This is a genomic window from Bradyrhizobium sp. SZCCHNR1051, assembly GCF_032489615.1.
Taxonomy (GTDB): domain Bacteria; phylum Pseudomonadota; class Alphaproteobacteria; order Rhizobiales; family Xanthobacteraceae; genus Bradyrhizobium.
Genome location: NZ_JAUEYJ010000003.1, coordinates 1 through 57,377 on the forward strand (window position 1 = coordinate 1; position 57,377 = coordinate 57,377).

Here is a 57,377-nt window from a genome sequence, read left to right on the forward strand (position 1 = left end):
ACGCCCCGCAACTGGTGGGCGCCCCAATGATCCCAGCTTGCCCCGCGTTGACCGTTTCTTTCGAATGCCCATCGCAACCTCCTCATCGAGTGTTGCGACGACCAATTGAATCCACCGGTTGAATCGGCTTTGCCTGTGGTACCTGCCGCCTGCATTTTTTGAGCAGGCGGGCCATGGGTGAGGCCTTCACCCGGCATTCCCTGCGCCCTCTGCATTTGAGGAGGGACGAACTGATCGCAGACCTCGGGCATGATGTGCCGCGGGAATGCGTCGACATGTCCGTCGTCTGCTGTTCGATCCGTTCTGCTGTTTAGGCCTTCTGCTGTTTGAGCCGTGAATCCGCCCACCCACCGCTGTCGTCCCGGCGAACGCCGGGACCCATACTCCGCGGCGGTTGTGTTGGGCAAAATGCCAATGACCAGCCAGCCTCAAACCCCTCCCTGGGAGTATGGGTCCCGGCGTTCGCCGGGACGACAGCGTATTTGTAGGAGCACCGCGTCTCCCACACGCACCGTCCTAGCGAACGCGGCGACGGAGTCAGCTGCCGTAGGGTGGGCAAAGCGGACGCCCGCAGGGCGGTTGCGTGCCCACCGTCCGTCGGCGCATTCGGAGCGAATGGTGGGCACGGCGTGCGGTGGAGCGCAGCATGCAACACGCACCGGGGCGCGCCTTTGCCCACCCTACACCTAACAACTCACGCCACGCCTTGCACGAACAGCGCGAACGGCTCCTCGATCGTCTTGCGCAGATGCTCGCGATAGAAGGCATAGTGCGGATCGTCAGTCCCGAGTCGGCCGAAGCTCGGCTCCACCACATTGCGCAGCGGAAGCAGCGCGATTGGCGCCGCGATCGGCGTCAGCAGCGAGCCGCGGCCCGCCAACAGCGTCGTGATGATGCCGTACATCTCGCCGGTAATGGTGGGACGCGACACGGTGATCAGGCGGTGCTGGCCGTGGCGGTTGGTGACGAGGTAGACGAAGCCGGACTGGTTGGGCACGGCGACCTCGCCGAACTGCGTGAACGCCGCATCGAGCCGCGCGCCCTCGCGAAACACCAGCGACGACGCCGCATCGTCCCAGACGATGTCGGTGCGGTAGGCGTAGATCGCGTCCTTGTCGCCGAATGACGGCCGCAAGGTGACGTAGGTGCCCTCGATCCACTCCACAGCCCGCCGCGAATAGGAGCCGAGACTGTCCGGCGCGATGCCGCCGCTCGTGGCAGGCGCCGCGAGAGGCGCGTTCGGCGTCCTGCGCAGGGACATCCCGAGCGCCTGCTCCAGCCGGACGATGGTCGCCAGCGTGAACGGGCGGCGGCCGCCGAGCGCCTTCTCCAGGGTCGACAGGCTCAGCCTGGCCTGCTCCGCCAGCGCCTGCCGCGACATCCGGCGCCGCGCGATCTCCTCGCGGATGGTCTCCGCGACCTGCCGGCTCTGTTCGTCGGAAAGCTCGCTGTTGTCCGGGTTCGACATCCTGTCCCCTGCCGCGTGATACCCACCTCTTCTAGCAGACGGACAAATCAGCACAAACCCGGACAGATCAGCCGCGCTCTCGACCACCACCGGACAGACGCGGGCGGGCGGCGGCTGAACAAGACCGACCATTCCGCTCGCGGCGCTGGCGCGCTGCCCTCAGTCTCAGCATGCCGAAATTGTTCGTTGCGGAGCCAATGATGAGCGAGACGATGGACCACGATATCAGAAGCAGCACCCATCCGGTCCGGTCGTGGATCGTGACCATGCTGCTATTCCTGCTGCTGCAGGCCGCCGCCGTGCTGCTGGTCGGCTTCACGGCGCTGTTTCTCAGCGTCACCCCCGGCTGGTCCGCCGAAGGGCCGCTGGCGCCGCTGACCAAGCCGGGCGATGCCCGCTCCGGGGCGCTGCTGTTCAAGAGCGACCTCGGTTACGCCGAGGCGCCGCGGCTCGGCATCGATGTCGATATCGTCGTTTCAGGGCCGACGGCGCGGGCGCGCGTGACGCAGCTGTTCAAGAACACGAGCTCGCAATGGATGGAGGCGGTCTATGTCTATCCGCTGCCGCCCGACAGCGCGGTGGACACGCTGAAGATGATCGTCGGCGACCGCGTCGTGGTCGGCGACATCAAGCCGCGCCAACAGGCCAAGGTGATCTACGAGCAGGCCAAGCGCGACGGCAAGAGCGCGGCGCTGACCGAGCAGGAGCGGCCGAACATCTTCACCAACTCGCTCGCCAATATCGGCCCCGGCGAGACCGTGCTGGTGCAGATCGAATATCAGCAGCCAGTGGCACAGAGTGGCGGCGAATTCTCGCTGCGGGTGCCGCTGGTCGTCGCGCCGCGCTACAATCCGGCGCCGAGCGTGCAGAGCGTCGATTTGCGCCCGGGCGGCAACGGCTGGGGCGCCGCTACGAACGATCCGGTACCGGACCGCAACCGCATCTCGCCGGAGGTGCTCGATCCGGCCAAGAATGACCCGGTCAATCCAACCAGGATCGCGGTGCGGCTGCAGGCCGGCTTCGCGCTCGGCGAGGTCAAGAGCCACCATCACCAGGTGACGATCGACAGCCCCGATGCGAAGACGCGAGTCGTCACCCTGGCCGAGGGCGTGGTGCCGGCCGACCGCGACTTCGAGCTGACCTGGAAGCCGGCCGCTGCGGCGATGCCGTCGGTCGGGCTGTTTCACGAGCAGGTCGGCGACGCCGATTATCTGCTCGCCTTCGTCACGCCGCCTGCCGTGGCAGCGCCGGCGCAGCGGCCGCAGCCGCGCGACGTCATCTTCGTGATCGACAATTCCGGCTCGATGGGCGGCACCTCGATCCGCCAGGCCAAGGCCAGCCTGCTCTATGCGCTGGGCCGGCTACAGCCGGGCGACCGGTTCAACGTGATCCGCTTCGACGACACGATGACCGTGCTGTTTCCGTCCTCGGTGCCGGCCGATGCCGAGCATGTCGGCAGCGCCACCAGCTACGTGAGTTCGCTGGATGCGCGCGGCGGCACCGAGATGGTCCCTGCGATGCGCGCGGCGCTGACCGACGACGGCAGCGACAGCGCGCGCGTGCGGCAGGTGGTATTCCTCACCGACGGCGCCATCGGCAACGAGCAGCAGCTATTCGAGACCATCACCGCAATGCGCGGCCGCTCGCGCATCTTCATGGTCGGTATCGGCTCGGCACCGAACACCTATCTGATGACGCGCGCCGCCGAGCTCGGCCGCGGCGCCTTCACGCATATCGGCTCGGTCGAGCAGGTCGAGGAGCGCATGCGCGGCCTGTTCGCCAAACTCGAGAACCCGGCCGTGACCGCTCTGACCGCGACGTTTTCGGAAGCCTCAGCGGATCTCACGCCCGCGGTGCTGCCGGACGTCTATCGCGACGAGCCGCTGGTGCTCGCCGCGAAGATCGACCGTCTCGCTGGATCGCTGCAGCTCAAGGGCCGCATCGGCGACCAGCCCTGGACCATCACGCTGCCGCTGTCAGGCGCCGCCGAAGGCAAGGGCCTCTCCAAGCTGTGGGCCCGGCGCAAGATCGGCGATGCCGAGGTGGCACAGACGATGCGGCAGATGACATCAGAGGAAGCCGACGGCGCGATTCTGAAGCTCGCGCTGGAGCATCAGCTGGTGACGCGCCTGACCAGCCTCGTCGCCGTCGACAAGACGCCGCGGCGGACCGATGGCGAGCCGCTGAGGCTCGCCGAGCTGCCGATCAACCTGCCGGCGGGCTGGGACTATGAGAAGGTGTTCGGCGAGCGCGGTGGGATGCCGGCGATGCGGAAGGACCGCCGCGCCGAAGCCGACGGCGACGTTCAGCTCGCCGCGTTGAAGCGGCCGGTGGTGCCGGCGGCGCCCGCCACGATCACGCTGCCGAAGACGGCAACCGATGCCGAGCTCAGCATGCTGCTCGGGCTGGGGATCCTGATGCTCGAACTGATCTGGCTCGCCGCCCTTCGGCGGCGGGCTGCCAACTAACTAACGGCGTCATTACGAGGAGCAAAGCGACGACGCAATCCAGGGGCGACACGACGGCTCTGGATTGCTTCGCTTCGCTCGCAATGACAGATGGAGAGATGATGCCCCGCTTCCTCATCCCACTCGCGATCGCCCTGGCTGGCCTCGCCCTGTTCGGCCACGGCGCCCTCATCCACGCCAAGGCGATCGTCGCGCAGGTGCTGCTCGACCGCGCGTTCAGCGAGACGATCGCAACGGGCCGGCCGGTCAAGCCGTGGTCCTGGGCCGACACGGTCCCGGTGGCGCGGATCGAGATGAAGCGCCTCGGCGTCTCCACCATCGCGCTGGCCGGCTCCAGCGGCCAGGCGCTCGCCTTCGGCGCCGGCCATGTCGAAGGCAGCGCCGAGCCGGGCCAGCCGGGCATCGCGGTGTACTCCGCGCACCGCGACACGCATTTCCGCTTCCTGCGCGACATCAGGATCGGCGACGAGATCGACGTAATCAGGCGCGACGGCAAGGCCTTCCGCTACCGCGCCGATGCGGCCAAAGTCGTCCGCTTCGATGCCTCCGGCATCGATCCGGCGAGCGACGGCCCGGAGCTGGTGCTGTCGACCTGCTGGCCATTCGACGCTCTGACCGAGGGACCGGAACGCTACGCGCTGCATGCCACGCTGATCGCGGCGGACAGATGAACGCGCGCATCGCTGGGCTTGGGAACCCGGCGACGAATGCCCATTTGTCACCGTGTCGCCCGCGTGGGATGCTCCGTCGGCGACAGCCCGGTCCACATCTCAAGCGCTTTCGACATGCATTCCCAGGTTCAATATCTGCCGATCACGCCGGCCTTCTTCGCGATCCTGGTGCTGGCGTTCGGCGTCCTGATCGTCCTGATCCAGCTCGGCATCCTGCGCTACGCCTACATGAAGCTCGGCGTCAGCTCGGGCACCGCGATGCTGCTGCTGTTCGGATCGCTGATCGGCAGCTATTTCAACATTCCGATCACCATGCTGCCCGGGCAGGTCGCGCGCTCCGGCGAGATCATCGACTTTTTCGGCATGCAGTATGTCGTGCCGCTGGTGCATCAATGGCCCGGCACCCTCCTCGCCGTAAATGTCGGCGGCGCCGTGATCCCGACGATCATGTCGACCTATCTCGTGCTGCGCTACCAGCTCTGGCTGCGCGCGGCGATCGCGGTGCTGGTGATCGCCGTGATCATCCACGCGATGGCAACGCCGGTGCAGGGCGTCGGCATCGCCGTGCCGGTGTTCGCGCCGGTCGTCGTGACCGCGATCCTGGCGTTCCTGCTGTCGCGCGAATATGCCGCGCCGCTGGCCTATATCGGCGGCTCGATGGGGACGCTGGTCGGCGCCGACCTGATGAACCTCGACAAGATCGGCAGCCTCGGCGCGCCCGTGGCCTCGATCGGCGGCGCCGGAACCTTCGACGGTATCTTCCTGACCGGGATTCTCGCGGTGCTGCTCGCGGGCCTCGCCGCCCCGTCCCGGCCCGGGCTCGCGCGCTGAGCTTCCAACCGGAAGACTTAACGGCTAAAATCGAGCAGAGGCAGCGACGGACACGGAATGCGCGCGATCAATCTCATCGTCGGAACCCTGACGATCGCGGCCGTTGCGGCCGGGATCAGCGGCGTCCTGATCAAGCAGAAGGCGCGGATCGCCCAGCAGCGCAGCGTCATGCGCGTCGTGTTCGACGGCGGCTCGGCGGCGGGCCTGCGCAAGGGCGGCCCGGTGAATTTCGACGGCGTGCAGGCGGGGCAGATCCTCTCGATCAACCTCGAAAGCCCGCGCAAGATCGTTGCCATGATCACGCTCGACAATTCCGCACCGATCCGCAAGGACACCACGGCCGGCATCGAATTTCAGGGCCTGACCGGCATCGCCGCGATCTCGCTGGTCGGCGGCGCGCCGACGGCGCCGCCGGTGCCGTTCGATCGCGACGGGGTGCCGGTACTGACGGCCGACCTCAAGGACCAGGAGACGATGGTCGAGACGGTGCACAACGTCGACAAATTCATCGTCAGCAATGCACCGGCCATCAAGGAGGCGCTGCAGACCTTCGAATCCGAGACCGCCTCGCTGCAGGAGAAGACGGCAGCGATCGACGCCGCGATCGACAAGGCCGAGGACGTGTTCAAGGGCTTCGACACGCTCGTGACCAGGATCGACGGCGCCATTCCCGGCTTCGCGGACGGCAATCCCGGACAGCTGTTCGATCAGATCAAGTCGATGCGCGAGCTCGTCGACAGCTTCAAGCGCAAATCGGCCAAGGTCATCGACGAGAGCCGCAAGACGCTGCTCGACATCAGCGACGGCGCCAATGCGATGACCGTCAAGTTCGGCGGCCAGCCGGCGGCTGGGCCGGGACCGCGCCGCGTGCCGGCGTCACGCTGAGGGACGGCGGATCGCGCCGCCCCTCGCGCTCAATGGCTGATCATCCACGGCCGCGCCGTCGGAAAGCCCTTGGCGCCGCTCCTGGTCTTGGTCATCAACCGCGGCCGCTTCTTCGGCGAGCAGCAGCCGCAGCCCGGCCCGTGCTTCGCCTTGTATTCCGCGACCGTCTGCGGCGCGTGGCGGCTGCGCTCGTTGGTGGCATGCGCCGTGCGCCGCTCCGCCGGCATGCAGGCGAAGGCGGGTGCGGTAAGGATCACGCGCGGCGCCATGTCCTGGCATTGCGGACAGATCTGCGGCTCATCACATTCAGCCATCGGGCGCATGTCGGTGAATGGTCCGCATGTATCACAGAGATATTCATAGACCGGCATCGTCTCGTCTCCTGCGCAACAATCATCTCCATCTCACGCGGCGGATGCGGGGCGGCGAAACCACTGCCGTCCCGCACCCATCGCGCAGGGAGGAGAATTACTTGTCCGGCGAGATCGGCATCTGGATGTCGCCCATGATGTGCTTGATCGGCCCCGCCGCCGATGGCATCACGTCGAAGTCGAAGATCTCGGTCGGCAGCCACAGGGTGGCGCAGGCATTGGGCACGTCGACCACGCCGGAGATGTGGCCCTGCACCGGCGCGGTGCCGAGGATCGAGTAGGCCTGGGCGCCGGAGTAGCCGAACTTCTTCAGGTACTCGATGGCGTTGAGGCAGGCCTGGCGATAGGCGATGTGGACGTCGAGATAGTGCTGCTTGCCGGCCTCGTCGACCGAGATGCCCTCGAAGATCAGGTAGTCGCGATAGTTCGGCGTGATCGGCGACGGCTTGAAGATCGGATTCTTGATCCCGTACTTCGCCACGCCGTCCTTGATGATGTCGACCTTGATGTGCAGCCAGCCGGCCATCTCGATGGCGCCGCAGAAGGTGATCTCGCCGTCGCCCTGGCTGAAATGCAGATCGCCCATCGAGAGGCCGCCGCCGGGCACGTAGACCGGGAAGTAGATCTTCGAGCCGCGCGACAGGTCCTTGATGTCGCAATTGCCGCCATGCTCGCGCGGCGGCACGGTGCGGGCGCCCTCGGCACCGATCTTGGCCTTGGCGTCGCCCTTGGCCTGTCCGGCATGCGCGGTCGGCGCGAACGGCGGGTTGGCGAGACCGGGCACGCGGGTCGGGTTGGTGGCGATCAGCGCGGTCTCGCGCTCGTTCCAGGTCGCGAGCAGCTTCGGATCGGGCAGACAGCCGATCAGGCCGGGATGGATCAGGCCGGCGAAGTTCACGCCCGGCACGTGACGCGACGAGGTGTAGAGGCCCTTGATGTCCCAGATCGACTTCTGCGCCAGCGGGAAGTGATCGGTCAGGAAGCCGCCGCCGTTCTGCTTGGAGAAGAAGCCGTTGAAGCCCCACAGGCTCTCCTTCAACGGACCGACGTCGAGCAGGTCGACGACCAGGAGGTCGCCCGGCTCGGCGCCCTTGACGCCGATCGGGCCGGACAGGAAATGCACGATCGACAGGTCGATGTCGCGCACGTCATCGGCGGAGTCGTTGTTCTTGATGAAGCCGCCGGTCCAGTCATAGGTCTCGATGATGAAGTCGTCACCCGGGTTGACCCACTCCACCATCGGAATGTCCGGGTGCCAGCGGTTATGGACCTTGTCGTTCTCGTAGGCCGACTTGGTCAGATCGACCTTGATCAATGTGTCTGGCATCAGAAGCTCCCCATTTTCCTTGCTTGGACGGAGTGGTTAGACGGACAGATATTTCGAGACCTGTGCGGCATCGACGGACTCGCGCGGATCGTCGCGGACGATCTCGCCGTTCTCGATCACCAGCACGCGGTCGGCGATGTCGAGCGCGAAGCTCAGCACCTGCTCCGAGACGACGATCGACAGCCCCTTCTCGTCGCGGATGCGCTTGAGGGTGCGCGCCATGTCCTTGATGATCGACGGCTGGATGCCCTCGGTCGGCTCGTCGAGCAGCAGCACCTTGGGCTTGGTCGCGAGCGCGCGCGCGATCGCGAGCTGCTGCTGCTGGCCGCCGGAGAGATTGCCGCCACGGCGGCCCTTCATCTCAAGCAGCACCGGAAACAGTTCGTAGATGTCGCCGGGGACCTCGGATTCACCCGAGACCACGAGGCCGGTCTCGATGTTCTCCTTCACCGTCATGGTGGAGAAGATCATGCGGCCCTGCGGCACGTAGGCGAGACCCTTGGCGACGCGCTCATAGCTCTTCAGGCCGGACAGCTCGGTGCCGTTCATGTCGATGGAGCCGCTCTTGGACGGCAGGATGCCCATCAGCGACTTCATCAGCGTGGTCTTGCCCATGCCGTTGCGGCCCATGATCGCAACGATCTCGTTGGGCGCGACCTTGACGTTCAGGCCATGCAGCACCTCGCTCTGACCGTAGGCGACATGGAGATCGGAGATTGCGAGCATCAATGGCTCCTGCAAAGTGATGAACTTGGATGAGGCTGCAGCAACATCGGCAGAGCGCTCCCTCCCCCCTTGTGGGGGAGGGTTGGGGAGGGGGGTGGCCCCAAGCGAGACTGCCGCCGTGGGCCCCCTCCCCTAACCCCTCCCCACAAGGGGGAGGGGAACGCGGCGTCATTCGGAGCGAACAGGATCGCGATCATCGCTCAATGCCCGAGATAGACTTCGACAACCTTGGGATCGTTCTTGACCCGCTCCATTGTGCCTTCGGAGAGGATCTGCCCCTGGTGCAGCACGGTGACCTTGTGAGCGATGTCCTCGACGAACTTCATGTCGTGCTCGATGACCAGCACCGAGCGGTCCTTGATGATGCGGTTGAGCAACTCGGCGGTCTTGGCGCGCTCGCTGACGCTCATGCCGGCCACGGGCTCGTCGAGCATCAGCAGGTCCGGGTTCTGGATCAGCAGCATGCCGATCTCGAGCCACTGCTTCTGGCCGTGGCTGAGCTCGGCGGCCGAGGTCTTGAGACGGTCCTTGAGGAAGATCATCTCGGCGACCTCCTCGACGCGGTCCTTGACGACCGCGTCGCGCTGGAAGGTCAGCGAGCCGAACACGGTGCGGCCGCGCGGAAACGAGATCTCGAGATTCTCGAACACGCTGAGATCCTCGAACACCGACGGCGTCTGGAACTTGCGACCGACACCCGCCTTGACGATCTCGTTCTCGCGCAGCTTCGTCAGCTCCTTGCCGCGGAACTGGATCGAGCCCGAGGTCGCCTTGGTCTTTCCGCAGATCAGGTCGAGCACCGTGGTCTTGCCTGCGCCGTTCGGGCCGATGATGACGCGAATCTCGTTCTCCTCGACGTAGAAGGAGAGATCGTTGACCGCCTTGAAGCCGTCGAAGGAGACCGTGAGTGCTTCGACCGCGAGCAGGAAGTCCTTGGGCTGATGACCGATGAGCATCGCTGTCTCCTCATTCTGCAGGGGCGCCGTTGGCGACTAGGCCGCCATTGCCGGATTTCTTGGTGCGGGAGGCCAGCAAGCGGTCGATGCGCGGCTGCACATGGTCGCCCCAGATGCCGGCGAGGCCGTTCGGGAAGGCGAGCACGACGGCAATGAAGAGAGCGCCGAGACCGAACAGCCAGAGCTGCGGGAAGGTTTCCGACAGGCTGGTCTTGGCGAAGTTGACGAGGATCGTGCCGTAGACCGCGCCGAAGATCGACAGCCGGCCGCCGACAGCGGTGTAGATCACCATCTCGATCGACGGCACGATGCCGACGAACGACGGCGACATGAACCCGACCTCGAGCGTGAAGAGTGCACCGCCGACGGCCGCGAACACGGCGGCTGCGCAGAAGGCGAAGATCTTGAAGTTGGCGACGCTGTAGCCGGAGAAGCGGACCCGGTCCTCCTGCTCACGCATCGCCACCAGAATGCGGCCGAGCTTCGTCAGGCGGATGAACTGCGCCACCAGGATGGCCGCGAACAGCAGGAACACTTCGACGAAGTAGAGGATGAGCTTGGCGTGATCAGTGCGGATGTCCCAGCCGTGCAGGGTGCGCAGGTCGGTGATGCCGTTGATGCCGCCGGTATAACCCTGCTGTCCCACGATCAGGATGGTCAGGATGGCCGCGATCGCCTGGGTGATGATCGCGAAGTAGACGCCGCCGACGCGCCGCTTGAACATCGCCGCACCGATGATGAAGGCGAAGATCGCAGGCACCAGGATGATCGCCGCCAGCGCGAACGGGAAGCTCTGGAATGGCTTCCAGAAGAACGGCAGCTGCGTCAGTTGATTCCAGTCCATGAAGTCGGGGATGCCCGGCGTCGACTGGATCTTGGTGTTGGCGACGCTAGAGGCCTCCAGCTTCAGGAACATCGCCATGCAGTAGCCGCCGAGGCCGAAGAACACGCCCTGGCCGAGGCTCAGGATGCCGCCATAGCCCCAGCACAGCACCAGGCCGATCGCAACGAAGGCGTAGGTCAGATATTTCGCGACCAGGTTCAGGCGGAACACATCGAGCGCCAAGGGCAGGATGACGACGAGCAGGAGCAGCAGCGAGACGAAGCCGATGAGTTCTGATCGGTTGAAAAAGCGCGAGTTGATGATCATGACCGTGCTTTCTTGTTGGGCTGTCGGAGCTGGCTCACTTGCGGACCTTGAGGGCGAACAGGCCCTGCGGCCGCATCATCAGGATGGCGACGATCGCAAGCAGCGTGAGCACCTTGGCCATCGAGCCGGACATGAAGAACTCCATGGTCGACTGCGCCTGGGAGATGGTGAAGGCGGAGGCGATGGTGCCGATCAGGCTGGCGGCGCCGCCGAACACGACGACCAGGAAGGTGTCGACGATGTAGAGCTGTCCGGCCGTCGGACCCGTCGAGCCGATCATGGTGAAGGCCGAGCCCGCGACGCCGGCAATGCCGCAGCCGAGGCCGAAGGTGTAGCGGTCGACCTTCTCGGTGTTGATGCCGACGGCGCCGGCCATCACGCGGTTCTGCACCACGGCGCGAACCTGCTTGCCCCAGCGCGACAGGAACAGGACGTAGGCCACCACGAGCGTGATCAGGATGGTCAGGCACATCACGAACATGCCGTTGATCGGGATCTGGATGGCGTCGGTCGCCTGCCAGGAGCCCATCATCCACTCGGGGAGCTCGACGCCGACCTCGCGGGCGCCGAACACCGAGCGGTAGGCCTGCTGCAGGATGAGGCTGAGACCCCAGGTGGCCAGCAGCGTATCGAGCGGCCGCTTGTAGAGACGGCGGATCATCGCCCACTCGACCAGCATGCCGAGCGATCCGGAGGCGATGAAGGCGAAGATCGTCGCGACGAAGAAGTAGCCAGGAAACAGCGAGGGCAGGAAATGCTGGAAGGCGTTCGACGTCATCCAGGTGACGTAGGCGCCGAGGATCATGAACTCGCCATGCGCCATGTTGATGACGCCCATCTGGCCGAAGATGATGGCAAGCCCCAGCGCCATCAGCACGTAGACCGAAAACAGGATGAGGCCCGCGAAGCCCTGCATCGCGAAGATGGCCCCGAGGTCGCCGATGGAATAGTCACCGAACATGATCCGTCCTCTCGTGATGCCCTGCAGGAAATGGATCGGCGTGCGGCACAGCGTGTCCGCGGCCAAGATCGTTCCCTCCCCCCTTGTGGGGGAGGGCTAGGGAGGGGAGCCTCCGCGCCGAGCTGTGGGTGGGGTACCCCCCTCCCCAACCCTCCCCCACAAGGGGGGAGGGAGCGCACCGTCAACGGCGCGCCAGAGACGCAGGCTCACTGGTAGCCCTTCGGGAACGGATCTGGCTCGACCAAGTCGGCGGTCTCGTAGATCAGCTCGTACTGACCGTCCGCCTTGGCGCGACCGACGCGGGTCTTGGACCAGAGATGGTGGTTCTCGTGGATCCGCACGTAGCCTTCCGGCGCGCCCTTGAACTCGATGCCGGGCGAGGCCGCCGCGACCTTGTCGATGTCGAAGCTGCCGGCCTTCTCGACCGTCAGCTTCCACAGCCACGGGCCGAGATAGGCCGCCTGCGTCACGTCGCCGATCACGGTCTTCTCGCCCCACATCTTCTTGAAGTCGGCGACGAAAGCCTTGTTGTTCGGATTGTCGAGCGACTGGAAATATTTCATGCAGGCATACGCGCCCGCGATGTTCTCGCCGCCGATGCCGTCGATCTCGTCCTCGGTCACGGAGATGGTGAGCAGCGTCTGCTTCGACATGTCGATGCCGGCCGCCTTCAGCTGCTTGTAGAACGCGACGTTGGAACCGCCGACGATGATCGCGTAGATGACGTCCGGCTTGGTCAGCTTGATCTTGTTGATCACCGAATTGAACTGGGTGTGGCCGAGCGGGAAGTATTCCTCGCCGACGACCTTGGCGCCCTGCAGATGGCCCTCGATATGCTTGCGCGCGATCTTGTTCGAGGTGCGCGGCCAGATGTAGTCGGAGCCGAGCAGGTAGAAGGTCTTCGCGCCCTTGGTCTTGTTGACCCAGTCGAGGCCGGCGATGATCTGCTGCGTGGCCTCCTGGCCGGTATAGATGACGTTCTTCGACTGTTCGAGGCCTTCGTAGAAGGTCGGGTAATACAGCATGCCGTTGTACTGCTCGAACACCGGCAGCACCGCCTTGCGCGAGGCCGAGGTCCAGCAGCCCATGACGGCGGCGCATTTGTCGTTGACCAGCAGCTTCTTGGCCTTCTCGGCGAAGGTCGGCCAGTCGGAAGCGCCGTCCTCCTGGATATACTTGATTTTGCGGCCGAGCACGCCGCCGGCGGCATTGATCTGCTCGATGGCGAGCTTCTCGGCCTGCACCGAGCCGGTCTCCGAGATCGCCATCGTGCCCGTGACCGAATGCAGAATGCCGACGGTGACTTCGCTATCCGTGACTGCAAGGCCGGTGGTGTTGACTGCAGAGGTTGCAGGGCCGGCGCCGAAGGACGGCCGCGGCATCATGGCGAGCGCCGGGATCGCGGCCATTCCCATCAGCAATTGGCGCCGAAGTGGCGACTTCAGGCCCTTTTTGGTTTCGTCTGACATGAGCACCCCATTCATTGGTTCGAGGACACGCGTTGGGTCGGACGAAGGATGGCGCGCTTTGTGCAACGCACGGATACGCAAGATTGCGTATACTGCACCGCAAAAGCGCGACGTAGGCTCTGCGTAGGTCTTGCGAGCGGCAGGACAAGGCGTGCGGGCGAACCGCTTCGCGTGAGGAGTTCGAGAGTGGCAGGGCGGCAGCGGATCGACCGCGTCAGGCGCCAATACAACCAGTGGGTCGCCAACCAGACGTTGGAGGACTATGCACTCCGCTTTACGGCCAAGAGCGCGCGGCGCTGGTCCGCCGCCCGCGTCGCCAACACGGCGTTGGGCGCGATCTCGTTCCTCGCACTTGAGGCGATCGGCGGCACCATCACCTTGAACTATGGCGTCACCAACGCGACCGCCGCGATCCTGGTCGCCAGTGTGATCATCTTCTGCTGCGGCCTGCCGATTGCCTATCATGCGGCCAAATGCGGCATCGACATCGACCTGCTGACCCGCGGCGCCGGCTTCGGTTATATCGGCTCGACCATCACCTCGCTGATCTACGCGTCGTTCACCTTCATCTTCTTCGCGATCGAAGCGGTCATTCTGGCCTCTGCGCTGGAGATGTGCTTCGGCATCCCCCGACCGATCGGCTATCTCATCAGCGCCGTCGTCATCATTCCGCTCGTCACCTACGGCATCACGCTGATCAGCCGCTTCCAGCTATGGACGCAGCCGCTGTGGGTCGTGCTGCACATCCTGCCCTTTGCCGCGATCGCCTATGCCAGCCCGCACTCCTTCGTCGAATGGCAGCAGTTTCCCGGCGAGCACGGCGATCCCATGGGCCATCTCGATCTGGCGCTGTTCGGGACCGCCGCGGCGGTCGTGTTCTCGCTGGTCGCCCAAATCGGCGAGCAGGTCGACTTCCTGCGCTTCCTGCCGCGTGACCGCCGCACGTCCAAACGGTCGTGGTGGATCGCGCTGTTGTCGGCTGGCCCCGGCTGGATCGTGCTCGGGGCACTGAAGCTGCTGGCAGGCTCGTTCCTCGCCTTCTTCGCGCTGAGCCACGGAGTCTCCGCCGACCACGCCGCCGAACCGGCGCACATGTATCTGGAGGCGTTCCGCTACGTGTTGGCCCGGCCGGATTTGGCGCTTGCGTTGACCGGCACCTTCGTGATCGTCTCCCAGATCAAGATCAACGTCACCAACGCCTATGCCGGCTCGATCGCCTGGTCGAACTTCTTCTCGCGCCTGACGCACAGCCACCCCGGCCGCGTGGTCTGGCTCGTGTTCAACGTCGTCGTCGCGCTGCTGCTGATGGAGATCGGCGTCTACAAGGCGCTGGAGCAGACGCTGGCGCTGTACTCCAACATCGCGATCTCCTGGGTCGGCGCTCTCGTCGCCGACCTCGTGATCAACAAGCCGCTGGGCCTGCGCCCGCCGCAGATGGAGTTCAAGCGCGCCCATCTCTACGACATCAACCCGGTCGGGGTCGGCGCGATGACGATCGCGACGATCGTCTCGATCAGCGCCTTCTATGGCCTGTTCGGGCCGACCGGAAAGGCGCTGTCGACCTTCGTCGCGCTCGGCGTCGCGCTCGTCACCGCGCCTGCGATCGCCTATCTGACCGACGGCAAATACTATCTGGCACGCAAGCCAAAGCGGAGCTGGCAGAACATCGAGCAGATCCAATGCTGCATCTGTGAGCATCACTTCGAACCGGAGGATACCGCTTCCTGCCCGGCCTATGCCGGTCCGATCTGCTCGCTGTGCTGCTCGCTCGATGCGCGCTGCCACGATCTGTGCAAGCCGCACGCGCGGGCCCAGGCTCAGGTCGCAGCGGCGCTCAGCGGCATGCTGCCGGAGTCGTTGCTGGCCAAGTTCAACTCGCAGCTCGGTCATTATGTCGGTGTATTTCTGACATCGGCCGGGCTCGTCGCGCTGACGCTCGGCATGATCTATCTGGAGACGTCGGCGGCGCTGCCGGGGTTCAAGGGCATCATCTCCGATGTGCTGTGGAAGGTGTTCTTCGCCCTCTCCATCATCATCGGTGTCGTGACGTGGCTGTTCGTACTGGCCCAGCAGAGCCGCCGTGCGGCCGAAGACGAGACGCGGCGGCAGACCCAGCTGTTGATTCAGGAGATCGAGGCGCACAAGCGCACCGATGCAGAGTTGCAGCGCGCCAAGGAAGTTGCGGAATCAGCCAATCTCGCCAAGAGCCGCTATGTGGTCGGCCTCAGCCATGAGCTGCGCTCGCCGCTGAACGCGATCTCCGGCTATGCGCAACTGCTCGAGCAGGACACGAGCCTCGCACCGAAGCCGCGGGATCAGGTTCGCGTCGTCCGCCGCAGCGCCGATCATCTGTCCGGCCTGATCGACGGCATTCTCGACATTTCCAAGATCGAAGCCGGGCGGCTGTATCTGTCGCGCGACGAGGTCCGTCTCAGCGAATTCCTGGATCAGCTCGTGGGCATGTTCCGATTGCAGGCCGCGGCGAAGGGCGTCGACTTCGTGTTCAAGCGGCCGGCGGTCCTGCCGCTGGTCGTCTATGCCGACGAGAAGCGGCTGCGCCAGATCCTGATCAACCTGCTGTCGAATGCCATCAAATTCACCGGGGAAGGCAGCGTCCAGTTCGTCGTGCATTATCGGAGCCCGGTGGCCGAGTTCGAGGTGATCGACACCGGCCCGGGCATCCAGCCCGACGATCTGGAGCGCATCTTCGCGCCGTTCGAGCGCGGCGCGCTCGGGGCCGCGCAGCCGCAGACCGGCACGGGACTGGGCCTGACGATCAGCCGTCTGCTCGCCGGGGTGATGGGCGGCGACATCAAGGTCGAGAGCAGGGTCGGCGCCGGCAGTACGTTCAAGGTCAAGATCCTGCTGTCCGAGGTGACAAACCCGACGCGGCATGCGCCGGTGAAGGCGCCGGTGGCCGGCTATCTCGGGCCGCGCAGGACGATCCTGATCACCGACGATGATCCTGTGCATCGCGACCTCCTACGCGAGGTGCTGACGCCGCTCGGCTTCATCCTGCTGAGCGCGCCCGACGGTCCCGCCTGCCTCGCGCTCGCACAACACTGCCAGCCGGATCTGTTCATTCTGGACATCTCGATGCCGGGCATGGACGGCTGGACAGTGGCCGAGACCTTGCGCAACAGCGGTCATCATCAGGCCCGGATCCTGATGACGTCTGCGAGCGCGCTCGAAGCGCACGGCCGGCCGTTGGCGCAACCCTTTCACGACAGCTACCTGATGAAGCCGATCGACATCCCAAGGCTGCTGGAGGCGATACGTCAATTGCTGAAGCTCGAATGGAGCTACCAGACCGACACGCCTGTGGCCCCGCCACGCTGGCGGCCGGACACCGGATCCCGGCCGCCGCTCAAATATGTCGAAGAGCTGATGAGCCTCGGCCAGATCGGCTACATCAGGGCCATTCAGCTCAAGCTCGACGAGATCCGCAACGCGCATCCCGAGCATGCCGACTTCGTCGCCCAGATGCGCACGCTCATCGACCGCTTCGATCTCGATCAGTACATGGCAACTCTGAAGACCTTGCACGCCTATGAGCATTGACAGCAAGAAGCGCGACGTCGCTCTGGTCGTCGACGACTCGCCGGAGACGCTTCGGCTGCTGACGGACGCGCTGGATGGGGCCGGCATGACCGTCATGGTTGCGCTCGATGGCGCCGCGGCCATGCGCATTATCGACCAGATCACGCCGGACATCATCCTGCTCGATGCGGTCATGCCCGGCATGGACGGCTTCGAGACCTGCCGCAAGCTCAAGCGCGAGACAGGCCTCTCCAACGTCCCCGTGATCTTCATGACCGGGCTCGCCGACACCGAGCACATCGTGCAGGGACTGGAGGCCGGCGGCGTCGACTACGTCACCAAGCCGATCGCCGTTTCAGAGATGCTGGCGCGCATCCGCGTGCATCTCGCCAACGCCCGGATGACGCAGAGCGCGCGCGCCGCGCTCGACGTCTCCGGTCGCTTCCTCCTCGCCGTCAACCGTGACGGCCGGCTGATGTGGGCAACGCCGCAGGCGCAGAAGCTGTTGTCGGACAGTTTTGGCGCCGCGGAGGAACTCGTGCTGCCCGAAGCGCTGCGGCTCTGGCTGGATCAGGCGCAGAACGGCAAGGGCGGTGCGAAGGCCGCCGCTTCGATCCCGGATCATCCCGAACTGCGCCTCTACTACATGGGCGGAGCCGGGCCCAACGAGTTCCTGCTGCGGCTCGCCAAGGAGTCCTCCGGTGAGCTGCCCAAGCAGTTCTCCAGCGCGTTTGGTCTCACCACGCGCGAGGGCGAGGTGCTGTCATGGCTCTCCAAGGGCAAGACCAACCGCGACATCGCGCAGATCCTGGGACTGAGTCCGCGCACGGTCGACAAGCACCTCGAGCAGATCTACGCCAAGCTCGGCGTCGAGAACCGCACCGCCGCCGCGGCTGTCGCGACCGGAGTGGCGCGGCGGGAGGGATGAGGCGGGCCGACCAGCGTGCCCCAACCATCACTGTCGTCCCGGGCAAGCTCGGCGACGCGGAGCGTCGACGGGCGCCGACCCGGGACCCATACCGCGTGATGCCGCTTGAGGCAGGACGAAAGTTGACGTTGTGCCCAGCACACCTGCCGGTGGCTATGGATCCCCGCTTTCGCGGGGACGACGCCGTCTTTGGAGCGGCACACCGGCCGTTAAAAGCTCACCCGTACACGAACGCCGGATCATCCAGATCGATCGCCGGGATCTGATCCTTCTCGCTCCAATAGTCCTGACTGTGCTGCCACTCCGGCTTGTCGCCGCGCTTGGGCAGCAGATGCATGTTGCGCATCATGTAGCCGGGGTTGAAGTTCTCCGGATCGATCCATGGCAGCAACGGCATGTTGTGATCCTCCGGGCGCAGCGCCGGCACGACCTTGCTCACACCTCTTTCTTTCATGTGCGCGAGCAGGCGGCACACGAAATCCGCGACGAGGTCCGTGCGCAACGTCCAACTGGCGCGGAAATAGCCGAACACCCAGGCCAGGTTCGGCACGCCGGTGAACATCATGCCGCGATAGGTCACGGTGTCAGCGAAGTCGAGCGGCTTGCCGTCGATCGTAAACGCGATGTCGCCGAGCACGCAGAGATCGAAGCCGGTCGCGGTGACGATGATGTCGGCCTTGAGCTCGTCGCCGGACTTCAGCTTGATGCCGTCTTCCGTGAACCGCTCGATCTCGTCGGTCACGACCGAGGCCTTGCCGCTCTTGATGCCCTCGAACAGGTCGGCATCGGGCACGAAGGCGATGCGCTGCCGCCACGGGCGGTAGCTCGGGGTGAAGTGCTTGGCCGTATAGTCGGGTCCAAGGATGGCGCTGATCTGCCCGATCAGCTCCTTCTTGACCTGCTCGGGCTCGGTCAGGCAGCGCTTGGTGAACCAATCCTGTTCGAACAGGATCTTGCGCCTGACGATCTCATGGATCCATTCCTCCTTCACCTGCAGTCTCCGCAGCTCCTCGGCCAGCTCGATCGCATTACGGCCAACGCGGAAGTAGGTCGGCGACCGCTGCAGCATCGTCACATGCGCGCATTGGCCGGCGATCGAGGGCAGGATGGTCGCGGCCGTCGCACCGGAGCCGATCACCACGACCTGCTTGCCCGTGAGATCGAGATCCTCGGGCCACAGCTGCGGATGGACGATGCGGCCCTTGAACTTCGCCATGTCCGGCCACTCCGGCGTGTAGCCCTTTGAGTGTCGGTAGTAGCCCTGGCACATCCAGAGAAAATTCGTTGTAAAGGTGACGGGCTCGTGATCCCTGCCCTTCACCGCTTGGACCGTCCAGAGACTGGTCGCGCTCGACCAACTCGCGGACAGGATGAGGTGGCCATAGCGAATGTGGCGGCCAAGGTCGTTCTCCTCGATCACGTCGCCCATGTAGTTGAGGATCTCTTCCGCGGTCGCGATCGGCGGCCCGACCCATGGCTTGAAGCTGTAGCCGAACGTATGCAGGTCGCTGTCGGAGCGGATACCGGGATAGCGGTGCGTCCGCCAGGTGCCGCCAAAGCTGTCCTGGCTCTCCAGGATCACGAAGCGCTTGTCGGGCATCTGCTTGGTCAACTGATAGGCGCTGCCGACACCGGAGATGCCGGCGCCGACGATCAGCACGTCGAAATGTTCGGTCGCGTGAGAGGACGCGGCCTCCCGGATGGGCGCGATGACGTTCATGGGAGTCCCTGGGCTTTGGTCTTGATGTTGTTTCCTCGCGCGACAGGCTGAACCCGATCACGACGATGGTCAACCCGCGACCGCGAGCCGCAACCCAGCCCTGAACGATCTCAATTTCCGCTGAGCGGCATGCCCCATTGCCGCGCGGTCTGTGCGACCCAGTCGCGATACAGCGTGAGCGGCGTGACGCCGGTCATGCCGCCGCAGCCGTCGCCGAGATTCGGACCGGTCGACCATGAGATGACGCCGATCAGCACCTGACCTTGCGGCTGCGTCTCGAAAGCAGGCCCGCCGGAGTCGCCGGTGCAGCCGCCCAATCCGGGCCGCACGCCTTGCGTCGCCGGATCGACGAGCCGGATCTGCAGAGTGCCCGGTTTGCCCGTCGCAACCAACGCCGCCCCGCGCACCATGCCGCCGCTCTTTCCGTCGCCTGGGACAGCGACACCGATCCCTGCGACCGTGAACGCATTGCCGGCGGCAAGCGGCGGCTGCGGCACGCCAAGCGCCGCTGGCACGCGCTCTTTCACGGGCATCTCCAATTCCAGCAGCGCGACATCGGCGGTGGCGCGATGCGCCACGATGGCCTGCACGCTGAAGCTCGGATGCACCGCCACCCGCCGGACCGTCTTGAGAACCGGCTTGCGGTCACGATCGTATTCCACGATGCGGTAATCGAGCCCCGGCTGCACGCAATGTCCGGCGGTCAGCACCAGCTTCGGAGCAATCAGCGCGCCGCTGCAAAAATTGCCGCGCGAGCCGACGATCGTGACCACGGAGCGCCCGACACCATCATTCAGCGCCGGCGCGTTGCCGACGATCGCAAGGGTTGGCGATGGCGCCAGCAGGACGGCGGCTGCAATGATTGCGTGAGACGGCTTCATCGCGGCAGCAATAGCGGCTGCGACCGATATCGCCAAGTGCGGCGTCCCATGCTAGCGATCATCCGGGGATCGAACGAGGATGGGACTGACATGGTCGAGGCGGTGATCTTTGATTTCGGTGGCGTCATGACGACATCGCCGTTCGAGGCCTTCGCGCGGTTCGAGAAGGAGCGCGGCTATCCCGTCGACATCATCCGCAACACCAATGCTGCCAATCATCTCGAGAACGCCTGGGCGAAATTCGAGCGCGCCGAGATCGACCTCGACACTTTCGACCGGCTGTTTGCGGAGGAGTCGCTGGCGCTCGGTGGCGCAGCGGTCAGCGGGCGCGAGGTGCTGCCGCTGCTCGCCGGCGATCTCCGGCCCGGCATGGTCGAGGCGCTCCGCCGCATCAAGGCGGAGTGCAAGACCGGCTGCATCACCAACAATCTGCCGGCGAACGCAATCGGCAGCCAGGGCGGCCGCTCGTTGTACGTCGCGGAGGTGATGGTGCTGTTCGATCACGTGATCGAATCGGCCAAGATCGGGCTGCGCAAGCCCGATCCGCGGATCTACCGGATGATGACCGAGACGCTCGGCGTCAGCCCCGCGGACTGCGTCTACCTCGACGATCTCGGCGTCAACCTGAAGCCGGCGCGCGAGATGGGCATGACGACGATCAAGGTTGTCAGCGCATCGCAGGCGATTACGGAGCTGGAAGCCGCGACGGGACTGCGCCTGCGCTGATCGTCATTGCGCGGCGCTCTTGCGCTGAAGCGAGCCGGAGGCTTCGCGGGATTCTGGATTGCTTCCGCCTTCGCCCTTTGGGCTTCGGCGGACACGTCGCTGCGCTCGCAATGACGAGGATATTAATAGTTCGTTTGGTTCGCCCGCTCGGGAAATGCGGCCGCCAGCGCCGCGCCGTCAGCCTGCAGCACGCCGCGCTCCGTGATCAACCCCGTCACCAGCCGTGCCGGGGTGACGTCGAAGCCGTAGTTCGCAACCGGCGAGCCCGGCGGAACGATGCGCACGGTCTCGATGCGACCGTCGGCGGTGCGACCCGTCATCTCAGTAACCTCCTGCGCGCTGCGCTGCTCGATCGGGATCTGCCGTCCCTCGGCAACGGCGAAGTCGATCGTCGGCGACGGCAGCGCGACATAAAACGGCACGCCATTGTCGTGCGCGGCCAGTGCCTTGAGATAGGTGCCGATCTTGTTGCAGACGTCGCCATTGGCGGCGACGCGGTCGGTGCCGACGATGGCGAGATCGACCATCCCATGCTGCATGAGATGGCCGCCGGTGTTGTCCGGGATGACGGTATGCGCCACGCCGTGATGCCCGAGCTCCCAGGCGGTCAGCGAGGCGCCCTGATTGCGCGGCCGGGTCTCGTCGACCCAGACATGGATCGGAATGCCGCGATCGTGCGCGAGATAGATCGGCGCGGTCGCCGTGCCCCAATCGACGGTCGCAAGCCAGCCGGCATTGCAGTGGGTCAGCACGTTCACGACTTCGCCCGGCTTCTTGCGCGCCGCGGCCGCCTCGATCAGCGCGAAGCCATGCGCGGCGATGCCCTGGTTGATCGTGACGTCCTCGCCGGCAATGTCGACGGCGCGCGAATAGGCCGCATCGCGCCGCTCCGACGGTGCCAGCCGGCGCAGCATCGTGCTCATCGTGTCGAGCGCCCATTTCAGGTTGATCGCCGTCGGCCGCGTCGCGATCAGCATCTCGTAGGCGCGGTCGATGCCAGGATCGGAGCGGTCGTCGCGCATCGCCAGCGCCATGCCGAACGCGGCGGTGGCGCCGATCAGCGGCGCACCGCGGACCAGCATGCCGCGGATCGCGTCCGCCGCCTCCTCGCATGTCGTGATCTTCGCCACCACGAACTCGTGCGGCAACCGGCGCTGATCGATCGCGCAGACCGACCAGCCGTCGGAGTCGAGCCAGACGCTGCGATAATGCCTGCCGTCCACCTTCATGTTCGATCCCCCTCAACCACGCAAGATACGGCCTGCGACCGCATCGAGCTTCTTCAGAAGCTCGGGATCGCGCGCCTCCGGCGCAGTGATCAAGGCGGTGTCGAGCGCTCGGTCGGAGCCGATCGGGCACGGTTCATGCTCGCGCGGAAACTCCCGGGCGAGCCGCGCCACCAGCGATTTCGCCTTGTCGGCGTTGGTGGTGAGCACGCGAATGATATCCTGCACGGTGACGGCGTCGTGATCCGGATGCCAGCAGTCGAAGTCGGTCACCATCGCGACCGTCGCGTAGCAGATCTCGGCCTCGCGGGCGAGCTTCGCCTCCGGCATGTTGGTCATGCCGATGACCGAATAGCCTGACGCCTTGTAGGTCATGCTTTCGGCATAGGTCGAGAATTGCGGCCCCTCCATGCAGACATAGGTGCCGCCGCGCGCGATCGCGATGCCCTCGGCCTCGGCCGCAGCCGCGAGATGAATCCGCAACCGCGGTGAAACCGGATGCGCCATCGAGACGTGGGCGACACACCCCCTGCCGAAGAACGAGCTCTCGCGCTTGTAGGTGCGATCGACGAACTGATCGACCAGCACGAAGGTGCCCGGCGGAAGCTCTTCCTTGAACGAGCCGCAGGCCGACAGCGACACCAGGTCGGTGACACCAGCACGCTTCAGCACGTCGATATTGGCGCGGTAATTGATGTCGGACGGGGACAGCCGGTGTCCCTTGTCATGGCGCGGCAGGAACACGATCGGCAGGCCCGCGATCGTCCCCCGGCGTACCGGCGCCGACGGCTCACCCCAGGGACTCGCGATCACCTCTTCGCGGGCATCTTCCAGTCCCGGCAGATCATAGATGCCCGAGCCGCCGATAATGCCAAGCACAGCCTTCGTCATGACGTCCCCATCTCCAGCGGAGACGAGAATGCCAGCTTTGCGGCGAATTGAAAACAGCGACGCGGTGATCCGCGGGGCATGGCAACTGGGTCAGGCGGCCTTCGCTGCCGCCAACTGACCGCTCACCAGGCGCTCCAGCGTTGCGATGGACTGGAAGTTCTCCGGCGTGATCCGCTCCTGCGGAATGGTGAAATCGAACTCCGCCTCGATCGCCAGCATCAGGTTGACCATGTCCATCGAGGTCAGCCCGACATCGACGAGCTTGGCATCCGCCGCCACGTCGGCGGCCGTAGAATTCTGCGCGAGGATATCACGCACGAGCGCCACGATCCTGCGACTGACATCGACATCGAAACTCGGCATGGGGTCCTCTTCACTCGCGACTTGTTCCGGCGCGTCGGATCTGATCGACGCACGCGCAGGGGAGATAACGCAATTCGGCGTCGAAAGAGTTACGCCGCATCCCCATTCCAGTCTGAACTCGTCTTAACGCTAACGGCTTGGTCCAAAATTCTCGGATCGAACCAACCGGAAATTAACCCCCACCCGTCGATTGCGCGGCGTTTACCCTGAATTTCGTCGACGCATTTGAATCAAATCCATACCCTGCGTTGCAGCCCAGAGAAGGCGCAGCGCATCGGCCTGCTACTGCGGATGCGCGTGCCGCTCTCTCAAAGAGACAAGATCCGGAGTATCGATCGACCATGACTCTCCAGGGAACCGCGCTTCGCAACCCGATCCCCGACGACGGCGACAGCCTCCTGCTCGATCGCAGCTCCTTATTCGTCCAGCGGACCGCCGCTGTTGCGACGCAGGCCGCGGCGGAAGCCGAAGAGGTCGACCGTGACGGCCGCTTCCCGAAGGCCGCGATCGATGCGGCACGCGAGCACAAGCTGCTCGGGATGCAGATACCCGTCGAGTTCGGTGGCTTCGGCGCCTCGATCCACGACATTGCCGACGTCTGCTATGCGCTCGGCCGCGCCTGCGCCTCCAGCGCCATGATCTTCGCCATGCACCAGACCAAGGTCGCCTGCCTGGTTCGTCACGGCCGCGGCAGCGCTTACATGGAATCTCTGATGCGCCGGATCGCCGCCGAGCAGCTGCTGATGGCCTCCTCCACCACCGAAGGCCAGAACGGCGGCAATATCCGCGCGAGCGCCGCGGCAGTCGGCCACGAGGGTGAGCGAATCACGCTCAACCGCGATGCCACGGTCATTTCCTATGGCGCTGAAGCCGATGGCCTCGTCACGATCGCCCGCCGGGCCGATGGCGCTGCCGCGTCCGATCAGGTGCTGCTGGCGCTGACGAGGGACGACTACACGATCGCGCGAACGCTCGGCTGGGAAACGCTGGGCATGCGCGGCACCTGCTCGACCGGATTCGCGCTCGAGGTGAGCTGTCCCTCCGACCGCATGTTCACCGAATCCTATGATCGCATCCACGGCCAGACGATGACACCGTTCGCACATCTGTGCTGGTCGTCGGCCTGGGCCGGCATCGCTGCGGCTGCCGTGGAGCGCGCCCAGCGCTTCCTGCGCAAGGCCGCACGCGGCGCCGGCGGACAGATGCCGCCGGCAGCTGCGCATTACACCGCGGCGAAGATGGCGCTGGCCCGGCTGCGCGCAATGATCGTCACCAACATGGATGCCTTCGTCGCCCACGAATATGACGAGCGGGCGCTGAGCTCGCTCGACTTCCAATCCTCGATCACGCTGTTGAAGGTGCAGGCCTCGGAACTTGCCGTCGAGACCGTAATGCATGCGATGCGCGCCTGCGGCCTCTCGGGTTATCGCAACGACGGCGAGTTCTCGATCGGCCGCCACCTGCGCGACGTTCTGTCGGCGCCGATCATGATCAACAACGATCGTATTCTCGCAAACATTGCCACGGCCAACGTGATGAGCACGGTACCGACTTCGCTCCATGAATGATCGCGCCGATTGCAGCCATTGCCTCCACCCAGGATTTGCACAATGACGATTCCCGTTCTCCCGCAGTCGCCCGAGATTGCACCCCAGCCGGCCGACGCGCTCGATCATCTGACCGGCGCGCTGTTCCATCGCATGGGCGCGGATGGCGTCTATGCGCGGACCGCGCTGTATGAAGGCGTGGTGGAGCGGCTCGCGACGCTCATCACGCGGCATCGCGAGCCCGGCACGGAGGTCATGCGCTTTCCGCCGGTCATGAGCCGCGCCCAGCTCGAAAAGTCGGGCTATCTCAAGAGTTTCCCCAACCTGCTCGGCTGCGTCTGCGGCCTGCACGGCACCGAGCGGGACATCCATGAAGCCGTGGCACGGTTCGACAAGGGCGGCGACTGGACCACCTCATTGTCACCAGCCGACCTCGTGCTGTCGCCCGCGGCCTGCTATCCGGTCTATCCGATCGCGGCGAGCCGCGGCGCGCTGCCGGTCGGCGGCCTGCGCTTCGACGTCGCGGCCGATTGCTTCCGCCGCGAGCCGTCGCGTCATCTCGACCGCCTGCAGTCGTTCCGGATGCGCGAATATGTCTGCATCGGCACGCCCGCCGATGTCTCGGCATTCCGTGACCGCTGGATGGTGAAGGCGCAGGCGATTGCCCGCGATCTCGGCCTGTCGTTCCGGGTCGATCACGCCAGCGACCCGTTCTTCGGCCGCGTCGGCCAGATGAAGGCGGTCAGCCAGAAGCAGCAGGCGTTGAAATTCGAGCTGCTGGTGCCGTTGCGCTCGGAGGAGCAGCCGACCGCCTGCATGAGCTTCAACTATCACCGCGAGCATTTCGGCACCACCTGGGGCATCGTCGACGCCGATGGTGCACCGGCGCACACCGGTTGCGTGGCCTTCGGCATGGATCGCCTCGCGGTCGCGCTATTCCACACCCACGGCATCGATCCGACGCGCTGGCCGTCGCGCGTACGGGAAGCGCTGCAGTTCGAGCGCCAGGCAAGCACCGTCGGCTGACGCCACGAAGCCGCCGTCGAGGGATCGGCAGAACATCTCATGGGCGCGCCCAAGCCGCCGATCCGATGCCGCGAGATCGGAGACTCCGATCTGGACGCGATCACCGATCTCTTGACACGCGGCTTCCCCCGGCGGCCCCGCGGCTATTGGTCGAGCGGCCTGCAGTGGCAAGCCGCGCGCCCGACGCCCGACGGCTATCCACGCTACGGCTATCTGCTCGAGCAAGACGGCAATGCGGTCGGCGTCCTGCTCGTCATCTATAGCGATCGCGGCACGCCTGCGGAGCCGCAGATCTGGTGCAATCTGTCGAGCTGGTATGTCGAACCTGCCTTTCGCAACTACGCGACGATGCTGACGAGAATCGCACAGCGTCGGCCGGAGGTCACTTACGTCAACATCAGCGCCGCAAGGCAGACCTGGCCGATCATTGAGGCGCAAGGATTTCGCGCCTATTGCAGCGGCCTGTTCTTTTCGATGCCGACGCTGTCGCTAGCTGGCCTCAGTTCGCCGGTTGAGACGGTCAGGGCAGACGCCCGCACCGTGGATGGCGTTCCGTCGGATGAGGCCGAATTGCTGATGCGCCATGCGCGCTATGGCTGCCTCAGCGTGGTGGTGCGATCGACGGCGGGCCCCGTTCCGCTGGTGCTGCAGAAGGTCCGCATCCGGCAGGGACGCTTTGCGTTGCCTGCGATGCAGCTGATCTACTGCCGCAGCATCTCCGACTACGTTTCCTGCGCCGGTACCGTCGGCCGCCTGCTGCTGCGTCACGCCGCCGTTTCTGTCATCATCGACGCTAGCGGGCCGATTGACGGTCTCGTCGGCATCTACACCGAGCGGCGCGGCCGGAAGTACATCAAGGGACCGCAGCCGCCTCGCCTTGGCGATCTCAGCGACACCGAGCTGCCGCTGTACGGCCCCTAGCTCAGGCGGCTACCCTGACCTCATGCGCATAGTCCCAATACAGCCGGCGCGCACGGCTGAACACCGGACCGATCGGCAGGGCCCGGTCGTCGATGCGAATGACTGGTGCGACCTTGGCGAAATTGCCCGACGAGAAGATCTCGTCGGCGGCCAGGAAGTCTGCATAGCGCAGCGTGGTCTCGACCACGCTGACGCCGTCGGCTCGCAGCAGCTCGGCCACGCGCTGGCGGGTGATCCCGTTGAGAAACGTGCCGTTCGGCACCGGCGTGAACACCACGCCGTCCTTGACCATGAACACGTTGGCATTGCCGAACTCGGCGACGTTGCCGAGCAGATCGAGCATCAGGCAATTGTTGAAGCCGCGCGAGGCCGCCTCGATCAGCGCGCGCGAATTGTTCGGATAGAGGCAGGACGCCTTGGCATCGACCGGCGCGCACTCGGCGGTCGGCCGCCGGAACGGCGACAGCGTGATGGCGTTGCCCGTCGGCTGCGGCATCGGCGCTTCATAGATGCAAAGGCACCAATTGGTGGTCTCGGGATCGAACAGGACACCGCCGCCGGCGCCATGCTGCGCCCAGTACATCGGGCGGATGTAGAGCTCGGCTCTCGCTCCGAACCGCGCGATCCCCTCCCGCGCCAACCCCATCCAGGTCTCGACGTCCACCACCGGCTTGAGCCGGAAATTGATCGCGGACTGATTCACGCGCGCGCAGTGGCGATCGAGATCTGGCGTCACGCCTTCGAATGCGCGTGCGCCGTCGAACACGGTCGACGCGAGCCATGTCGCGTGGGTCCGGACGCCCATGATCGGCGCATTGCCCTCGCGCCATTCGCCGTCGAAGAAGGTCCAGGTCTGCGAGTAGCTGACAGGCTTGACGATGTGGGTCATGGCGGCGCTCCCGTTCGGCATCGATCGTGTCTGCACTTCTGGCGTGAACATTTTAAGGATTTCCCCGTCGCGACCTGCTGCTCACGATCGATTCACTGCTGATGGGCACAATGCTCGATGCCTTGGTTAATTGGAGCTGTCATGCCGCTCGACCCTCGCGCCCAGCGCCTGCTTTCGATGGTGGCTGCCGCTGTGCCGGAAAGCCAGGAGCGTCCGGGCCCCGCGCAGCGGCGGCAGTCGCTCGCCAAGCTGATGCAATTCGCGCGCAACGACTGCGGCGCCGTCATCACGCGGGACGGCAATTTCTTCGGGCCCTCTGGGCTGCTTCGCTATCGCCTGTATACGCCTGCAGCAGGCCCGGATGATACTGGGGCGCCCCTCCCCGGCTTCGTCTACTTTCACGGCGGCGGTCTCGTGGCAGGCAGCATCGACACGCACGACAAAGTCGCCGCCGCGCTTGCCGCCGCCTCCGGCTGCCGGCTGCTCTCGATCGACTACCGCCTCGCGCCTGAGCACAAGTTCCCCGCAGCGATCGAGGATGCGATCGCGGCGGTTCACTTCGCCATCGATCGCGCGGCCGCGCTCGGCATCGACGGCGGTCGGATTGTGATCGGCGGCGATTCCGCGGGCGCCACGCTCGCCGCCGCCGTTTGCCAGCAGGCCGTCGGCAGCACCGATCTTAGGATCGCGCTGCAGTGCCTGATCTGCCCGGTGCTCGATTTCTCCAATTTCTGGCCGTCGCGCGAGCTGTTCGGGACCGGCCACCTGATCGACAGGGCAACCTGGCAGGCCGACCTCGCCGACTATCTGGTTGGCGAGGTCGATGTCGCCAATCCACTGATATCGCCGTTGTGCCGTGAGACGCTGGCTGGGCTTCCCCCCGCCGTGATCCACACCGCGGAATTCGACCCGATGCGTGACGAGGGCAATGCCTATGCGGCACGGCTCGCGGAAGCTGGTGTCACGGTCGCGCATGTCTGTCACAACGGCATGGTCCACAATTTTCACGCGCTCGGTGCGATCCTGCCGCAGGCCAAAGCAGCACTGGATCTGGTCGGACAGCAAATTCGGTCTCTGCTGCGGGTTCCTGCTGCGCGTTAATTCGAAATTCTTCGGCCAGATATCGTTAGGGTTATTTCGTCGTTCTTGTCGCGAATTATTGCCCGCTTTACGCCTGCGCTCCTACAACGACACCCCTCGCGGAATACGTGCAACCTGCATTGTGGACGGATGCGGGAGTGGAGATCGCCGATGCGCAATGAGACGATTGCAATCCACGCCGGCTATGAACCGGAGGCGACCACCAAGGCCGTCGCGGTTCCGATCTATCAGACCGCCGCCTACGCCTTCGACAGCGCCGATCACGGCGCCGCGCTGTTCAATCTCGAAGCCGAGGGCTACCGCTACAGCCGTATCTCCAATCCGACCACGGCGGTGCTCGAGAAGCGCGTCACCGAGCTCGAGGGCGGCGTCGGTGCGCTCGCCGTCGGCACCGGGCAGGCCGCGCTTCACTTCGCATTCGTCAATCTGGCCGACAGCGGCGGCAACATCGTCTCGGTGCCACAGCTCTACGGCACCACGCACACGCTGCTCGGTCACATCCTGCCGCGCCAGGGCATCACTGGGCGCTTTGCCGAAAGCGATGCGCCCGATGCCATCGAACGTCTCATCGACGAAAACACCAAGGCCGTGTTCGCCGAGACGATCGGCAATCCCGCCGGCAATGTCTGCGACATCGAGGCGCTGGCGAAGGTCGCGCATCGCAACGGCGTGCCGCTGATCGTCGACAACACCGTCGCAACACCGATCCTGCTGCGGCCGTTCGATTACGGCGCCGACATCGCGGTGCATTCGCTGACCAAGTTTCTCGGCGGTCATGGCACGACGCTGGGCGGCATGCTGGTCGACAGCGGCAACTTCCCCTGGAAGGATCATGCCGACCGTTTTCCCGCCTTCACCCAGCCCGACGCGTCCTATCACGGGATGGTCTACACCGATCATTTCGGCCGCAGCGCCTACATCCAGCGCGCGCGCAGCGTCTATCAGCGGACCATGGGTGCCGTGCTGTCGCCGTTCAACGCATTCCTGCTGCTGCAGGGCATCGAGACGGTCGCGCTGCGCATGGAGCGTCACGTCGAAAATGCGCGCAAGGTCGCCGAATTCCTCCGCAACGATCCGCGCGTAGAATGGGTCAACTACGCCGGCTTCGCCGACAGCCGCTATTACCCCCTGGTCCAGAAATATCTCGACGGCCGGGCGTCGTCGCTGTTCACATTCGGGATCAAGGGCGGCATGGAAGCGGGCAAGGCGTTCTATGACGCCCTGAAGCTCGTCACGCGGCTGGTCAATATCGGCGATGCGAAGTCGCTGGCCTGCCATCCCGCATCGACCACACATCGGCAGATGCCGCCGGACGACCAGCGCAAGGCAGGCGTCCTTCCCGAGACGATCCGGCTGTCGATCGGCATCGAGCATGTCAGTGACATCATCGAGGATCTCGACCAGGCTCTCGCCCAGGCCTGCCCTCGTCCGCGTCAGTTGGATGCGGCGGAGTAGAGCGATCAGCCGATGACCCTGCTGTTCGACCGACATCGCAGGATCGCGAGCCCTGCCCTCGCGCCCGCCGAGTTCGACGACCGCGGAGGGCGCCCGATCGAGCTTTCGATCGGCCTCGTCAACAACATGCCGGACAGCGCCCTGAAGGCGACCGATCTCCAGATCGCCCGCCTGCTGCAGCAGTGCGCGCCGCAGCACGTCCGCATCCGCCTGCACTGCTTCTCGCTGCCCTCCATCTTGCGCTCGCAAGCGGCCAGGAGCCACGTCGCCCAGTCCTACGCGGACATCGGGTCGCTCGATCGGCTCGGCATCGACGGCCTGATCGTGACCGGCGCCGAGCCTGTCGCCGCGACATTGCGCGACGAACCTTATTGGTCGGACCTCACCTCCGTGATCGACTGGGCCAGAACCAATACGCGCTCGACCATCTGGTCGTGTCTCGCGGCCCACGCGGCCGTGCTGCACCTGGACGACATCGAGCGGCAGCGGCTGGCGAGCAAATGCTCCGGCATCTTCGACTGCGTGAAGGTCCAGGACGACTGGCTCACGCACGGCATCCATTTGCCGCTTCAGGTGCCGCACTCCCGCCTCAACGCCGTCAACGAGCCGCTGCTGGCAGAGCGCGGCTACGACATCCTGACGCGGTCGGAGGAGGTCGGCGTCGACATCTTCGCGCGCTCGATGCCGAGCCGGTTCGTGTTCTTTCAGGGCCATCCCGAATATGACGCGCTCTCCCTGCAGCGCGAATACATGCGCGACATCGCGCGTTTTCTCGCCGGCCAGCGCGACGACTATCCGCGGCTGCCGAAATCCTATTTCAGCGCCGAGAGCGAGGCGGTGCTCAACGCGTTCGAGTGGCGGGCCAAGGAAAGGCGCGACCCGACGCTGGCGGCCGAGCTCCCGGGATTGACGCTGCGGCCCGATCTCGCCGCAGAAAGCGCCGCCCAGACGCTGTTCAGGAACTGGATCGGCCATCTCGGGCAAACCGGATAGCGCCACAGCCCGCGTCCCATCGGAGCGATCGCACATCGGCGCGCCATCTGTTAGATTGGCGCGACACACCTCCTCTGCAAGGTTCCGATGGCCCGACGCACCGGCAGCGCCGATCTTCCGCTCCATTCCGGGCGCGTCCCGGCCTGGCTCGGCGCGCGCATGGCCTCGCTCGGCGCCATCATCACCCAGGCGATCGTGCATCACTACGGCCGCGACGAATTCCTGGCGCGGATGTCGCATCCGTTCTGGTTCCAATCGTTCGGCGCCGTCATGGGCATGGACTGGCATTCCTCCGGCATCACCACCAGCGTGATCGGCGCGCTGAAGCGCGGGCTGAAGCCGCTGTCCGGCGAGCTCGGCATCTTCGTCTGCGGTGGCCGCGGCGAGCATTCGCGCAAGACGCCCGACGAGTTGCGCCTGCTCAGCGACCGGCTCGGCCTCGACGGCGAGGAGCTGGTCCGGACCAGCAAGCTCGTCGCCAAGGTCGACAGCGCCGCGGTGCAGGACGGCTTCGACCTCTATCTGCACGGCTTCTTCGTCACATCGGACGGCAAATGGACCGTGGTGCAGCAGGGCATGAATGGCGACGCGCGCCAGGCCCGGCGCTACCATTGGCATTCGCAGCAGCTTGCGAGCTTCGTCGACGCGCCGCACAGCGCCATCGATGGTCCCGTCCAGGGCGAGATCGTCAACCTCACCGACAAGCGCGCCGCGCCGTCGCGCCACGCCCAGCTCGAGCTGCTCACCGATCTCGGCCCCGACCGCGTCGTCACGGAGTTCGAACGGCTGAGCACGCCGGAGCCCGCCCAGGGCCTGCTGCCGCATCTCGTCATGCCCGCGCATCACGACGTCAGGCCGAAGGACGTGTTCGCCCGCCGGCTGCACGGCACGCTCGCGGCTGCCGCCGAGCGCGGCCCGGTCGACTTCCCCGACCTGCTGCTGACGCCGGGCGTCGGCGCCCGCACCGTGCGCTCGCTCGCCATGGTCGCCGAGGTCGTGCATGGCGCGCCGTATCGATTCAGCGACCCGGCACGGTTCTCGCTGGCGCATGGCGGCAAGGACCGTCATCCCTATCCGGTGCCGATCAAGGTCTATGACGAGACCATCCGCGTGCTCAAATCGGCCGTCGGCAACGCCAAGCTCGGCCGCGACGAGGCACTGTCGGCGCTGAAGCGGCTCGACGACCAGGCCCGCCGGCTGGAGCGCAGCGCGACCGGCCCCTCGCTCGATGCCTACATCGCGACCGAGCGCGCCGCCTCGCCAGAGCTCGACGGCCGTTCGGTGTTCGGCTGGGAGCGCGACCTCATCCAGCGCACCGGCGAGGCATGAGGCGATGCCGGCACGCAGCGCGGGCGTGCTCGCCTTTCGCAGGACCTCCAACGGATTGGAAGTGCTCCTGGTGCATCCCGGCGGCCCGTTCTGGCGCAACAAGGATCTCGGCGCCTGGTCGATCCCGAAGGGCGAGTTCGGCGCCGGCGAGCAGGCCGAGGCGGTGGCGCGGCGCGAATTTGCCGAGGAGCTCGGCACGACGCTGACGGCGTCGCTGCTGCCGCTCGGCGAGATCAAGCAGCGCGGCGGCAAGGTGGTCGAGGCGTTCGCCGCCGAGAGCGATCTCGATGCCGGCAGCATCACCAGCAACGCGTTCGAGCTCGAATGGCCGCCGCGCAGCGGCCGTATCCAGCGCTTTCCCGAGGTGGACCGCGCCGCCTGGTTCGACCTCGCCGAGGCGAGGGTCCGGATCAATCCGGCGCAGGCCGCGCTGCTCGACCGTCTCGTGGAGATCGGCGGAGGGTGAGCTGTCACCATCCGCCGCCGACATCACGCCGCGCGGACGTTGCCGAGGAATCGCCCGGTCTGGGTCTTGAGCTGATCCGACTGGCTGCCGAGCTGCGAGGCCGCACTCAACACCTGTGCCGCCGCGGCGCCGACCTGGCCGGACGCCTCGCGCACGCCGACAATGTGCTGCATGACCCCCTGCGTGCCCTGCGCCGCCTGCTGCACGCTGCGGGCGATTTCCTTGGTCGCAGCGCCCTGCTCCTCGACCGCGGCTGCGATCGCGTCGGTGATCTCGTTCATCTGCCCGATGGTCGCGCCGATCTCGCGGATTGCGTTGACCGTCGAGCCGGTGGCGTCGCGGATGGCTTCGATCTGGCTGGTGATCTCCTCGGTCGCCTTGGCGGTCTGCGCCGACAGCGCCTTGACCTCGTTGGCGACCACCGCGAAGCCCTTGCCGGCCTCGCCGGCACGCGCCGATTCGATGGTGGCGTTCAGCGCCAGCAGGTTGGTCTGGCCGGCGATGGTCTGGATCAGGGCCATCACCTCGCCGATCTTCTGCGACGCGTGGACCAGCCTGTCGACCATCGCCTCCGTCCGCGTCGCCTGCCCGACCGCGTTCTGGGCGATCGACGACGACTGCGTGACCTGCTTGGCGATCTCCTGGATCGATGACGACAACTGCTCGGCGGAGGCCGACACCGTCTGCACGTTCTTGGCGGTCTGCTCGGCGGCCGCGGCCACCTTCGCGCTCTGGTCGGTGGTGCCGGCGACGATGCTCGACATCGATTGCGCGGAGGTCTGCAGCTCGCCGGCCGCGGTCGCGGTGGTCTGGATCACGCCGCCGATCGAGCGCTCGAACTCGTCGGCGATCCGCACCAGCACCGTGCGGCGCTCCTCGGCGGCCTGCTGCTTGGACTGCTCCTGCTCGGCCCGGAGGCGCTCGCTCTCGGCGAGATGGTCCTTGAAGATCTGCAGGCTGCGCGCCATGCGGCCGATCTCGTTCCTGCGATCGGTGAACGGCACCTCGAGGCCCAGATTGCCCTTGGTCAGCTCGTCCATCACGACGCAGGTGCGGTCGAGCGGAACGACGACGCTGCGTCCGAGCCAGAAGGCGACGACCGCGGCGACCAGCAGACCGGCAAGCGCGCCGAAGCCGGCCCACATCGCACGCTGATAGACGACTGCGTCGATGTCGTCGACATACACGCCGGCCTGGATCGCCAGCATCTTGTCGCCGCTGCCATAGGCGCCGACGTAGGACATCTTCGGCAGCTCGGTCGTCCCCCCGGCGCGCGGCACCTTGTACTCGACGAAGCCGCCGCCGGCGCGCGCCGTGCGCACGATGTCCTGGATCAGGAGCTTGCCGGTGGAATCCTTGAAGTCCCAGCGGTTGACGTTGATGTATTTCGGGTTGGCATGGACATAGGTCACGCCCGCATCCGACGATCCGGTTCCGTAGACGCCGAGATAGTCGTTGTACTGGCCCCAGCGCATTGCGCCGATCGCGGCGTAGGCCTGCTGCCGCGCCTGCTCCGGCGCGACCTTGCCGGCGGTCGCCGCGGCGTCATAATAGCTCAGCACCTTGACGGCGGACTCGACGAGGTTGCGGACCATGGTCTGCCGCTCCTCGAGAACGGTTCCGCGCAGCATCAGGATCTGCATGGCGGAGACGGCGAACAGTGCGATCGACATCACGGCGATGATCGCCGCGAGACGCTGATAGACAGTCAGGTGTCGCATTTTCTGGTTCTCGTTGCGTGGACTGTATGCACGATACCAACCCTACATTAATGGTTTGCTATCCGTGCCGCCCGAACCCTGGCGAACTAATTAGTCTTTGGACTGAAAACGTCCGTTCACGCGAACTTGTGCCAGAGAACAACCAGTGCGGTATTGCGCGACGATCGCTCGAATTAACATGCGATAATTGAAAGGGCCGGTTCGCACCAGTTCCACCCGATTGGGTGTCGAGTCCCCACGGAGTTGCGTTGTCGCGACGCGTCAGGCGCCCGAGCTTTGTGCAGCGAAGCCCTCACGTCATCGAGGGCGCAGGGAAGACCAGGCATCGGCTGATTCCTGCGGCCCCCGTGCGGAAAGGAATGCACGGGGCAGGAACCACAGGTTCAGCCGGGTTTGCCCGGCCTTCCCTGCGCAATGGTGTTACGGCTGCTTCGCACTCTCCCCGGGGACCGGCGTTCTTGCCCCCGTTTGCGACAACGCGCCAATGGCACGCCACGCAGGCATCAGCGTCGGGATGCCAGGACCATGCGACTTGACCGTCCGTGCCGGCGCCGCTCGTCAGTCGGCGCCTGCCCGTCCATCACATCCCACCCCAACGCTCCTGACGATGCGCAGCGCCCCTCGTCGATGAGGCGGGACAATCAGAGAGAAGCACGATTTCCGATAAAACGAAAGAGAAAAATTTGCGCAGGCGAGCGCGGTGGAGCCGATGTCGTTGAAGCAACGAACGAACTTCGTGTTTCGGCGCAGGACGGATGCGACATGTCCCCGCGGCCCGGCGCTCCTGGCGAGCCCAGGTCCGGCCCGACGGGCGACTCGGTTCGAACGCCTCAGGACGAGACCGCCGCGCGCATCGGACGGCGCTGCCGCAGCAGCAACAGGATGACCACGGCCGCGCACGAGCATGCCAGGCTCAGCGCCAGCGGCGCGTTGCTGCCGTAGCGGGTCAAGAGCTCGACGAGGATGGGCGCCGACACCGCCGACAGCAGGTTGAGCGGCAGTCCGATCTGGGCGGACGCCTTGGCGAAGGCCGCCTTATCGTAGAACACCAGCGGCATGGTGGCCCGCGCCACGGCAAGCGCGCCGCTGCCGAGGCCGTAGATCAGGATGAAGGCGCCGATCGCGGCATGCGAGCCGTCGCTCAGCATCAGCAGCAGCATCGCCACCGGCAGCGCCAGGCCGGCGACGATCGCGGTGGTGATGCCGTCCCAGCGGCCGCCGCCGAGAAAATCGATGGCGCGGGCGCTGATCTGGATCACCCCCAGCATCGAGCCGAAGCCGACCGCCTCGGCAGCCGACAGGCCTTCGGCCTTCAGGAGCTCGATCAGCACGGCCCCCATCCCGAACGCGACGAAGGCGTTGAGGCCGGAGGCGCCGACCAGCAGATAGAACGTGCCGCGCGACGGCGTCGCTGCGGGGACGGACGCCGCCGCATCCGATGATGACGGCGGCAGATGATCATGGACGCGCCGCGGCAGCAGAAACACGAACAGCGGCAGCGAGACCAGCAGCAGCAGGCCGGCGTAGACGAGACAGGTGCTGCGCCAGCCGATATGCGCCGAGAGCGCCGAGGTGACCGGCCAGAAGATGCTGCTCGACAGCCCCGTGACCAGCATCAGCGCGCCGATGGCGCTGCGCGCGCGCAGGCCGGCGATCTCGTTGAGCACGATGTAGGAGGCGGTCGAGAGCGTGGCGCTGCCGGCCACGCCGAGCAGCAGCCATGCGGCATAGTAAGAGAGCGCGCCCTGCGCGGCCGACAGCAGCGCATAGCCCGGCGCGGCCAGCAGGGTGCCCGCGATCATCACCCGCCGCCCGCCATGCTTGACGAACGGCCGCGCCAGCAGCGGCGAGCACAGCCCCATCGACATGTACAGCACCGAGGTGCTGGCGAAGATGGCCGTCAGATCCATCTCCAGATCCGCCGCCATGGCCCGGCCGATCACCGCCGGCAGGCTGAGCGTGCCCCAGGCGATGAGCTGGGTGATGGCCAGGACGATCAGGACGCGCAGGAGGGAGGGGTCGGCGATGACGGGGGGCATTTCGGGCGGGGGCACTGCACGGAGGTGACGCGCGACGCGCGTTGCAGTTCTGAGTCTAGAGCATTCGCGCCGAATCAGCCCCGCTGTTTCGGAATTGCGGCCCCGCCACCGGCGGGGTGCTCGTGTCAGGTGCCGGCAACTGCACGCACGGCCGCCGGCCCGAGCAGGAACAGCATGAGCAGCGCCGCACGGGAGCAGCCGATCGTCAGCCCCCATGGTCTCAAGTCGATGCAGGAGCATCGCCTAACGTGCCGCGGAGCGGTGCTCCTCACGATGGAGGGGTTAGATTTTGGCCGAAAAAAAACCATGCGAGGCCGCCGTAGGCGGCCGCCGCGAAGGGTGGCTGCGAAACGAGCGCTCGCCACAGCTTGTTGCCTCATCTGCGATCGCCCTACCCTACCTCCGAAGCTCGAGCTTCGCGCGCCTACAGGAGGTGTGATAGGAACCAGTCACGCGCAGCCGAGGATGATTGTTCGAAGTGCTGGACATAGGGCGCGAAATGCCCGCAAGGCAGACTGACAAACTGCTTTGGCTCGCCGGCGCGTGCGAACGCCTCCCGGGACGCCTCGATCGGCATCAGCATGTCGCCCTCGGCCGCGATCCACATCAGCGGCCGCGGCGCGATGCGATGCAAAAAAGCGGCCGGCTCGAAGCTGAAGGTGAGCTCTAGGCTGCGCACGGTAACCTCGTTGCGCCACAGCGGCGAGATCTTCGCCGCCTCCATGCACCAGTCGTAGGCGTCCGACGTCCCGAGGATGCACGGCGTCGTCGCCGGATCCTGCGCCACCACCTGCATGGTCATCGGCGGCTCGCCCGCGGCACGGGCCAATCGCTCGCCGACGAACAGCTGCGACAGCTGCGCCTTCGTCTCCGCCGGAATGTGGCTCCAGATCGCGCCGCCGCTGAGGAACGAGACCTGCACTGCCACGCAGCGGATGCGCTGATCGATCGCCGCCGCCTGGATGGCGACACCGCCGCCATAGCTGGAGCCCCAGGCGCCGATCCTTCTGGGATCGACGCGCGGCAGGGTCATCGCGAAGGTGATGGCATCGCGGTAGTCGGCCAGTTGCTGCATCGGGTCGATCTCCTGCCGGACGCGCCCTTCGCTCTCGCCGAAATTGCGGGGATCATAGACCAGCGCGCCGAGACCGGCTGCGCTGAACGCGGCGGCATATTTGTCGAGATAGCTTTCCTTGAGCCCGCTGAAGCCGTGATGAAGCACGACGATGGGCGCTGTCGGCGCGTCCCCCTGCGGCGGCACGTGCCAGCCGCGCAGCACCGTACCATCGTCGGCCTTGAAGGCCACCTTCTCGAACCCAGCCCGCAGATCCGAACCGACCATTGCAACCTCCCTGTGCTCTCGCCTCTCCGCCTTGTCTGCACGGCGGTCTCGGCCTAGCCTCTAAGCCAAGCGCGGCACCGACGTCCCGGACGGCAGCGAAGGCGAACCCGGACGACAGCGAAACGTGGGCGGACGCAGCCGCCGCAAGCGAGGGCCCCGGGCGGCCGAGGGAAAGCGTTGCAGATGCCGAACGTGCAAGGGTTTGCCTCGCTGACCGCGCCCACGACGTCCCTCGACCCACTGCTCGGCTGGACCATTCACGACGCCATCTCGCTCCGTCAGCAGTTGAGGCAGCTAGGCGATGCTCTCGTGATCGAAGCGCAGGTCGCGCAGGGCTGCGCCGGGACGCGCCGCGCCTCCGATGCCGGTCTGGTGGTCGTGATGACTGTGATCGAAGGCCGGGAGCGCGGCGAGGACTCCACCGGCACGGTGCTGTTCGAACCCGGCGACGTGATCGTCTGGAACACGCGCGAGACGCTCGCCTTCGCCACGCTCAGTCCGCTGCGCAAGATGATGATCGCCTGCCCTGAAGCGGTGATCCGGAATTTTCACCCCGACCTGATCGGACGCGGCCGCCTGCATCTGCCCGGCCGACACGGCTTCGGCGCCGCCGTGTCCGGTTACTTCGAGGGCTTCGCCGGCACACTGGCCGAGATGGACGACAGCGAGGTCCATGCCGCTGTCGATGCCGGGCTCGAGATCGTCGCCAGGGCGGCCCGCCTGATGCGCCGCGACGCTGCACCGCGACGCACATCCACACAGTTCGCGCGCATCATGAGCTACATCGACGCACAGCTGCACGACCCTGATCTCGACAGCGCCGAGATCGCCGCCCACTTCGGACTATCCGTCCGCTCCGTACAATTGTTGTTCGCCGAGCACGGCACCACGCCCTCGGAATGCATCCGCCAGCGCCGCCTCGACCGCTGCCGCCGCGACCTCGAAGCCGCGCGCCGAACCGAGAGCATTACCGACATCGCCCTGCGCTGGGGCTTCAACGACCCCTCGCATTTCAGCCGCCTCTTCCGCCGTCGATATGGCGTGCCCCCGCGCACGCTCGCGCGGAAGATGCCGAAGGGCTGACAGCCCGCAGCGATTTCATCTTCTCGCAACTGAACGGAATGGCTGGGATGGCCGGCTGGCGGAGAGAGTGTCCTCCATATCTAAGATCTTATATTGCTGGGATAATTGTGTTTTTTGTCCTTAAAATTGGGCCAAATACCCGCTGTAATACCCGGGATCGTCCACCATTGTGAGCTTGGCTCACCGCCCAATCTCTGAGTGGACATCACCTATGGGAAGGTGTGGCAGCAGGGACACCTCGTCTTGGTGCGGTGATGCCAGATGTCGGACAAATCTCCAGGTTGAAACTTCGTCTGGCGGACCTTGATGCGTGCTTTTCGTCTAGCGGGCTTTCTATTGCTGGTCCTGCTGCTCGAGCCGGAGGCTGCGTTGTCGGACTATCTATCTAGAGATGCAGGAGGGCGGCTGGCTGATCGAGGTGTCGGACCGCTTGCTTATCCGGGTGACGATGCCGGAGGGATATCGGCGACTAATGACGGCCCTCCGCGACCTGAAAGAAAACTTTGCGGAGAGCTTCACTGGACTGGTTTCCCAAGTCTCCTCGCTGATCGTCGCGGCCGCCGACGATCCGGATCAGCACCACGCGGTCGCTGGTGCCGGCGATCTAGGCGAGCAGCGCGTTGGTGAGCATGGTCTTGCCGGTGCCGGTGCCGCCGGCGACGAGGATGTTCTTGCGCGACGCGACGGCCGCGCGCACGACGCCGCCTGTCCGGCAGTCATGGTGCCGGCGGCGAAGTAATCGTCGAGGGTGAAGACGGCGACGGCGGGCTTGCGGATGGCGAACGCTGGCGCTGTGACGACGGGCGGCAGCAGCCCCTCGAACCGCTCCCCCGTCTCGGGCAGCTCGGCCGAGACGCGTGGGCGCTCCGCGTGGACCTCGGCGCCGACATGATGCGCGACCAAGCGCACGATTCGCTCGCCGTCGGCAGGCGACAGAGTGCGACCGCTATCTTCGAGGCCACCGGATAGCCGATCGATCCAGAGCCGGCCGTCGGGATTGAGCATCACCTCGACGATCGAGGGGTCTTCGAGGAAGGCGGCGATGGCCGGGCCGAGCGCGGTACGCAGCATACGCGCGCCGCGTGAGAGGGCCTCGGAATGGAGCGGAGCAGCCGCCACGATCGTCCCCATCGTTGACCAATCGCGACGCGCGATTGGCGACGGGGATGATTAGGGCGGTTCAACAAGTATTCAGGTGGCGTAGGAGGGTGGCGAACAGCAGAGCAAAAATACTTGCTCACGCGAAAACGGAATTTCCGGACGAGGCCTGTTTGAGCATACGATTCGGCTTGGCTGCGCCGGTGCGGTTCACGGCGAGGATGATGCTCGATGATCTATGAGAACCGCGCATCGAGGCTCACGTCCGCCTCGCTCCCCATGGAAACAGCCAGACGTGTGACGCGCTACCGCAATTCGCGAGCTGCCCGCCTTCAGGCAGTTGGCACTCGCGCCAGCGCCAGCGCCGCTTGGACGCCGCTTTCCAGGATCCGGTCCGCCGCCGCTGGATCCGCCACGGCACGTGCATACTGGAGCGTCCCGACCATGAGCGCGAAGATTGCCGTGGCGCGCTGATGCGCGACTTCGGCATCGGCAACCGGGATCAGCGGCGTCAAGACCCGAAGATAGCGAGCGATCCCCTCTTCATACGCTTGCCGGGTTGCTGCCGGTAGGCGCGCGACTTCCGGCAGCAAAGCCGCGGACGGGCAGCCGCGCGCCGGATTTTCGAGGTGAGCCCGGCAAAGATAGCTTCGAAGAACGCCCTCGAGATCACTACCGGCTTCGATGCTTTCCTCGACGCGATGTTGCTGCTCGCCGATCGCGGCAGACATTGCTTCGCGAACGAGGTCGTCCTTTGATTTGAAGTGGAGATAGAAGGCACCGTTGGTCAGGCCCGCATCGCTCATGATCCCGGCGATCCCGGCCGCGGAGATGCCATCTTGGCGGAACCGCTTCGACGCAACGCCGAGAATGTGGCGGTGCGTCTCCTCCTTGTGTCCCTTCGCAAAACGCATGTTTTTGCCTCTGCCTCCCTTCAAGCAAGCTGGCGGGCTAGGACGGTCTCGACCCGGCGCGCGAGATCGAGCAGCGCCCGGTCGCCGTAGGACGGTCCATCGAGCTCCAGACCGATCGGCAGGCCGGCCTGAGACAGGCCCGCCGGCATACTGATGCCTGGCAGGCCGCACAGGCTCGCTACAAGCGTATTGTTCGCGAGCACGAGGTCGCTCACTTCTCGCTCTCTAATCATGAATTTGGTCTGCTGGTCGATCCGTGGCGCGGTCGCAGGCGTCGTCGGTTGCAGCAATGCCTGAGCCCCATGGTCTGAGAAGATCGCATTGAGACGGCGCTGTGCTTCCGTCCGCTTTACGGCAAGTGCGGTCTGGTAGGTATCGACCGAGGTCGCGCCGCCGCCGTCCGGCAAGACCATGTAGCGCCAAGCGCCCTGCAACTCGGGCTTGAGACTTTCGATCACCCCCTCGAAGGTGATGGGGACGCCATGCTCGAGGAGAAAGCCGGACACGGCGCCCACCGTCTCGTGAAAGAAGATGCTCCAGGTCGCCGATTGCGACAGGGCGCCGAAATCCTCGCCGAGGTCCATCTCGACGATTTCGGCGCCGACATCGCTGAGCCAAGTCAGCGCTTCGCGGAAGCGCGCATCAACATCCGGCTCGACGAGATCGAGAAACTGCCGTGGCGCATAGGCGAGCCGGACGCCCGTCAGGCCGGCTTCGCGCGCGTCGAACTGCGTCGGTGCCGCACCAGTCACCACGGCGTCCATGAGCGCGCAATCCTCGACGCTGCGGGCGAGCACGCCCGTGGTATCGAGCGTGTGCGATACCGGCGCGGCGCCGCCGCGTGGCCAACGCCCCGTCGTTGGTTTGAAACCGACGACACCACACAGAGATGCAGGGACGCGGATCGACCCGATCGTATCGCCGCCGAGCGATGCCGGCACGAGCCCGGCCGCGACGGCCGCGGCGGAGCCACTGGACGAGCCGCCTGATACGCGATCTCGGTCGACCGGATTCCTCACCTGCCCGTAGGGCGCGTTGTGGCCCGTGAGCCCGAACGACATCTCGACGAGGTTGTTCTTGCCGAACACCAGTGCGCCGGCCTCCTTGACGGCGCGCACCGCCTCGGCATCCTCTTGCGGCACGAAGCCCGCGAGAGGCTTGATCCCAAGGCTCGTCGGAATGCCCTTGGTCAGATAGCTGTCCTTGATCCCGAGCGGAACGCCAAGGAGCGGCGACGCAGCTCCTGCCGCGCGGGCGGCATCGGCCTGGCGTGCGGCGGCAAGGACGCCGGCCTCGTCGATGGTGACGAAGGCGTTCAGATCCCCGTGCAGCCGGGCTCGTTGCAGAAGGGCGGTGGCATAGGCCTCGGCGGTCAAGTCGCCGTTTCGGATCGCCTCGGCGGCACCAGCCACGCCAAGCGAAGCAAGCTCTGCTTCCGTCGAAGCATCGATGGGGCCGGGGTTTGCGGTATTGACCATGTCTGGTGGCTCCTCGCGGAATCAGCGGCCATTCAGGTGGGAATGGCGCGCTTTGCCGTGTCAGGTTTTGAGAAAGTCCAAGATCAGGCGCCCGACCTCTTCAGGCTGTTCCAGATGAAGGAAGTGTCCGACCTTCGGTAGAACGATGCGTCGCAGTCCCTTTGTGAAGACGGCTTCCTTGCCTTCACTCAAATCCGCGGACATGCAGCCATCCTCTGCGCCATGCAGGTACAACCCCGGAACCTCAATGGGCCTGCTCGCCCGCGCCTCAAGCGAGCGCGCGGCGGGATCCTCCGGCGACGGAGCGAAGAGCTGCCGGTAATAGGAGAGCGTTTGCGAGAGCACACCGGGTGCGCCGAGCATTGCGTTCAATGCCACGCGCTCGGCCGGCGGCAGGCTGTAGCCGGGGGACCATTCGCAACAGAGCCGATCGATGAAGGCGTAGTCGTCGATCGGCACGGCCGTCTCGGCGAGCCGCGTCTGGAAATAGAACATATACCAGCCTCGCCGCTGCTGATCGCCGTTCGCAACGAAGGCAGCTCCGAGCTGTGGCCCATATGGCACGGCGAGCCCGACCAGCCTGCGAACCCGGGCGGGTTCCAAGCTGGCGGCTGCACAAACCGCGCGGGCGCCGAGGTCGTGCCCGATGAGGTCCGCTTGGTCGCGTCCCAGGGCGGCGATCAGCGCGATGACGTCCGCGCCTGTCGCGGCCGCACGATACGAGCCGTCAGGCGCAGCGCCTTCGGGCCAGTAACCGCGCATCGCGGGTGCCACGGCCCAGAATCCGGCGTCCGCCAGTTGCTGGAGCACCGGAGTCCAGCTCCGGGCATGATCAGCTAATCCGTGCATACAGAGCACGAGCGGACCAGCCCCAACCTCTAAGATCGGAAAGTCGAGGCCGTTGGCGCGCACCGCGCGCTGTTTGACGCCGAGTGGGAGCGCCGCCGGGATGTCCTGTGTCATGTCGCCACCCGTTGCGTCAGAGCAGCGGTCTCCGGCGCGAAAGAGAAGCCGGATGCATGGCTGCGGATACGTCCGGCATGGGGGATGCCGAAATGCGCCGGGAACAGGAGGCTGTCGTGTTCGGCGCAATGGGCGAGCACGCGCAGGCGCGATTGCACGGCCGTCTCTGCGTCGAGGCAGAACCGGCTGCTCCAGCCCGGTTGATAGACCTGGATCGGATTGTGCAGCACATCGCCGCTGAACAGTCCCTCCTCCTGCCCGTGCAGAAGGCGGAGGATGATCTGCCCCGGTGAATGGCCCGGCGCCGGCTCGATCAGCAGGTTGTCGCCGAGCTGGTCGGTCATGGCGACGACGCGCTCCTGCTTCGCCGCGATCACCGGCAGCACGGAATCGGTGAAGACGTCGCGTGGCTCTTCCGGAAGATGCGGATTCCTGGCGGGATCCCAGAAATCCAGCTCTTCGCGGGAAAAAACGTACTTGGCGTTCGGAAAGGTCGGGACCCAGCGGCCGTCCAGCAGCCGCGTATTCCACCCGACATGGTCGACGTGCAAATGGGTGCAGAGGACGTAGTCGATGTCCTCCGGTGGTACGCCGGCGGCACGGAGCCGGTCCAGGTACCGCGTGTCGAGCCCATGGAAATGCGGCGAGCCCGGCCGCTGCTTGGCGTTGCCGCAGCAGGTATCGACGAGGATGTTGTGGTGCGGTGTCCGGATCAGCCAGGAATGCACGGACATGACGAACTGGTCGGTAGCCGGTACATAGTAGTTCGGCGCCATCCAATGCATGTGCTCGTCCAGCACGTGAGGGTCCCAGGCCGCGAGCAATTCCTGCGGCCGGAACGCAGGACCCAACAGCTCTTCGATCCGCGTGACCGTCGTCTCGCCGATCCGCCAAGTGGCGAGGTTCTCCTGCACGGCGCTCATGATGTCCGCACCTTCGAGCCGGAGTCCGCTGCAGGCCATATGGTGCCGGAGAGCGCTGCGGCGACGCAGAGGGCGGCGGCGGCGACCAGGGCGGACGCGACAAGCGCGAAAAGGGCTGCCTCGGAAAATCCGAAGACGGCGACCGCGAGCCATCCGCCGCCCGCCGCGACCAACAGTCGGACGGCACCGGCGAGGAAGATCCACCCCATGCGGCCGCTGCCCTGTGCCGCGAAGCCGAGCGCGAAGATGACGCCATTCGCGGCGTAAAAAGGTGCCACGATCCGGAAATAAAGCGAGCCCGTCTCCAGGACGGCACCGTCATGGGAGAAGAGGCCGATCCAGAGCCACGGAGCGAGCGCCACCAGCAGCCCCACCGTCTCGGTGAAGGCTATGGTGATGCCGGTGCCGAACCAGGCGATCTTCTTGGCCCTGGCGACGTCTCCGGCACCGATATTGGTGCCCACCATGGTCAGGATCGCCGTTCCCAGGCCGAACATGATGGGGACGAGTACGTAGTCGAGCCGCGAGGCGGTGCCGTAGCCGCCGATGGCATCGACGCCGAAGCGGCCGACGGCCGCCGTGACGAGCATGACCATCAGGTTCAGTTGCACGGTGTTCAAGGCGGCGAGCAGGCCGACCTTGAGGATGTCGCCGAACAGGGACGAGCGCAGACGGCCGAGCGACAGGCGCAGGCCGGAGCGGCCGCTCGCCATGTAGAGCAGCAGGGCGAGTGTCGCCGCACCGTAATAGAGGGTGACGGCGATGCCCGCACCGGCGACGCCGAAGCCGGGGATCGGACCGATACCGAAGATGAAGGCCGGCGAGAGGGGGACGAGCACGGCCGCGCCGACGAAGGTCACCAGCGCCGGCACGCGCACGTTGCCGATGCCGCGAAGCGCCGCGGACAGAAGATTGACGATCCAGATGGGCACCGCTGAGAGGAAGATGAAGTTCGAGTAGGTGAGCGCCGAATGCAGGGCCTCGCCCGTGCCGCCCAACGCCCCATAAAGCGGGCCGCCGAGGGCCAGGGCGAGAGCCGAGAACAGCAGGCCGAAAGCGATGGCGATCACGAGCGCATGGAGTACGAGCGCATTCGCATCCTCATGTCGCCTGGCGCCGACGGCCCGCGCCACGGCCGCGGCGACGCCGCCGCCGATCCCGCCGGCGGACATCATCGTCATGAGCATCCAAATTGGAAACACCAGGGCGACGCCGATCAGCGCCTCGGTGCCGAGGCGCGAGACGTAGAAGGTCTCGGCGACGTTCACGAGCGTCTGCGCAACGAGAACGCCGATGGTCGGCAGCGCCAGCCGCATCATCGTCTTGAAGATGGGGCCATGCAGCATCGCCTCGCGGGCCCGTAGCTTGGCCGCGTTCCGACGATGCTCGACGGCGGAGCGCAAGGCATCGCGCGACCCGCCCCCGGTGTCCGACACTGATGCGACGGCTTCAGTCATGGCGATACCGGGGTGCAGGTTGCCCGGCGGCGAGAGAGGTCCTGAGACCCTGGCGGGCCGCCTCATAGGTGCCCCACACCGCTTCATCGGCGACAGTCGGCAGCGTCAGGACCTCGCCGCGGTCGAGGCCGACAAGCGCCGCTTCGACGAGGTCTTCCGGATTCATGATCATCGAGCGGGGAATCACACTCTCCGGCACGCCGCCCCGCGCCCACATCTCGGTGTCGGTGGGACCGGGCAGAACGGCCTGGAACCGCACGCCCGATCCCTGGGTCTTGCCCGCGAGGGAGATCGTGAGGTTGATCAGGTAGTTCTTCGATCCGCTATAGGCGCCGTCGAACATCTCCGGCACGAAAGCGGTGACCGAGCTGATGTTGACGACGGTGCCGCCGCCGTGCTCTGCAAACGCCTTGGCGGCGGCGATGGAAAGCAGGGTCGGCGCCGTGACGTTGACGGCAATCAGTTCCTCGGCATCCGCCAGGCTGCCTTGCAACATCCCGCCGGGCGTCGAAAGGCCGGCATTATTGACCAGAAACGCGATCGCAGGATCGGCGCCGATACGCTCGGCCAGCTTCAGGACCGCCTCCCGCTTCGAAAGATCAGCCACGACGATTTCGACTGTCCGACCGCTTTCCTTCCTGATCCGGCCGGCAACGGCTTCGAGCCGTTCGGCATTGCGAGCGACAGTAATCAGGTCGTATCCGCGTTCGGCAAGCTTACGCGCATAAACCGCCCCGATCCCGGTCGAAGCCCCGGTTACAATCGCCTTGCGAACTGTCGTGCCGGTCATGTTCCCTCTCAAAAGCTGTGGCGCGGCATTGCCGGAGCGCGGCGCATGCCCAGGCCGATGGCATTACGATCATAATATACAATTATGATCGTAATTCAATAGCGCTCACCATGTTGATCGGATTCAGCGGTTTAGGTTCATCGAGCCAGAGTTGGCGTCCAGTTGGCAGCTCGGCCCCGCTTCATGGCTCTCGGGAGTCCTCGGGATCTCCTGCCGGAGCTTCGGCCCCTCGCTCAGACGCCGGCCAAGCGTGGCGACAAAATTGTCGTAGCGCGCGCCAGCCTGTGTTCGACACGCCCAACCGAAGACAGGGCAATGGAGCGCACGGATCGATGCTTTTGAACGGGAGGGGCATCACCCGCCTGCACACGCACAGCACGGAAGGTGGGGACACGAGGGAAAAACCGGTAAAGCATGGCCGGAGCCGGGCAAGGCATTGAAGCAATTCAAGAGCCGCACGGAGCTTTTTATCGGCCCGCGCCATTACGATCCCATGGGCGAGATGTACGAGGTGCGGAGCGCCGTCGAGCACCTGCACGAGCATCGCTATCTTGAGACATTCGACCGCGAGGTGAGGCTTGGCCTATTGCGGAAGGAAGTAGTCGCCGAGCACATTGCCCGCACCACGCTCGCGCGGATCGCGACGAACGACGCGATCTTCCATCATTTTGGCGATCGCCGCGGCCATCGCCGGCGCACAGGCGGGATCTAATTGGCTCAAAGCACAGCCGCCGAGTCTGCAGGAAGCACAGCAGGTTCTGGTTTCCATCGTCAGTGCCGGCAGGCGAGCCGCCGATGTCATCGACCGCGTTCGGGCCCTCTTCAAAGAGGCTCCTCCCCAGAAGGCAGAGATGGAGTTCAACAGCGCGGTGCTTGAGACGTAGCGCTTACCCGCGCCGAGGCCGCGAGGAACGGGGTACACGTTCGCACTCAACTCGCGGACGGCTTGCCGGTAATCCGAGCAGATCGGGTCCAACTGCAACAAGTCATTCTCAATTTGACGATCAACGCCATCGAAGCGATGCGCGACGTCGGCGAAAACGACCGCAAACTGCTGATCAGCACCCGAAAGGAGTCCGCACGGGTTTGCTTCGAAGTGCGGGATACCGGGCCCGGTTTCGCACCGGGAGCTCTCGAGCGCTTGTTCGAGGCATTCTACACCGCAAAGCCGGACGGCCTCGAACTCGGGCTGTCTATCTGCCGCTCAATCATCGAATCCCACAACGGCCGGTTATGGGCGAGCCCCAACACGCCGCGGGGGGCTATCTTTAGCTTCACCGCGCCCGCTGACCCGCGGGTCACATCGTGAGTCGGTTGGAAGCAATCGGGGACGGACAAAACCGCGCTTTGAAACCACGGCGTCGGCGGAATGTGGCGCCTAGGCCGCGAGCTGCTAACCCAGGCAAGCTGTCGTTATTCGTCGTCCGGAGGCCCCTTCCGCCGACGACAAAGGGACCGATTTTCACTCGGCCGCAACCGTATGATGCCGCAGCGGCAACCCGAGCCGTTCCCAGACGTCGACCATGGCGCCGGCGAGCGCGTCGATCAGCCCGTCATGATGACAGGGGCTGGGCGTGATGCAGAGCCTTTCCGTGCCGCGGGGGGACGGTCGGGTAATGATCGGCTGAACATAGATGCCGTGCTACTTGAGGAGAAGATGGCTCCCTTTCTTGCACTTCTCCGGATATACGACCATCGAGGACGGCCGGAATGCCTCCGCCGGAGATAACGACCTTGCCGGCGTTGCTCGCCTGGATGCCGAACGGCGGCTTTCCCGGCTGGGTAAGATGCGCCAGTTCGGACGTCGGCTTGTCGAAAAGCCGCGCCGTGACGGCCTTGTTGATCGCAAGATCGATGCTTCCGCTCAGCGCGCCGTCCTGGCGCGTGAATGCCAGGAGATGGCCAACAGCATCAACGCCGGCCACGTTGTGTGGAGTACCAAGGCTCTCGGCTTCGGCAGCCGACAGCATTTGCTTCGCATGACGAAGCGTCAGGCAGTCGTATGAGCGCGGCATGACAGACCTCACATGCTGGAGCAGCTTCGATGGCTTACGCCGGTCTTCGCCGGCCGCCCACGGCAGGCGGTCCCTAATTCTGCGCCCGCAACTCGGCAATGTCCCTTGCGGTCAGCGACGAACCCTTCGCGCCGAAGCGGCCGGTCACGTAGTTGGCCACCGCGGCGATCTCACCGTCCGAGAACGCACGCCCGAATGACGGCATCGAGAGTGCGCCATCGTCGGGAGTCAGGCGCTTTGTTCCGCTGATAACGATCTGAGCCACGTTCGTAGCGTTCGGGTCGTTGACGGCGGCACTCCCGGTTAACGTCGCGAACTTCGAGACTGCGCTCTCGCCACTCCAACCGTGGCAGCTCGCGCAGGCGCCTTCGAAGATCTTCTTGCCGAGGAGGCTCGCGGTGACGCCATCCTTGTGAGATGCCGGAGCGGGTACGGGCTTCGGCGAGGGACTCGACGAGGTCGCCGGCGGGACGCTCCGCAGGAACGTGACCACCGCCTCGATGTCGGCTTTGGCCATCTTGCTGAAAGAGTGATCGACGGCCTCGCCCATCGGACCCGATGCGGTGCCGCGTCCGGAGACGTGTCCGACACTGAGATAGCAAGCGATTTCGTCGTCGCTCCAGCCGCCGAGGCCGGTTGACTTGTCGGAAGATATATCCGTGGCCTGCCAGCCTGCCACCGGCGCCCCGGCGAACTTCTTCCGGTTATCGAGCGCAAACCCGATGTTGCGCGGCGTGTGGCATTCGCCGCAATGGGCCAGCGCTTCGGCCACGTAGGCGCCCCGATTCCATTTCAGGGTCTGCGACACGTCGGACCGGAAGCGCTCGTCGCGATTGAACACCAACGACCAGAAAGACATGGCCCAACGCTGGTTGAACGGAAACAGCAACGTGTTCTCCGGCGGCACCGAGCGCACCGACGGCAGGCTGAAGAGATAGGCCTTGATCGCAAGCGCGTCTGCGTCCGTGACCAGAGTGTAAGACGTGTACGGCATGGCCGGGTAAAGTCGCGCGCCGTCGCGGCGTACGCCGCGATGCATCGCGTCGAGGAACTCCTGATCGGTGTACTTGCCGATGCCCGTCTCCGGATCCGGCGTGATGTTGGTCGAGTACATGGTGCCGAACGGAAGCTTGAACGCGAAGCCGCCCGCATATTTCTTGCCGCCCGGCGCAGTATGACAGACCACGCAATCCGCTGCCTCAGTGAGATATTTGCCGCGCTCTATGAGGCTGGCCTGCCTCAACTCGGCAGGAACGCCCGTCGGATCGCCGTGCTCATAGTCGACCACTAGGACGTTCTTGCCGCCGCTGAAGGCCAGCGGACCGGGCCCGCGTACGTACCGGACGGCGCCGAGCGCAACGACGGCGCCCACAACGGCAACGCCGGCTGCCCATTTCAAGAGTCCGGCTTTTACAACCATGATTTCTTCTCCGCGATCAAAGCCCGGTCGATCGGAAGACGGCGCAATGCGACACCCGTCGCCGCATAGATCGCGTTACGCAGCGCGGGAGGCCCTCCGACGACAGCGGCCTCACCGATCCCGCCCGGCGCCTCTCCGCTTTTTACCAGGTGGACGTCGATTTTCGGGGCCTGGTCGATGCGGAGCATTCGATAGTCATGGAAATTCGACTGCTGGACCCTGCCCTTCTCCAGAGTGATTTCGCCATACAGAGCGGCGGTCAGGCCGAAGATCATGCCCCCCTCGACCTGCGCAACAACCGTGTCCGGATTGACGGCGAGGCCGCAATCCACTGCGAGGGTCACCCGGCGAATGTAGACGTCCCCGCCGGTATCCACTTCGGCCTCGACGACGGTCGCGATCGACGTGTTGAAGGTCGGTTGTACGCTGACGCCGCGGCCGACGCGCGGCGGCAAAGGCTGGCCCCAGAGTGACTTTTCCGCCGCGAGATCCAGCACGTGTCGGATTCGCGGCGTCTTCCCGAGCATGTCGCGCCGGAACGCGACCGGGTCCTTATTCGCCTTCCGCGCCAATTCGTCCATGAAGCATTCGATCGCGAACACGTTGTTGTTCGGCCCCACCCCACGCCAAAAGCCGGTCGGCACGGCGGCTGGTTCAACGCGGACGTACTCCACCTGAACATTTGGAATGTCGTAGGGCGTATCGACCGCGCTGTCGACGGCATCGATGTCAATGCCCTGATTGAAGGCCGGCGGCAGGAAGCGCGCAATCACCGACGAACCGGCGACGCGGTACTTCAGCGCGATGACTTTTTCACCGGACATTCGCGCTGAAATGCTGTCGCGGTAGACGGGACGGTAGATGTCGTGTTGCACGTCCTCTTCGCGGGTCCACACGATCTTGACGGGTCCATCGACCTCGCCGCCGATCCGCACCGCGGCGGCGATCATGTCAACTTCGAGCCTGCGCCCGAATCCGCCGCCGAGCAGATGCTGGTGGATCGTTACCATCTCTTCCGGAAGTCCGGTCGCTTTCGCCGCCACGGACCGGGCTCGGGCAATGATCTGCGTTCCCACCCAGATATCGCACGACGTCGGCGTGACGTGGACCGTGCAGTTGAGAGGCTCCATCGTCGCGTGCGCAAGGAACGGCATTTCGTACGAGGCATCGTACGTCTCGCCGAAATAGAGCACGTTGGTGACGTCTCCGACGGATTTTGCGACGACGCCCTCACCCTCGCTCGCTGCACGGAGATGCTCCCATATGTCCTTGGAGCTGACGTTGGCGTTCGTGCCTTCGTCCCATGTGATGTCCAGAGCTTCGAGCCCTCGTTTGGCGGCCCACATATGATCTCCGACGACGGCGACGAGGTCGTCCAACGCAATGATTTGCTGTACACCAGCGATCTTCCTCGCGCCCTCGTCCTCGACGTTCACCACCTTGCCGCCGAAGACCGGGCACTGCGCCAAGGTCGCGAATTTCAAGCCGGGCATCATGGTGTCGATGCCGTAGATCGTCTTGCCATTGACCTTGTCCGTGGTATCGAGGCGCTTCAGTGGCTTGCCGATCAGGACGAAGTCCTTGGGGTCCTTGAGCGCAACGTCGCCGGGGACCGCAATCTTTTTCGCGGCATCCAGGAGGTCGCCATAACCCATTTGTCGACCGCTTTCCTTGTGAACGACCGCTCCGTTGATCGTGCTGCAGCTCTCCGGTGCGACGTGCCACTGGTCGGCGGCTGCCCTGACAAGAATGGCCCGTGTGGCGGCGCCGGCTTTCCGGAGAGGCGTCCAGAACGCGCGGACCGAGGTCGATCCGCCTGTCGCTTGGAGCCCGAGCAAAGGATTGGTATAGAGCTTCTCGTCCGGAGGAGCATGCTCCAATGCGACCTGGGACAGGTTCGCATCGAGTTCCTCCGCAAGGATTGTGGCAACGGCCGTGTATATGCCTTGACCCATTTCGACTTGCGGCATGATCAGCGTCACCTGACCTGTCCCGTCGATCCGGATATAGGCGTTCGGGGCGAACGCTGCGCCGTCCGGCCCCTTCTGCACGGGCCCGGCGGCCCGGACCGGGAGATGGAAGGCGAAGACGAAGGCCGAAGCCAATGCGCCACCAAGAACGTGACGACGCGAGATGTCAGACAGTTCGATGGATCCGGTCATGAGGTCACCTAAGCCTTCTGAGCGGCCGCCGCCTGCTTGATGGCGGCACGGATGCGCACATAAGTGCCGCAGCGACAGATGTTGCCGGCCATGGCAGCGTCGATATCGGAATCGTCCGGATCCGGCGTCGACAGCAGGAGCGCCGCCGCCGACATGATCTGGCCGGACTGACAGTAGCCGCACTGCACCACCTCAAGGTCGAGCCAGGCCTTCTGGACCTTGGCACCTATAAGCGTTGAGCCGATGCCCTCGATGGTGGTTATCGTTCGGCCTTGAACATTACCGACGGGCAGCACGCAAGAGCGCACCGGCTTTCCGTCGACATGCACCGTGCAGGCGCCGCATTGCGCCATGCCGCATCCGAATTTAGTACCCGTGATGCCGAGTATGTCGCGCAACACCCACAGCAGGGGCATTTCGGGTGCCGCTTCGAAGGACCTGTCCTGACCGTTGATGTTCAGCGTGATTGCCATGTGAGCTCCTGCCGTTTTCTGAGGCGAGTTCGGCGCGATAAAGACGCGCCGGGCTTTGTCGCCTTATGAGACCACGTCCAAAGGATGCGACGTGACGGCGGTTCTCGTCGCGAGCTCGTCGACTCTTGATGCATACTCCCGATAGTGGGGAGTTGCCCGATGGGCCTCTACCGAAGCAGCATCCTTGTAGAGCTCGTCGATGATGAAAGTGGTCTTGTCGCTCTGATCCTGCCAGAGATCCCATCGAAGATTGCCCGGCTCCGACCGGCTATGGTTCGCCAGCGCCCGCAGCAGAGCGATCAGTTCGCTCGCCCTGCCAGGCTTAGCCTTCAATAGCGCCGTCGTTTTCATGTTAGAGGCCACTGATCCCTCCTGTCGGCCGGCCTTGTCTCGCGGCGGCAATCCGCCGTTCAGTCAGGCGGATGCGGCTACGCCGGACCTGTGCCGGGCCGTTGCCTTGTCGAGCGCCTTGACCAGCACCTCACCGACCCCATGATCGGAGCGCAGATTCTGGCCGGTGATGAGTTCACGATCGACGATCACGTGCGGCTCGAAATCGACGTTCGTCATAATCACGTCACCTCCCGCTGCGCTTGGCGCCTGGGGCATCGTGAAATACATCTTGCCGTGCAGGATTTCCTTTTCCACCCATGTCTCCTCGGAAGCGGAAAAGATCGTCATCAGGTATCCGGCGTAGGGCCAGCCTCGGGCCAGCTCCTACGCGTCTATATTGTCACCTTCCATCAGGGCTGCGCGAAGTTCTACCGGACGCGACATCGCCGAGACGAGCGCAATCGGATCATGGCCGAGAAGCGCCGTCGGTTTCGAACAATCGTGGAAATGTCGAAGTACCTCGCCCATCTGGGAGTCCTGCATCAGGTCGACCACCGGCGCCTGGTCGCCCGGCACGAAGACGCCCGCCTAGCCGTCCCGTCCCTTCTCGATCACGGCACCCAGGGGGCTGAATCTGGTTCATCGCAGCATCATTCATCCAGAACGCCCTGGCGCGGGCATAAGCGGCAGCATCGCCGCCGAAATGCGCGCCGGAGTCCGAGGCCTTGTCCATGTGAGGTTTGGTGCCGTCCGGTGTGGCGAGCTGAATATCATAACTGGCACCCTGCAGGGCCATGCTCGGAACGACGTTCTCGTTCAGATAGTTTCCGGTCGGCCCCCATTTGCCGCCCTGGACTTCGATCTGGGTCGCATTGGATCCGACGACAAGCACCTTCGTCTTGCTCATGGTATCGCCCTTACCGTTCGTTCTTGAATTTGCCGCAGCAGCTCAAGTCGAGCACCATTGCCGTGGTCACACATAATCGGGAGCGGCAACAGGCGCCCGTAAAGAGATGTAAAACGTCGGCAGCGAAGGCGCCGCGCAGAAAATTCGCCTTTCCGACTCGGAGCCCGTATTTTTCGGCGATCGATTTTTCTCGATTTACAAATCGCTATTCGCCTGTAGGGGCTCGGCGACATACAGTCGATGAACCGCGTTTGCAAATTGGCTCGGCGCCAAGACGGTGTCGCGCCGGCACCATCAACACCGGAGGTTCATATGCGAATCAGGGAAGCACTTCAGGCGGGGCCGCTAGGATTCGGCACCGCTCCGCTCGGCAACATGTATCGGGCCATTCCGGAGGATGAGGCGCTCGCGACAGTGGATGCAGCCTGGGACGCAGGCACCCGCTTCTTCGATACCGCACCATTCTACGGAGCGGGACTGGCGGAGATCCGCCTCGGCAAAGCGCTCTCCAAACGACCCCGCAGCGACTACGTCCTCAGCTCGAAGGTCGGGCGGCTGATCCTAGACGAGGTCGAAGATCCGAGCGAGCGGGATTACGGCGAAAAGGGCGACATTTTTAAACACGGCCGTCTCAACAAGGTCGTTCCCGATTACTCGTACGACGGCACGATAAGGTCAATCGAGGACAGCCTCGGGCGCATGAATATCGGTCATATGGATTTCGTCTGGGTTCACGATATCGCCCAGGATTTCTACGGCGACGGATGGCTTGCGATGTTTGAAACCGCCCGAACGGGCGCCTTCCGGGCTCTTTCCAGGCTGCGCGACGAAGGCGTTATCAAGGGCTGGGGTCTTGGCGTGAACAAGGTGGAGCCTGTGGAGCTCCTGCTCGGGCTCGCCGAGGCTGAGCCGGATGCCACCCTGCTGGCCGGCCGCTACACTCTTCTCGACCACGAGCTGGCGCTGCAGCGGCTGATGCCCACGGCGCAGCGCAGGAAGGTCGACATCGTGATCGGTGGTCCCTACAGCTCCGGCGTGCTCGCTGGCGGCCGTCACTTCGAATACGGTGCGGTGCCGCCTGCGATCGCGAACAAGGTCGAGAAAATCTCCGCGCTCTGCGCGGAATACGACATACCCATCAAAGCGGCGGCGCTCCACTTCTCTTTGGCGCACCCGGCGTCGGCCGCGGTCATCCCCGGGGCCAGCAAGCCCGGGCGTATCTTCGAAGACCACGCGGCGCTGAAGACCAGAGTCCCTGCCGAATTCTGGCGTGAACTTCGAAAGAGAGGCCTGGTTTCTGCGGACGCGCCTCTGCCGATCAATCGATAAGCCTCGACGTCGGCGGCTGCGCTCCACACCTGTAAATCCGGCGGCATGCAAGTTTTACACGATGTCACACCGATTTAATTGATGCTGAGGATTTGTGGTTCTACCCTCGCCATCAGTTCAGAAATCTTGACGACTTTGGCTTTCAGAAAGTCCGGCCCCCCAAGCGCGCGTCCTTTCAAAGCCAAATGCCCTGCGGATGGCGGCGCGCCATGCGTAGGTCGGGGCGCAAGCCGCCCGAGCTCCTCCCCCTGGGGCGCCCCGATCGTCATTTTTCTCACATTCCGTCGCGGCTCGCCGCGTGAACGTTTGGAGACGACAATGATTCCAGCCCGGATACCAACATCCGATTCCGCATCAGCCCTGGCACTGCGAAACACTACCTCGGCCGCCGACGCGCTCAACACAATCCTGGCGGACATGCTCGCGCTCTACTTCAAAACCAAGAATTTTCATTGGCACATGGCCGGCCCGCACTTTCGCGACTATCATCTGTTGCTTGACGAGCAGGCGACGGAAATCTTCTCGGTCGTCGACGACATCGCCGAGCGGCTTCGCAAGACGGGAAATACCACCCTGCGGTCGATTGGAGACATCGCTCGCCGGCAGACGATCAAGGACAATGACGCCGAATTCGTACCGGCAGCCGACATGCTCGCCGAACTCCGCGAAGACAATTTCGCGCTGGTTCGTGCGTTTCGGGAGGCGAAAGTGCTCGTCGATGAAGCCAGGGACAACGGTACTTCGGGACTGCTGGACGGCTGGACTGACCAGGCAGAGCGGCGAGCTTGGTTTCTCTTCGAAGCCTCAAGAACTGCCTGATGCTGGCAGCAATCGGGGTGTAGATTGATTAGGCACCCCCCGAAGAGCACGCGCCGTTATTGCGCGGCTTTGATGGTCAAATCCGCAGGTTGATTTGTGCCGCCACACGACATCTCCGTACAAACGGATATTCGTAGTCAATCTCGGAGAACCCAAACGAAAAGCCGCCTGAAGGCGGCTTGATTTGGTCCCGCGGCACGCCGACCGACACGTCTCGGTCTAGAGCGACGACGACGCTTTGGCGATGAACTCGGCAACGACATCGGGTCGAGAGAGCATCGGCACATGCGAGATTCCAGCACCAGCGTCTGGGCGCCCCTTCGCTTTGCGGAATCGCGCTCAACACCGGAAGGAATAGTCTGATCCTGCGCGGCTACGATGTACCAGTTGGTTTAGAGCGCCATGTCGCAGCCGTGATCTTGTCGCCGAAACACTTGACTGCAAGCGGGCCCTGGGCCGCCTACACGATATCGGCTTCATCCGACGGGATGTCCTGCACAAAGTGCTTGCGGACCCCCCTCGAGGGTCAATGCGACGTATCCCTCGCCATATGGCTTGATTTCGGTCGCCGCGGGCGCCGGCGTGTAGTCCTTCCAGTCGGCGAACGACTGACCGCTGTCCGGCGCTCCGGCCGAGATATAAACAAGACCCTTCACCTGAGGATGGTTGCCGGCCTCTGTAATGACAGCGCCCCCCAAGAGTGACCGACGAGGAGAACCGGACCTTCCTGCATCCCAATGACCCGGTGGGTAGCCGTAACATCATCCGCCAGCGAGCCGAGCGGATTTTGAACGGCGATCGCTTTCAAACCACGCTTCGTGAGCAG

The 57,377-nt window shown here is 65.0% G+C and carries 50 protein-coding genes and 3 pseudogenes (1 of these 53 running past the window's edge); 21 read left to right on the forward strand and 32 right to left on the reverse strand.

Annotation, left to right across the window (positions count from 1 at the left end):
* Positions 1-694 precede the first annotated feature (694 nt).
* Positions 695-1,468: a helix-turn-helix transcriptional regulator gene (locus QW868_RS03720; protein WP_316229953.1), complete on the reverse strand. Its 774-nt coding sequence runs from the start codon at positions 1,466-1,468 to the stop codon at positions 695-697.
* Positions 1,469-1,668: 200 nt separating this feature from the next.
* Here QW868_RS03720 and QW868_RS03725 point away from each other — a divergent pair, with 200 nt between their 5' ends.
* From QW868_RS03725 to QW868_RS03740, 4 genes are all read left to right on the forward strand, one after another.
* Entirely contained in the window at positions 1,669-3,936 is a 2,268-nt protein-coding gene (locus QW868_RS03725) for a marine proteobacterial sortase target protein (protein WP_316229954.1), read from the forward strand.
* Between the two features lie 101 nt (positions 3,937-4,037).
* Entirely contained in the window at positions 4,038-4,607 is a 570-nt protein-coding gene (locus tag QW868_RS03730) for a class GN sortase (RefSeq protein ID WP_315774209.1), read from the forward strand.
* A 114-nt stretch (positions 4,608-4,721) separates the two neighbouring features.
* Entirely contained in the window at positions 4,722-5,438 is a 717-nt protein-coding gene (locus tag QW868_RS03735) for a DUF1614 domain-containing protein (RefSeq protein ID WP_315774210.1), read from the forward strand.
* 57 nt (positions 5,439-5,495) lie between these two features.
* Entirely contained in the window at positions 5,496-6,323 is an 828-nt protein-coding gene (locus QW868_RS03740; RefSeq protein ID WP_315798765.1) for an MlaD family protein, read from the forward strand.
* 29 nt (positions 6,324-6,352) lie between these two features.
* Here the strand turns inward: QW868_RS03740 and QW868_RS03745 are convergent, their stop codons facing one another.
* The 7 genes from QW868_RS03745 to urtA form a co-directional block, all read right to left on the reverse strand.
* On the reverse strand, positions 6,353-6,694 hold the full coding sequence (locus QW868_RS03745) for a zinc ribbon domain-containing protein (RefSeq protein WP_316229955.1): 342 nt from the start codon (positions 6,692-6,694) through the stop codon (positions 6,353-6,355).
* A 97-nt stretch (positions 6,695-6,791) separates the two neighbouring features.
* Positions 6,792-8,021 (reverse strand): formamidase, encoded by a 1,230-nt coding sequence (gene fmdA, locus QW868_RS03750; protein ID WP_316229956.1) that lies wholly within the window; start codon positions 8,019-8,021, stop codon positions 6,792-6,794.
* Between the two features lie 36 nt (positions 8,022-8,057).
* Complete coding sequence (gene urtE / locus QW868_RS03755; protein WP_316229957.1) at positions 8,058-8,747, reverse strand: urea ABC transporter ATP-binding subunit UrtE; 690 nt, start codon at positions 8,745-8,747, stop codon at positions 8,058-8,060.
* 200 nt (positions 8,748-8,947) lie between these two features.
* On the reverse strand, positions 8,948-9,703 hold the full coding sequence (gene urtD, locus QW868_RS03760) for an urea ABC transporter ATP-binding protein UrtD (protein WP_315759547.1): 756 nt from the start codon (positions 9,701-9,703) through the stop codon (positions 8,948-8,950).
* Between the two features lie 10 nt (positions 9,704-9,713).
* Positions 9,714-10,853 (reverse strand): urea ABC transporter permease subunit UrtC, encoded by a 1,140-nt coding sequence (gene urtC, locus QW868_RS03765; protein ID WP_316229958.1) that lies wholly within the window; start codon positions 10,851-10,853, stop codon positions 9,714-9,716.
* Between the two features lie 34 nt (positions 10,854-10,887).
* Complete coding sequence (gene urtB / locus QW868_RS03770; RefSeq protein WP_316230073.1) at positions 10,888-11,814, reverse strand: urea ABC transporter permease subunit UrtB; 927 nt, start codon at positions 11,812-11,814, stop codon at positions 10,888-10,890.
* Between the two features lie 206 nt (positions 11,815-12,020).
* Positions 12,021-13,283 (reverse strand): urea ABC transporter substrate-binding protein, encoded by a 1,263-nt coding sequence (gene urtA / locus QW868_RS03775; RefSeq protein WP_315740604.1) that lies wholly within the window; start codon positions 13,281-13,283, stop codon positions 12,021-12,023.
* A 186-nt stretch (positions 13,284-13,469) separates the two neighbouring features.
* On the opposite strand from urtA, the gene QW868_RS03780 reads away from it, so the two are divergent.
* Positions 13,470-16,844: an ATP-binding protein gene (locus QW868_RS03780; protein WP_316229959.1), complete on the forward strand. Its 3,375-nt coding sequence runs from the start codon at positions 13,470-13,472 to the stop codon at positions 16,842-16,844.
* On the forward strand, positions 16,834-17,751 hold the full coding sequence (locus tag QW868_RS03785; RefSeq protein ID WP_316229960.1) for a response regulator transcription factor: 918 nt from the start codon (positions 16,834-16,836) through the stop codon (positions 17,749-17,751). Before QW868_RS03780 ends, QW868_RS03785 begins: the two co-directional genes overlap by 11 nt.
* Before the next feature lie 217 nt (positions 17,752-17,968).
* Here QW868_RS03785 and QW868_RS03790 read toward each other — a convergent pair whose 3' ends face one another.
* Positions 17,969-19,471, reverse strand: coding sequence for an NAD(P)/FAD-dependent oxidoreductase (locus tag QW868_RS03790; protein ID WP_316229961.1), 1,503 nt, complete (start codon positions 19,469-19,471; stop codon positions 17,969-17,971).
* A gap of 110 nt (positions 19,472-19,581) precedes the next feature.
* Entirely contained in the window at positions 19,582-20,352 is a 771-nt protein-coding gene (locus tag QW868_RS03795) for a S1 family peptidase (RefSeq protein WP_410051278.1), read from the reverse strand.
* 90 nt (positions 20,353-20,442) lie between these two features.
* Between QW868_RS03795 and QW868_RS03800 the strand changes: the two genes are divergently transcribed.
* Positions 20,443-21,078, forward strand: coding sequence for an HAD-IA family hydrolase (locus tag QW868_RS03800; protein ID WP_315798757.1), 636 nt, complete (start codon positions 20,443-20,445; stop codon positions 21,076-21,078).
* 122 nt (positions 21,079-21,200) lie between these two features.
* Here QW868_RS03800 and mtnA read toward each other — a convergent pair whose 3' ends face one another.
* From mtnA to QW868_RS03815, 3 genes are all read right to left on the reverse strand, one after another.
* Positions 21,201-22,307, reverse strand: a complete 1,107-nt coding sequence (gene mtnA / locus QW868_RS03805; RefSeq protein ID WP_316229963.1) for an S-methyl-5-thioribose-1-phosphate isomerase — start codon at positions 22,305-22,307, stop codon at positions 21,201-21,203.
* Between the two features lie 12 nt (positions 22,308-22,319).
* Positions 22,320-23,195, reverse strand: coding sequence for an S-methyl-5'-thioadenosine phosphorylase (locus QW868_RS03810; protein ID WP_316229964.1), 876 nt, complete (start codon positions 23,193-23,195; stop codon positions 22,320-22,322).
* Between the two features lie 90 nt (positions 23,196-23,285).
* Positions 23,286-23,558 carry a phosphopantetheine-binding protein gene (locus tag QW868_RS03815; RefSeq protein WP_316178997.1) on the reverse strand — a complete coding sequence of 91 codons (273 nt, stop codon included), beginning with the start codon at positions 23,556-23,558 and terminating at the stop codon, positions 23,286-23,288.
* A 341-nt stretch (positions 23,559-23,899) separates the two neighbouring features.
* On the opposite strand from QW868_RS03815, the gene QW868_RS03820 reads away from it, so the two are divergent.
* From QW868_RS03820 to QW868_RS03830, 3 genes are read left to right on the forward strand one after another with little or no spacing between them, the layout of a single operon-like run.
* Positions 23,900-25,126 (forward strand): acyl-CoA dehydrogenase family protein, encoded by a 1,227-nt coding sequence (locus QW868_RS03820; RefSeq protein ID WP_316229965.1) that lies wholly within the window; start codon positions 23,900-23,902, stop codon positions 25,124-25,126.
* Between the two features lie 42 nt (positions 25,127-25,168).
* Entirely contained in the window at positions 25,169-26,131 is a 963-nt protein-coding gene (locus QW868_RS03825) for an amino acid--[acyl-carrier-protein] ligase (RefSeq protein ID WP_316229966.1), read from the forward strand.
* A 39-nt stretch (positions 26,132-26,170) separates the two neighbouring features.
* Positions 26,171-27,052, forward strand: coding sequence for an acyl-CoA acyltransferase (locus QW868_RS03830; protein WP_316229967.1), 882 nt, complete (start codon positions 26,171-26,173; stop codon positions 27,050-27,052).
* Position 27,053: 1 nt separating this feature from the next.
* On the opposite strand, the gene QW868_RS03835 is transcribed toward QW868_RS03830, so the two are convergent.
* Positions 27,054-27,941, reverse strand: a complete 888-nt coding sequence (locus QW868_RS03835; RefSeq protein ID WP_316229968.1) for a branched-chain amino acid aminotransferase — start codon at positions 27,939-27,941, stop codon at positions 27,054-27,056.
* A gap of 141 nt (positions 27,942-28,082) precedes the next feature.
* On the opposite strand from QW868_RS03835, the gene QW868_RS03840 reads away from it, so the two are divergent.
* The 5 genes from QW868_RS03840 to QW868_RS03860 all read left to right on the forward strand — a co-directional run bounded on the left by QW868_RS03840 (position 28,083) and on the right by QW868_RS03860 (position 33,285).
* The gene (locus tag QW868_RS03840) at positions 28,083-29,042 is read left to right on the forward strand and encodes an alpha/beta hydrolase (protein ID WP_316229969.1); all 960 of its coding nucleotides are present in this window, start codon (positions 28,083-28,085) and stop codon (positions 29,040-29,042) included.
* Between the two features lie 150 nt (positions 29,043-29,192).
* On the forward strand, positions 29,193-30,497 hold the full coding sequence (locus QW868_RS03845) for an O-acetylhomoserine aminocarboxypropyltransferase/cysteine synthase family protein (protein WP_316229970.1): 1,305 nt from the start codon (positions 29,193-29,195) through the stop codon (positions 30,495-30,497).
* A gap of 12 nt (positions 30,498-30,509) precedes the next feature.
* Positions 30,510-31,490: a homoserine O-succinyltransferase gene (locus QW868_RS03850; protein WP_316229971.1), complete on the forward strand. Its 981-nt coding sequence runs from the start codon at positions 30,510-30,512 to the stop codon at positions 31,488-31,490.
* An 87-nt stretch (positions 31,491-31,577) separates the two neighbouring features.
* Positions 31,578-32,819, forward strand: a complete 1,242-nt coding sequence (locus tag QW868_RS03855) for a DUF763 domain-containing protein (protein ID WP_316229972.1) — start codon at positions 31,578-31,580, stop codon at positions 32,817-32,819.
* A 4-nt stretch (positions 32,820-32,823) separates the two neighbouring features.
* On the forward strand, positions 32,824-33,285 hold the full coding sequence (locus QW868_RS03860; protein WP_316229973.1) for an NUDIX domain-containing protein: 462 nt from the start codon (positions 32,824-32,826) through the stop codon (positions 33,283-33,285).
* A gap of 23 nt (positions 33,286-33,308) precedes the next feature.
* On the opposite strand, the gene QW868_RS03865 is transcribed toward QW868_RS03860, so the two are convergent.
* From QW868_RS03865 to QW868_RS03875, 3 genes are all read right to left on the reverse strand, one after another.
* Complete coding sequence (locus QW868_RS03865; protein WP_315740622.1) at positions 33,309-35,006, reverse strand: methyl-accepting chemotaxis protein; 1,698 nt, start codon at positions 35,004-35,006, stop codon at positions 33,309-33,311.
* An 830-nt stretch (positions 35,007-35,836) separates the two neighbouring features.
* Complete coding sequence (locus QW868_RS03870; protein WP_316229974.1) at positions 35,837-37,045, reverse strand: MFS transporter; 1,209 nt, start codon at positions 37,043-37,045, stop codon at positions 35,837-35,839.
* A gap of 424 nt (positions 37,046-37,469) precedes the next feature.
* Positions 37,470-38,387, reverse strand: a complete 918-nt coding sequence (locus QW868_RS03875; RefSeq protein ID WP_316178977.1) for an alpha/beta hydrolase — start codon at positions 38,385-38,387, stop codon at positions 37,470-37,472.
* Positions 38,388-38,570: 183 nt separating this feature from the next.
* Here QW868_RS03875 and QW868_RS03880 point away from each other — a divergent pair, with 183 nt between their 5' ends.
* Positions 38,571-39,470, forward strand: a complete 900-nt coding sequence (locus QW868_RS03880) for a helix-turn-helix domain-containing protein (protein WP_316229975.1) — start codon at positions 38,571-38,573, stop codon at positions 39,468-39,470.
* A gap of 604 nt (positions 39,471-40,074) precedes the next feature.
* On the opposite strand, the pseudogene QW868_RS33510 reads toward QW868_RS03880, so the two are convergent.
* The 7 genes and pseudogenes from QW868_RS33510 to QW868_RS03915 all read right to left on the reverse strand — a co-directional run.
* A pseudogene (locus QW868_RS33510) lies at positions 40,075-40,206 on the reverse strand (ATPase, T2SS/T4P/T4SS family); the annotation flags it as partial.
* A gap of 694 nt (positions 40,207-40,900) precedes the next feature.
* Positions 40,901-41,482, reverse strand: coding sequence for a TetR/AcrR family transcriptional regulator (locus QW868_RS03890; protein ID WP_315750807.1), 582 nt, complete (start codon positions 41,480-41,482; stop codon positions 40,901-40,903).
* Positions 41,483-41,502: 20 nt separating this feature from the next.
* Entirely contained in the window at positions 41,503-42,858 is a 1,356-nt protein-coding gene (locus QW868_RS03895; protein WP_315773840.1) for an amidase family protein, read from the reverse strand.
* A 162-nt stretch (positions 42,859-43,020) separates the two neighbouring features.
* Positions 43,021-43,923 carry an alpha/beta hydrolase gene (locus QW868_RS03900; RefSeq protein ID WP_315807204.1) on the reverse strand — a complete coding sequence of 301 codons (903 nt, stop codon included), beginning with the start codon at positions 43,921-43,923 and terminating at the stop codon, positions 43,021-43,023.
* Complete coding sequence (locus QW868_RS03905) at positions 43,920-44,846, reverse strand: MBL fold metallo-hydrolase (protein WP_315764412.1); 927 nt, start codon at positions 44,844-44,846, stop codon at positions 43,920-43,922. Before QW868_RS03905 ends, QW868_RS03900 begins: the two co-directional genes overlap by 4 nt.
* Positions 44,843-46,162 (reverse strand): MATE family efflux transporter, encoded by a 1,320-nt coding sequence (locus QW868_RS03910; RefSeq protein WP_315750800.1) that lies wholly within the window; start codon positions 46,160-46,162, stop codon positions 44,843-44,845. The genes QW868_RS03905 and QW868_RS03910 overlap by 4 nt, the downstream gene beginning before the upstream one ends.
* 133 nt (positions 46,163-46,295) lie before the next feature.
* Positions 46,296-47,093 carry an SDR family oxidoreductase gene (locus QW868_RS03915; RefSeq protein ID WP_315750798.1) on the reverse strand — a complete coding sequence of 266 codons (798 nt, stop codon included), beginning with the start codon at positions 47,091-47,093 and terminating at the stop codon, positions 46,296-46,298.
* A gap of 436 nt (positions 47,094-47,529) precedes the next feature.
* Between QW868_RS03915 and QW868_RS03920 the strand changes: the two genes are divergently transcribed.
* Together QW868_RS03920 and QW868_RS03925 are read left to right on the forward strand one after the other, a co-directional pair.
* Complete coding sequence (locus QW868_RS03920; RefSeq protein ID WP_315750796.1) at positions 47,530-47,805, forward strand: hypothetical protein; 276 nt, start codon at positions 47,530-47,532, stop codon at positions 47,803-47,805.
* A 285-nt stretch (positions 47,806-48,090) separates the two neighbouring features.
* Positions 48,091-48,402, forward strand: a complete 312-nt coding sequence (locus QW868_RS03925; RefSeq protein ID WP_315750794.1) for an ATP-binding protein — start codon at positions 48,091-48,093, stop codon at positions 48,400-48,402.
* A 153-nt stretch (positions 48,403-48,555) separates the two neighbouring features.
* On the opposite strand, the pseudogene QW868_RS03930 reads toward QW868_RS03925, so the two are convergent.
* From QW868_RS03930 to QW868_RS03965, 8 genes and pseudogenes are all read right to left on the reverse strand, one after another.
* Positions 48,556-48,777: pseudogene (locus QW868_RS03930) on the reverse strand (5-aminolevulinate synthase); the annotation flags it as partial.
* Positions 48,778-48,829: 52 nt separating this feature from the next.
* A pseudogene (locus tag QW868_RS03935) lies at positions 48,830-49,108 on the reverse strand (GlcG/HbpS family heme-binding protein); the annotation flags it as partial.
* Positions 49,109-49,181: 73 nt separating this feature from the next.
* The gene (locus tag QW868_RS03940) at positions 49,182-50,396 is read right to left on the reverse strand and encodes a cytochrome c (protein WP_316229976.1); all 1,215 of its coding nucleotides are present in this window, start codon (positions 50,394-50,396) and stop codon (positions 49,182-49,184) included.
* Between the two features lie 122 nt (positions 50,397-50,518).
* Positions 50,519-52,690: a xanthine dehydrogenase family protein molybdopterin-binding subunit gene (locus QW868_RS03945; protein WP_315764415.1), complete on the reverse strand. Its 2,172-nt coding sequence runs from the start codon at positions 52,688-52,690 to the stop codon at positions 50,519-50,521.
* A gap of 8 nt (positions 52,691-52,698) precedes the next feature.
* Positions 52,699-53,163 carry a (2Fe-2S)-binding protein gene (locus QW868_RS03950; protein WP_315750789.1) on the reverse strand — a complete coding sequence of 155 codons (465 nt, stop codon included), beginning with the start codon at positions 53,161-53,163 and terminating at the stop codon, positions 52,699-52,701.
* A gap of 63 nt (positions 53,164-53,226) precedes the next feature.
* A complete protein-coding gene (locus QW868_RS03955; protein WP_315750787.1) occupies positions 53,227-53,526 on the reverse strand; it encodes a putative quinol monooxygenase in 300 nt (99 codons plus the stop codon).
* A 51-nt stretch (positions 53,527-53,577) separates the two neighbouring features.
* Positions 53,578-53,844: a hypothetical protein gene (locus tag QW868_RS03960; RefSeq protein ID WP_315750785.1), complete on the reverse strand. Its 267-nt coding sequence runs from the start codon at positions 53,842-53,844 to the stop codon at positions 53,578-53,580.
* A 118-nt stretch (positions 53,845-53,962) separates the two neighbouring features.
* A complete protein-coding gene (locus QW868_RS03965; protein ID WP_315750783.1) occupies positions 53,963-54,403 on the reverse strand; it encodes a hypothetical protein in 441 nt (146 codons plus the stop codon).
* Positions 54,404-54,715: 312 nt separating this feature from the next.
* On the opposite strand from QW868_RS03965, the gene QW868_RS03970 reads away from it, so the two are divergent.
* From QW868_RS03970 to QW868_RS03980, 3 genes are all read left to right on the forward strand, one after another.
* Positions 54,716-55,732, forward strand: a complete 1,017-nt coding sequence (locus QW868_RS03970; RefSeq protein ID WP_315750782.1) for an aldo/keto reductase — start codon at positions 54,716-54,718, stop codon at positions 55,730-55,732.
* 318 nt (positions 55,733-56,050) lie between these two features.
* Entirely contained in the window at positions 56,051-56,551 is a 501-nt protein-coding gene (locus QW868_RS03975) for a DNA starvation/stationary phase protection protein (protein WP_315744961.1), read from the forward strand.
* Positions 56,552-57,251: 700 nt separating this feature from the next.
* Positions 57,252-57,377, forward strand: partial view of a hypothetical protein gene (locus QW868_RS03980; RefSeq protein WP_315750780.1) — the beginning only. The gene runs 168 nt beyond the window's last position; only the first 126 of its 294 coding nucleotides appear in the window; its start codon is at positions 57,252-57,254; its stop codon lies beyond the right edge, outside the window.

What these genes read in the sequence shown, in the direction of transcription:
- QW868_RS03720 (WP_316229953.1), bottom strand. Translation starts at nt 1,468, where the DNA reads ATGTCGAACCCGGACAACAGCGAGCTTTCCGACGAACAGAGCCGGCAG.
- QW868_RS03725 (WP_316229954.1), top strand. Translation starts at nt 1,669, where the DNA reads ATGAGCGAGACGATGGACCACGATATCAGAAGCAGCACCCATCCGGTC.
- QW868_RS03730 (WP_315774209.1), top strand. Translation starts at nt 4,038, where the DNA reads ATGCCCCGCTTCCTCATCCCACTCGCGATCGCCCTGGCTGGCCTCGCC.
- QW868_RS03735 (WP_315774210.1), top strand. Translation starts at nt 4,722, where the DNA reads ATGCATTCCCAGGTTCAATATCTGCCGATCACGCCGGCCTTCTTCGCG.
- QW868_RS03740 (WP_315798765.1), top strand. Translation starts at nt 5,496, where the DNA reads ATGCGCGCGATCAATCTCATCGTCGGAACCCTGACGATCGCGGCCGTT.
- QW868_RS03745 (WP_316229955.1), bottom strand. Translation starts at nt 6,694, where the DNA reads ATGCCGGTCTATGAATATCTCTGTGATACATGCGGACCATTCACCGAC.
- fmdA (WP_316229956.1), bottom strand. Translation starts at nt 8,021, where the DNA reads ATGCCAGACACATTGATCAAGGTCGATCTGACCAAGTCGGCCTACGAG.
- urtE (WP_316229957.1), bottom strand. Translation starts at nt 8,747, where the DNA reads ATGCTCGCAATCTCCGATCTCCATGTCGCCTACGGTCAGAGCGAGGTG.
- urtD (WP_315759547.1), bottom strand. Translation starts at nt 9,703, where the DNA reads ATGCTCATCGGTCATCAGCCCAAGGACTTCCTGCTCGCGGTCGAAGCA.
- urtC (WP_316229958.1), bottom strand. Translation starts at nt 10,853, where the DNA reads ATGATCATCAACTCGCGCTTTTTCAACCGATCAGAACTCATCGGCTTC.
- urtB (WP_316230073.1), bottom strand. Translation starts at nt 11,814, where the DNA reads ATGTTCGGTGACTATTCCATCGGCGACCTCGGGGCCATCTTCGCGATG.
- urtA (WP_315740604.1), bottom strand. Translation starts at nt 13,283, where the DNA reads ATGTCAGACGAAACCAAAAAGGGCCTGAAGTCGCCACTTCGGCGCCAA.
- QW868_RS03785 (WP_316229960.1), top strand. Translation starts at nt 16,834, where the DNA reads ATGAGCATTGACAGCAAGAAGCGCGACGTCGCTCTGGTCGTCGACGAC.
- QW868_RS03790 (WP_316229961.1), bottom strand. Translation starts at nt 19,471, where the DNA reads ATGAACGTCATCGCGCCCATCCGGGAGGCCGCGTCCTCTCACGCGACC.
- QW868_RS03795 (WP_410051278.1), bottom strand. Translation starts at nt 20,352, where the DNA reads ATGAAGCCGTCTCACGCAATCATTGCAGCCGCCGTCCTGCTGGCGCCA.
- QW868_RS03800 (WP_315798757.1), top strand. Translation starts at nt 20,443, where the DNA reads ATGGTCGAGGCGGTGATCTTTGATTTCGGTGGCGTCATGACGACATCG.
- mtnA (WP_316229963.1), bottom strand. Translation starts at nt 22,307, where the DNA reads ATGAAGGTGGACGGCAGGCATTATCGCAGCGTCTGGCTCGACTCCGAC.
- QW868_RS03810 (WP_316229964.1), bottom strand. Translation starts at nt 23,195, where the DNA reads ATGACGAAGGCTGTGCTTGGCATTATCGGCGGCTCGGGCATCTATGAT.
- QW868_RS03815 (WP_316178997.1), bottom strand. Translation starts at nt 23,558, where the DNA reads ATGCCGAGTTTCGATGTCGATGTCAGTCGCAGGATCGTGGCGCTCGTG.
- QW868_RS03820 (WP_316229965.1), top strand. Translation starts at nt 23,900, where the DNA reads ATGACTCTCCAGGGAACCGCGCTTCGCAACCCGATCCCCGACGACGGC.
- QW868_RS03825 (WP_316229966.1), top strand. Translation starts at nt 25,169, where the DNA reads ATGACGATTCCCGTTCTCCCGCAGTCGCCCGAGATTGCACCCCAGCCG.
- QW868_RS03830 (WP_316229967.1), top strand. Translation starts at nt 26,171, where the DNA reads ATGGGCGCGCCCAAGCCGCCGATCCGATGCCGCGAGATCGGAGACTCC.
- QW868_RS03835 (WP_316229968.1), bottom strand. Translation starts at nt 27,941, where the DNA reads ATGACCCACATCGTCAAGCCTGTCAGCTACTCGCAGACCTGGACCTTC.
- QW868_RS03840 (WP_316229969.1), top strand. Translation starts at nt 28,083, where the DNA reads ATGCCGCTCGACCCTCGCGCCCAGCGCCTGCTTTCGATGGTGGCTGCC.
- QW868_RS03845 (WP_316229970.1), top strand. Translation starts at nt 29,193, where the DNA reads ATGCGCAATGAGACGATTGCAATCCACGCCGGCTATGAACCGGAGGCG.
- QW868_RS03850 (WP_316229971.1), top strand. Translation starts at nt 30,510, where the DNA reads ATGACCCTGCTGTTCGACCGACATCGCAGGATCGCGAGCCCTGCCCTC.
- QW868_RS03855 (WP_316229972.1), top strand. Translation starts at nt 31,578, where the DNA reads ATGGCCCGACGCACCGGCAGCGCCGATCTTCCGCTCCATTCCGGGCGC.
- QW868_RS03860 (WP_316229973.1), top strand. Translation starts at nt 32,824, where the DNA reads ATGCCGGCACGCAGCGCGGGCGTGCTCGCCTTTCGCAGGACCTCCAAC.
- QW868_RS03865 (WP_315740622.1), bottom strand. Translation starts at nt 35,006, where the DNA reads ATGCGACACCTGACTGTCTATCAGCGTCTCGCGGCGATCATCGCCGTG.
- QW868_RS03870 (WP_316229974.1), bottom strand. Translation starts at nt 37,045, where the DNA reads ATGCCCCCCGTCATCGCCGACCCCTCCCTCCTGCGCGTCCTGATCGTC.
- QW868_RS03875 (WP_316178977.1), bottom strand. Translation starts at nt 38,387, where the DNA reads ATGGTCGGTTCGGATCTGCGGGCTGGGTTCGAGAAGGTGGCCTTCAAG.
- QW868_RS03880 (WP_316229975.1), top strand. Translation starts at nt 38,571, where the DNA reads ATGCCGAACGTGCAAGGGTTTGCCTCGCTGACCGCGCCCACGACGTCC.
- QW868_RS03890 (WP_315750807.1), bottom strand. Translation starts at nt 41,482, where the DNA reads ATGCGTTTTGCGAAGGGACACAAGGAGGAGACGCACCGCCACATTCTC.
- QW868_RS03900 (WP_315807204.1), bottom strand. Translation starts at nt 43,923, where the DNA reads ATGACACAGGACATCCCGGCGGCGCTCCCACTCGGCGTCAAACAGCGC.
- QW868_RS03905 (WP_315764412.1), bottom strand. Translation starts at nt 44,846, where the DNA reads ATGAGCGCCGTGCAGGAGAACCTCGCCACTTGGCGGATCGGCGAGACG.
- QW868_RS03910 (WP_315750800.1), bottom strand. Translation starts at nt 46,162, where the DNA reads ATGCGGCTGGCGCTGCCGACCATCGGCGTTCTCGTTGCGCAGACGCTC.
- QW868_RS03915 (WP_315750798.1), bottom strand. Translation starts at nt 47,093, where the DNA reads ATGACCGGCACGACAGTTCGCAAGGCGATTGTAACCGGGGCTTCGACC.
- QW868_RS03945 (WP_315764415.1), bottom strand. Translation starts at nt 52,690, where the DNA reads ATGACCGGATCCATCGAACTGTCTGACATCTCGCGTCGTCACGTTCTT.
- QW868_RS03950 (WP_315750789.1), bottom strand. Translation starts at nt 53,163, where the DNA reads ATGGCAATCACGCTGAACATCAACGGTCAGGACAGGTCCTTCGAAGCG.
- QW868_RS03960 (WP_315750785.1), bottom strand. Translation starts at nt 53,844, where the DNA reads ATGACGATCTTTTCCGCTTCCGAGGAGACATGGGTGGAAAAGGAAATC.
- QW868_RS03965 (WP_315750783.1), bottom strand. Translation starts at nt 54,403, where the DNA reads ATGAGCAAGACGAAGGTGCTTGTCGTCGGATCCAATGCGACCCAGATC.
- QW868_RS03970 (WP_315750782.1), top strand. Translation starts at nt 54,716, where the DNA reads ATGCGAATCAGGGAAGCACTTCAGGCGGGGCCGCTAGGATTCGGCACC.
- QW868_RS03975 (WP_315744961.1), top strand. Translation starts at nt 56,051, where the DNA reads ATGATTCCAGCCCGGATACCAACATCCGATTCCGCATCAGCCCTGGCA.